The following is a 57,671-nucleotide window of genomic DNA, read 5'->3' as shown; positions in this document are numbered from 1 at the left end:
TTGCGATTTTATATGCTATAGTACGCGCCGTTTAATTTAAAGGTTATACGTTGATGGTCAGTCAGTTAATTAACGAATTTGATACCCTTGGGTTGTATTTTGGCTTAGCCGGTGTGTTCTTTTTTATTGGTATGGCTATTCAAGATGTACTTAAAAAAGGCAATGTACCTAAGTTTGGCCGCTATATTGTATGGCTTGTACTCTTTTTAGGGTGCTCTGGTTTTATCGCTAAAGGACTTATTCAAGTGTTTTGGCAAGGTGCGGGTGTGGGTTAACCATGGCTAAATCTGAAACCGATAGAACAACACTCGATTTATTTGAATACGAAAAGCGCCCCGGCAGACCGAAAACGAATCCCCTTCCGAGGGAAGTTCAGTTAAAGGTAAATAAACGTAATCAAATAAAAAGAGATAAAGCACGTGGTTTAAAGCGTGTGGAATTTAAAGTTTCATCGCAGTTATATCAAGCGTTAAGCGATATGGCCGATGCACAGAATATTAGCCGTAGTGCGCTGATTGAAACTATTTTACAAGAAAGATTGGCTATTGATAGATAAAAGGTTTTAAATTCATGGCAAGTGTAGGTATTTTTTTCGGAAGTGACACAGGTAACACAGAGCACGTAGCTAAAATGATCCAAAAAGAGTTGGGTAAAAAGCTTGTGGCTGTACATGATATTGCTAAAAGCTCTAAAGAAGAGATAGCAGAATTTGATTTAATCTTATTTGGCATCCCGACTTGGTATTATGGTGAAGCGCAATGTGATTGGGATGATTTTTTCCCAGAACTTGAAGAAATTGATTTTGAAGGCAAACTTGTTGCTATCTTTGGCTGTGGCGATCAAGAAGACTATGCTGAATACTTCCTCGATGCAATGGGAATGATAAATGATATCGTTACAGAGCGTGGTGCAATTGTTGTAGGTCATTGGCCTACCGAAGGTTATGATTTTGAAGCATCTAAAGGCATGGCTGATGATACCCACTTTGTTGGATTAGGTATTGATGAAGACCGTCAACCAGAGCTTACTGAACAACGCGTAAAAGCGTGGTCTGCACAAGTATATGAAGAAATGTGTTTAAGTGAACTTGCTGATTAAATGCACTTTATTGCTAGATTTTGCTTAAAATAGTAGCACTTGATTGCCAAATACACTTTTTATAAGTAATTCTAGCAATTGATCTTTGCACTTAATGACTAGGCACGTTATTCTTATCATTGCTAATGTGTCGTGTGCATCTTTGTAAGGTGTCTAGTATAACCAAATTTAATTGAGACAGATTTTAATGACTGATCATAACTTGGAATTAAAAAAAGCCGGTTTAAAAGTAACTTTACCGCGTATTAAAATTTTAGAGATTTTGCAATCTCCAGATAACCAACACATCAGCGCTGAAGATGTTTACAAAATTCTTTTGGATTTAGGTGAAGAAATTGGCCTTGCTACTGTGTATCGTGTACTTAACCAATTTGATGATGCTGGTATTGTTAGCCGTCACCACTTTGAAGGCGGTAAATCAGTATTTGAACTCTCTGGTAGCACCCATCATGATCACTTAGTGTGTTTAAAGTGCGGTAAAGTGATCGAATTTGAAGATGATATCATTGAAAATCGTCAGCTAGAAATTTCAAAAGAAAATGGCATTAAGCTGACCAATCACTCTCTTTACCTATATGGTGAGTGTACTGATACAGCTGCATGTAAAGCGTTTGCTGATAGCCAATAATCTATTAGCTATGAATAAAAAAAACCTGCAATATGCAGGTTTTTTTATGTTTGTTAATTATCCCCTTGGTATAAAAGGATAAAAATAATTATTGTTGAGTTTTAGTCCATGAATCACGTAAACCAACCGTTTGATTAAATACCAGAGTATCTGATTTCGTGTCACGGCTGAAATACCCAGTTCGCTCAAACTGAAAACCTTGTGCCGGTGCTGCGTTAGCAAGTGCAGGCTCAAGTTTAGCATTTGTTAAAACTATCAATGAATCTGGATTCAATGTAGAAGAAAAATCTTCTGCAGCAGCAGGATTTGGTACGTTAAACAAACGGTCATACAAACGAACTTCTGCAGTAATTGACTCACTAGCTGAAACCCAGTGGATAACGCCCTTCACTTTTCGGCCATCACTTGGATTTTTACCTAAAGTCTCAGGATCATAACTACAGAAGATTGTTGCGATTTCACCATGTTCGTCTTTTTCAACACGTTCTGCTTTGATAACATAAGCACCACGTAAACGTACTTCTTTGCCTAGTACCAAACGTTTAAACTTATTATTTGCTTCTTCTTTAAAATCTTCACGTTCAATGTAAATTTCACGGGTAAACGGTACATCGCGTCGGCCCATGCTTTCATCATTAGGATGGTTGGCAACCGATAACGTTTCAACAGTCTCAGCGTCATAGTTTTCAATGATCACTTTAACAGGATCAAGCACAGCCATTGCTCGCGGAGCATGTTCATTTAGATCTTCACGGATACAGGCTTCAAGCATGCCCATTTCAACCATGTTTTCTTGCTTGGTTACACCTATACGAGCACAAAATTCACGTATTGATGCCGGTGTATAACCACGGCGACGTAAACCTGCTATCGTTGGCATTCGCGGATCATCCCAGCCTTCAACATGGCCGTTCACAACTAGGTCGTTTAGCTTGCGCTTAGACATGATAGTGTATTCAAGATTTAAACGCGAAAACTCTATTTGTTGTGGATGACATTCAAGACTGATGTTGTCGAGTACCCAATCATACAAGCGACGGTTGTCTTGAAACTCTAACGTACATAATGAATGCGTAATACCTTCCAGCGCATCAGAAATACAGTGCGTAAAGTCATACATCGGGTATATACACCACTTATCACCTGTTTGGTGATGATGAGCAAAACGAACACGATAGAGAATAGGATCACGCAGCACCATAAATGAGCTGGCCATATCTATTTTTGCACGAAGAACGCACTCACCTTCTTTGAATTCACCAGCACGCATTTTTTCAAATAATGCTAAATTCTCTGAAGGGCTCGTATCACGAGTCGGGCTATTCTTACCAGGCTCCTTTAATGTACCTCGGTACTCTCGTGCTTGATCTGCCGATAAAAAGCAGACATAAGCTAGCCCTTTATTGATAAGCTCAACAGCATATTCATAAAGGGTATCGAAATAATTGGACGAATACTTTATTTCACCATCCCAGTTAAAGCCTAACCACTGAACATCTTCTTTAATAGAGTTAACGTAGTTAATATCTTCTTTTTCAGGGTTAGTATCATCAAAACGTAGATTACATTGACCACTGTAGTCCTGCGCGATACCAAAATTTAAACAAATTGATTTAGCATGTCCAATATGTAAAAAACCATTTGGCTCAGGTGGAAAACGAGTATGTGTAGACGCATGTTTACCTGATGCTAAGTCTTCATCAATACGCGTTCTTATAAAGTTACTTGGGCGATTCTCAATTTCCGCCATAGGAGTATAATCCTCTGAATAGTGCATGGTGACAAAACTATTGCATTATACCCAAACCACCCCAAGATGCGAGTTTCAGTTGGAATTAAAAGCGATTTAGGCAAGGCATTGATCGCAAATAGATAGTGGTTCTAGTGGTAAAATCAATAACGCAGTATAAATCGCTTTTAACCCAACCCGTTGGGCGCTTCGCATATTGAGGTGGCTTGGGCATATTATAAAAACGAACCTTAACATACAGTAATAGATCTGGGCGTATTACATAGAGTGTCGTTGTATAAAATTACAAGTGGATAAATTCGCTGTAGTCACAATAATTTAATGACTTAGCGATGATAAATTGTTCTAGCGCAATAAAATAGTCATGCAATCGAGGTACAGTGCCCGCATTCGACTTATTTTAAGGATAAAGCTATGGTTTCACTTTCACAGCACCGTGTATATATTCCAACAACTGCCCGCGCTAACCAATATATACTAGCTGAATTTATACCCAGCGAGTCATTATATGCGCGCTTTAGTACTCTAGAGCAATGCTATGAACGACTTGCACGGCAGCTATTTTCATCCTGTGATGAATATGAGCTGCATAATGTGCATTTGATAGCAAATGACAAGTTACCTATTGTTCGTTTTCATGAAGAATCTTATTGTTTGCAGACAGCAAAGCAAATTCTATTTTTTTATAACCCTCGTTATCACGAAGCACATAAATGCATTTATGATAGTAACCAACCGAGTAAGAAAATTCGCTTGCTGTTTCTTGCCACAGGGGAGGATCTTCGTGCTAACGCAGCTGTTTTTCATAGCCGTGTAAAAAAAGTACTGGCACATTTACAGGACACTTTACTCGTTGATGAACCTAGTATCAAAATACGTGATCACCAACATTTAACCTATGACTTATTCGCCAAAGCAAAAGGGTGTAAAGAAAGTTATGGCTATAAACTTCGTGGTTTATACCAACGTTATCAAAGTCGCCAATGTTTACTGCCGACAGAGCATAATGAAATAACCTATACGACTTTTTCAGTCCCTATTACTCGCTCCCTTAAAACTCAATTTCATCATCTCTTAAACGGTCCAAACTATAGTGAGTTTTATCAACATTTTTATGACGCGTTTATTGAGCAATGCGCGGCCAAAAACCTCCAACTAGCTGCAATGGTTGCCAACGGTACGATGCCAATTATTCGTAATAGCAAAACAGATAACAATGACGGAAATCAAGAGTTACAAAAGTTGAGTTTCGCTACTGATACACAAACAACGCAATACAGTCATTACTGGCATGATGAAAAACTAGTTGAGTCACTACATTTTGTTATTGTGGCGAGTGAAAAAGATGAACAAGGTGTAGGCCATGGCCGTTTTATGAACCAAGTTGAAAGTATGATCCGCACACTAATTGAACCATTAGCAATCAATAAAGAACGCCAAGATATTACCGTGCGATTTTTCCAACATATAAACCATTACTTGTAATAACCTAACTGCAAACCTTATCCCTGCCAGTATTTTTGGCATGGTAAAGGTTTGTATCAGCAACTTTTAATAGCCCGTTCAAGGTCTGCCCTACTGTCATTTGCGCAACCCCTGCACTACTGGTTAAATTAATTTTTTTATCCGTTAAACTTAATGACTTTAAAGTAATGCATAAAGCACTTATAAAATCATGCCCTTGTTGTAACGTTAGATCTGGCATGACAACAATAAATTCTTCACCACCAAACCGTGCAAACTGGTGCTGTGTATTAGCGAGTTGTTGTTCTAAGAACGTGGTAAAACCAATCAGTGCTTGATCGCCAATGGCATGACCATGCAGGTCGTTGACTTGTTTAAAATGATCTATATCTAGAATCGAAACCGAAAAATCCCGTTGTTTGTCAATTAACTGCTGAGAAATAAAATCAAGAATATAACGTCGATTATGTGCACCTGTTAACGGATCGGTATTTGCTCTATGTTGGCTTCGCAAGTACGCTCGGCGTTGATTGAGTGCAAAAATAGTTACACTCAATATAACCAATAATCCGATAATAGAGTAAGCTGTTTGTAATTGCCCTTCTTTCGCTAGTTTATCGAGCGTTATTTGTTGCAGCTTTAGCTTCTCTTCAGCCAGCTGAAGCTTAATATCTTGTTGTGTAGATTCAAACCGTGAACGGGCCTCTTGCTCAAGTTTTTGTTGGGTTGATTCTTTCGCTTCATCATTTAACTTAACCAGTAATTTAAGTGCGGCGACAGCATCAGCAAAACGCCCCAATTGCTCTAAACTTTGTGCTTTTAATGTAAGTGTTTGGCGACTATAACGATTATTAAGCGGTCTATCATAGTCCTGTAAAAGTAATTCTGCTTCAAGAATATAGTCTAACGCTTGCTCAGGTTGTTTTAGTGCCAAAAAAGCGGTAGCGAAGTTATTGTTAAGCGCGATGATATGCGCAGGGTTCATAATCACTCTGTTGACGTAGCTTTTAGCTAGATATAATAACTGCAGAGCTTCATTATAATTTGCTTGTTGTAATGCAACTATCGCTTTACCTGCAGGCGCCCAAAATAAATAACGGGGTACTTTTACTTCAGCAGATAAGCTGATCATGTCATCGTAACAACGTGTTGCTAAAGTAAGTTTTTCAGCTCGAGCGTAGCTTAAACACAAGGTGTGGAGCGCAGGTAAACCATTCACTACATCATTACTTTTATTCGCTATATCTCGCGCCAGCACGGCATATTGTAACCCTTGTTCATATAGTTGCATGTTCGTATAATAGGCAGCTAAACTGGTATAAACATATAACATGGTCGTTGCTGACATATTCGTTGTTTTAGCTTCAATGTACGCATTCTCAATAAGTTGTATCGAACGCGTATACTCCTCTTGCCAGAGTAATAAAGTTCCTTCTATTGTTTTTGCCTGAACTAACATTTGAGGATCATTACTGTCTTGAAAAGCGGCCTGTGCAAAACGAATTTGTTTAAGCGCATCAGGTAACTTAGCTTCTTCTAAAGAAAGAATACTGCGATACATTAACCAATAGCCTAAGATCCAGTTATCTTGTTCAGGAAGCTGTTGGCGAGCAAGCTTGAAACTAGCTTGTGCACGCTTTGTATCACCCTGAAATAAATACAAACGCGCTAGCAAAGTATTATTATAAGCGTGTTCTGTCTGACTAAGGTTATGCTTAGACTGCGCAAAGGTTAGCTGCTCTAGTAACTTATTTGGTTCAATTAGTGCACGTTGTTCTGTTTCTAAAAATGCGATGCGAATAGAGGAGCTGGCTGCATTTATACTCTGAGAGAGAAAAAAACATATTACACAGACTATAAAATTAATTATTCGCATTACTAGTAGTTTCTTAGAATTTAATAAACAGTTGCTCATTATAACGGCAGTTATAATTATTACCAGTAACCTTTATCGAAACATTAACCGGTAATTTGATAACAACCATGTAATGTTGCGTAGCATTTATAATTGCAGGTAAAAAAGTGTTCCGAGTTTCAAATTTTACATTTTTATTCGAACATTATTAACATTGCATGTATTTAATTAAGTGCGCAAGGCTCTTATACTAATCGACTTAAATATTTAACCATTCTAGCGGGCTAAATGAAGCGCTAACTGCGTTATAAATGGTCAGTAACTTAACACGATTGGTATTAAATATTGAAGTCAATTTATGGAAAACTAAATAAAAAAGGCTCACGATGTGAGCCTTTTTTCAAACAATAGCCAGTTATTACCAGCCAGTTTTTTCTTTAAGTGCTTTACCGATATCAGCAAGTGAACGTACAGTTTTTACGCCCGCAGCTTCTAATGCAGCAAATTTCTCATCAGCAGTACCTTTACCACCTGCGATGATAGCACCTGCGTGACCCATACGCTTACCTTCTGGTGCAGTAACACCAGCAATGTAAGATACGACAGGTTTAGTAACGTTTGCTTTGATGTACTGTGCAGCTTCTTCTTCTGCAGTACCACCGATTTCACCGATCATCACGATCGCTTCAGTTTGTGGATCTTTTTCGAACATTTCTAAAACGTCGATAAAGTTAGTACCAGGAATTGGGTCGCCACCAATACCTACACACGTAGACTGACCGAAACCAGCATCAGTAGTTTGTTTAACCGCTTCGTACGTTAAAGTACCAGAACGAGAAACGATACCTACTTTACCAGGCTTGTGGATGTGACCAGGCATGATACCAATCTTAGTTTCACCCGGAGTGATAACACCTGGGCAGTTAGGACCGATCATGCGAGTACCCGTTGCGTCAAGCTTAACTTTAACGTCAACCATATCAAGCGTTGGGATACCTTCAGTGATACAAACAATTAGCTCGATGCCAGCATCGATTGCTTCTAAGATCGCATCTTTACAAAAAGGAGCTGGTACGTAGATAACTGATGCAGTTGCGCCAGTTGCTTCTACAGCATCACGTACAGTGTTAAATACTGGAAGACCAAGGTGCGTTTGACCGCCTTTACCAGGGCTTACACCACCAACCATTTGTGTACCATACTCAAGCGCTTGCTCAGAGTGGAAAGTACCTTGGCCACCAGTGAAACCTTGACAGATAACTTTTGTATCTTTATTGATTAATACAGACATTATTTGCCCTCCGCAGCAGCAACAACTTTTTCAGCCGCGTCTGTTAGTGATTCAGCAGCAATGATATCTAGACCTGAATTCTTAAGAACTTCACGACCTAGCTCAGCGTTAGTACCTTCTAAACGTACAACTACTGGTACGTTTACACCAACTTCTTTAACTGCGCCAATGATGCCTTCAGCAATCATGTCACAACGTACGATACCGCCAAAGATGTTAACTAAAACAGCTTTAACGTTGTCATCAGAAAGAATGATTTTGAATGCTTCAGATACACGCTCTTTAGTCGCGCCACCACCAACATCTAGGAAATTAGCTGGCTTGCCACCGTGTAGGTTTACGATGTCCATAGTACCCATCGCAAGGCCTGCACCGTTAACCATGCAACCAACGTTACCGTCTAATGCAACATAGTTAAGTTCAAAGCTTGCAGCATGTGCTTCACGCGCATCTTCTTGAGATGGATCGTGGAAATCACGCATTTTAGGTTGACGGTAAAGTGCATTACCATCGATGCCGATTTTGCCATCAAGACAGTGAAGATTACCTTCATCTGTGATCACAAGCGGGTTGATTTCTAGTAATGCGAAATCAAAATCAGTGAACATTTGACCAAGACCCATGAAGATCTTAACAAATTGCTTCATTTGTGTTGGGTTAAGACCCAATTTGAAGCCTAGTTCACGTGCTTGATAAGCTTGAGGACCTACTAATGGGTCGATCTCAGCTTTGTGGATAAGCTCTGGTGTTTCTTCAGCAACAGTTTCAATTTCAACACCGCCTTCAGTAGACGCCATGAAAACAACTTTGCGAGATGCACGGTCAACAACTGCACCTAAATACAATTCGTTGGCGATATCAGTACAGCTTTCTACTAAAATTTTAGCAACTGGCTGACCATTTTCGTCTGTTTGGTAAGTAACTAGGTTTTTACCTAACCAGTTAGCTGCAAACGCTTTAACTTCGTCGATAGTTTTAACTAGCTTTACACCGCCAGCTTTACCACGTCCACCTGCGTGAACCTGAGTTTTAACAACCCACATATCGCCGCCAATTTTTTCGGCAGCTGCTGCAGCTTCTTCAGGTGTATCGCACGCGAAACCTTGAGAAACTGGTAAACCATATTCGGCAAAAAGTTGTTTTGCCTGATACTCATGCAAATTCATGATGCTTTATCCAATTTTTTATACTAAAAGAGCTGAATATTTATGCAAATAAACAGCTATCCCAAATTGCGCAACTAGTATAGATCCCAAGGCTTAACATGAAAACCCCAGTTAGACTAATAGACGCAAAAAAAAAGCTGTGAATATGACTCACAGCTTAGATTTTATACAACTAGATTAAACATCTAGTAATAAGCGCGTTGGATCTTCAAGCAACTCTTTAATTGTCACTAAGAAACCAACAGATTCTTTACCATCGATTTGGCGATGATCATACGATAAGGCCAAATACATCATTGGTAAAATTTCAACTTTACCATTCACTGCCATTGGACGATCTTGGATTTTGTGCATACCCAAAATAGATGACTGTGGCAAGTTGATGATAGGTGTTGACAATAGTGAACCGAACACACCACCATTAGTGATAGTGAAGTTACCACCCGTCATATCGTCAAGCGTAAGCTTACCGTCACGACCTTTCAGTGCTAATTCACGAATACCTTTTTCGATTTCAGCAACAGAAAGCTTATCGCAATCTTTTAATACTGGCGTCACAAGACCACGTGGGGTAGAAACTGCAATGCTGATATCGAAGTAGTTGTGATAAACAATATCATCACCATCAATTGATGCATTTACATCAGGGAAACGTTTCAGTGCTTCAGTAACAGCTTTCACGTAGAAAGACATGAAACCTAAACGAATACCGTGACGTTTCTCGAACACTTCTTGATACTGCTTACGAAGATCCATGATTGGTTTCATGTTTACTTCGTTGAATGTAGTTAACATTGCAGTTGAGTTCTTCGCTTCAAGAAGGCGGTTAGCAATCGTTTTACGTAAACGTGTCATAGGAACGCGTTTTTGTGTACGGTCGCCCATAGGAGCTGGTGCAGCTGCTTCAGTTGCTTTTGCAGCCGGTGCTGGTGCTTTTAAGAAAGTATCAACGTCTTCTTTAGTAACACGACCGTTTTTACCCGTGCCTTTGATTTTAGACGCATCTAAACCTTTTTCGGCGATTAAACGACGTACAGATGGCGTTAATACATCTGAGCTATCACTTGAATCCGCTGCTGGTGCCGCTTCTTCTTTTGCAGCAGGTGCTGAAGCAGGCTTGCCACCGGCTTGTACTTTACCGATCACTTGATCACCAAGTACTGTTTCACCTTCTGCGTGAATAATCTCACCCATGATGCCGTCTTCTTGAGCAACAACTTCAAGAACAACTTTATCAGTTTCGATGTCAACTAAGTTTTGGTCGCGTGTTACTGCGTCACCTGGTTGCACATGCCAAGTAGCTACTGTCGCGTCTGCGACTGATTCTGGAAGTACAGGTACTTTAATGTCCACTTCTTTACCTTCTGATGCTGGTGCTGATGGCGCCTCTGGCGCGTTTTCTTGTTTAGCAGAAGCCGGTGCAGCTTCGCTCTTAGCGTCTTCACTTGGCGCTGCTGCATCAGCGTCGCCAATAATACCGATCACTTGATCACCAAGCACGGTTGCACCTTCTTCTTGTGAAATTTCAGTGATCACACCGTCATTTGGTGCAACAACCTCTAAAACAACTTTATCTGTTTCGATGTCTACTAAGTTCTGATCACGGCTTACTTTGTCGCCAACACTTACATGCCATGTAGCAACGGAAGCATCAGCAACCGACTCAGGAAGAACAGGAACTTTAATTTCTGTGCTCATTGCTTATCCTTTATTTTCAATAGTAAGCGCGTCTGCGACTAGCGCTTGTTGTTCTTTAGTATGCACTGACATGTAACCACATGCAGGAGACGCTGATGCTTTGCGCCCTGCGTATTTAAGCTTCGCACCTTGTGGAATTGCTTCTACAAAGTGGTGTTGTGAACAATACCAAGCACCTTGATTTTGCGGCTCTTCTTGACACCAAACAAAGTCTTTTACATGTTGATAACGGGCCATAATAGCGTCCATTTCATCATGTGGGAATGGGTATAGTTGTTCAACACGCACAATAGCAATGTTATTAAGTTCAAGTTTACGACGCTCTTGCAGTAACTCGTAGTACACTTTACCACTACAGAAAATCACTCGCTCTACCTTAGCCGCATCAATATCATCGATTTCGTCGATCATATTATGGAACACACCTTCAGATAACTCTTCAAGTGTTGATGTCGCAAGTGGATGACGTAATAACGATTTAGGCGTCATAACAATCAATGGACGACGAAGTGGTCTAACTGATTGGCGGCGTAGCATAGCGTATACTTGAGCTGGTGTTGAAGGCACACATACTTGCATATTGTGATCAGCACAAAGCTGTAAGAAACGCTCTAAACGTGCTGAACTGTGCTCTGGACCTTGTCCTTCATAACCATGCGGTAGCAAGATTGTAAGACCACATAAACGGCCCCATTTTTGCTCACCTGAACTTAAGAATTGGTCAAATACAACTTGCGCACCGTTAGCGAAGTCACCAAATTGTGCTTCCCACAATACCAGTGATGTAGGCTCTGCTGTTGCATAACCATATTCAAACGCGACAACCGCTTCTTCAGATAACACTGAGTCGAATACTTGGAATGTACCCTGCTTTTCGCTTATGTGTTCTAGCGGCGTATACGTTGCACCATCAGATTGGCTGTGAACAACGGCATGACGGTGGAAGAATGTACCACGTCCTGAATCTTGCCCTGTCAGACGAATGTCTGTGCCTTCACTAGCGATTGTTGCATAAGCCAATGTTTCTGCCATACCCCAATCAAGCGGTTTTTCACCCGCGGCCATTAACTTACGATCATCGTAAATCTTTTTAACGCGTGACTGTGCTTTATATTGCGCAGGGTAGCTTGCTACTTTTTCACCAAGTTCTTTCAGTTTTTCAACTGGCACGCTGGCATCATAATCAACACTCCATTCATGGCCTACATATTTAGCCCAATCAGAAGAATGTGATGTTTCTGGCTGAATCTCTTCAACGACACAATGACCATCGTCTAAACCATTACGGTATTCATCAGCAAGTGCTTTAATTTCATCTTCGGTAAACGACCCTTCAGCCATCAGTTGATCAGCATAGATCAAACGTGGTACAGGGTGTTTTTTGATTTTTTGATACATGATCGGTTGAGTCGCATTCGGCTCATCCGCTTCGTTATGACCATGACGGCGATAACAAACAAGGTCAATAACCACATCACGTTTAAATTGATTTCTAAAATCAAGCGCGATTTGCGTTACAAACGCAACTGCTTCAGGATCATCAGAATTTACGTGGAAAATTGGCGATTGCACCATTTTTGCGATGTCGGTACAGTAATCTGTTGAACGCACATCGTCTTGTTTATTAGTAGTAAAGCCAACTTGGTTGTTCACTACGATACGAATACTACCACCACAACTAAACGCATTAGTTTGCGATAAGTTGAAGGTTTCTTGTACTACACCTTGGCCTGCAATTGCCGAATCACCATGAATCGTGATTGGCAGTGCTTTAATACCAGAACTGTCACCCAAGCGGTCTAAACGAGCACGTACAGAGCCCATTACTACTGGGTTAACAATTTCAAGGTGAGATGGGTTAAAGGCAAGTGCCATATGAACTTTGCCACCTTTTGTAGCAAAATCAGAAGAATAACCCATGTGGTATTTAACATCACCAGAACCTAGCGTGTCTTTATGTTTACCGGCAAACTCATCAAATAACTCTGATGGGTTTTTACCAAGTACATTAACAAGCACATTTAAGCGTCCACGGTGAGCCATACCAATAACCGCTTCTTGTTGGCCACTTTCGCCAGCACGGTGTATTAACTCTTTCAGCATAGGCACTAATGCATCACCGCCTTCGAGCGAGAAACGCTTAGCACCTGGGAACTTAGCCCCTAAATACTTTTCAAGACCATCAGCTGCAGTTAATCCTTTTAGGATACGCAGTTTTTCATCTTTACTGAATGTTGGACGTGATTGCACTGATTCTAAACGCTGTTGTAACCAACGTTTTTCTTCAGTTGATGTGATGTGCATATACTCAGCACCAACAGAACCACAATATGTAGTTTTGAGTGCCTGATATAATTCACCTAAAGGCATGGTATCGCGGCCGACGGCAAACGATCCCACGTTAAATTCACGGTCAAAATCAGCTTCAGATAAGTCGTGGTATTCCAGCTCTAAGTCTCGAACGCGTTCACGCTGCCATATTCCTAATGGATCTAGGTTGGCATTTTGATGACCACGGAAACGGAAAGCATTAATGAGCTGTAGTACTTTAACCTGTTTAGGATCGCCGCTACCACTGCCCTCTGCTACCACTACTTCTCTATGCTTGTTTTTCGCAAGCGCCGCAAACTGTGCTCGAACTTCTGAATGCTTAACTTCAACATCCACACCATCAACTTTTGGTAACTGTTCGAACACTTCTCGCCATTCTTCTGGCACAGAAGTCGCATTGTCTAAATACGCTTCATAAAGCTCTTCTATATAAGCAACGTTTCCGCCGTTTAAATGTGAAGATTCTAGCCATGCCTTCATCACACCTTCGTGCATTTATAAGCCCTTTTCTTTAGCGCAGAAATTAATTGTTATTACAAGATGGCTAATTAACATTAGCCATCTTACTTTTATCAAGATTATTAAACCGAACGGCTTATTAACATTGATTTGATTTGTCCAATTGCCTTAGTAGGATTAAGACCCTTAGGACAAACGCTAACACAGTTCATGATACTGTGACAACGGAACACGCTGAATGCATCGTCTAAGTCTGCTAAACGTTCTTCAGTTGCAGTATCTCGGCTATCAGCCAAGAAACGATATGCATGAAGAAGACCAGCTGGACCTATGAACTTGTCTGGATTCCACCAGAACGAAGGACACGATGTAGAACAACATGCACATAGAATACACTCATACAAACCATCTAGCTTATCACGCTCTTCGATTGATTGAAGGCGCTCACCTGCAGCAGGTGTATCATTAATTAGATAAGGCTTTACTTTTTCGTATTGAGTGTAGAACTGACTCATGTCAATAACAAGGTCACGAACCACTGGTAAACCTGGTAGCGGACGAATTACAATTTTACCTTTGCCATTTTTTTGTAGCGTAGATAAAGGAGTAATACATGCTAGACCATTTTTACCATTCATGTTAACACCGTCAGAACCACATACACCTTCACGGCATGAGCGACGGAATGATAACGTTGGATCTTGCTCTTTTAATAATAAAAGTGCGTCCAATACCATCATGTCGTGGCCTTCTTCCGTTTGCAAAGTATATTCTTGCATACGTGGGGCGTTATCAACATCTGGATTATAACGATAAACAGAAAATTGTACTTGTGCCATCGTCTCGCTCCTAGTATGTACGTGCTTTAGGTGGAAATGCTTCGCGCAATTTAGGCGCGTAGTTAACATCACGTTTGCTCATTTCATCCGTAACCGGATTGAATATTGAGTGGCATAACCAGTTTTCGTCATCGCGATCTGGGTAGTCAAAACGTGAGTGAGCACCACGGCTTTCTGTGCGGAAGTTTGCAGCAACTGCTGTTGAGTACGCTGTTTCCATCAAATTATCTAGCTCTAGACATTCGATACGTGCAGTATTGAAGTCTGATGATTTATCATCAAGACGTGCATGCTGCAAGCGTTCACGAATTTCTTTAAGCTCTTGCAAACCAGCTGCCATAGACTCACCTTCACGGAATACTGAGAAGTTAAGTTGCATACATTTTTGCAAGTCTTTCTTGATTTGTACTGGATCTTCACCTTGACCAGCCGTTGAGTTTTCCCAACGATTGAAACGTGCAAGTGCCGCTTCTAAGTCTGAATCTGATGCGTCTTTTGACACTTCAACATCATTTAGGTAAGTACCTAAGAAGTTACCAGCCGCACGACCAAATACCACTAAGTCAAGTAATGAGTTACCGCCTAAGCGGTTTGCACCGTGTACAGATACACAGGCAATTTCACCAACCGCAAATAAGCCTTCTACTACTTTTTCGTTGCCGTTAGCATCAATTTGTAGGGCTTGACCATTTACGTTAGTTGGTACACCACCCATCATATAGTGACAAGTAGGAATTACTGGAATTGGCTCTTTAGCTGGGTCAACGTGAGCAAATGTTTTAGCAAGGTCACATACACCTGGAAGACGTAGATTAAGCGTTTCTTCACCTAAGTGGTCAAGTTTAAGCTTAATGTGTGGACCCCAAGGACCATCGCAACCACGACCTTCACGAATTTCTGTCATCATTGAACGGGCAACAACATCACGTGACGCTAAGTCTTTCGCGTTTGGTGCATAACGTTCCATGAAACGTTCGCCATCTTTATTTAAAAGATAACCACCTTCACCACGACAGCCTTCAGTTACAAGTGTACCTGCTCCTGCAATACCTGTTGGGTGGAACTGCCACATTTCCATATCTTGCATAGCAATACCAGCACGAGTCGCCATACCAACACCGTCACCAGTGTTAATGTGTGCATTCGTTGTTGATGCGAAAATACGACCTGCACCACCAGTTGCCAATACCACCGCTTTCGATTTGAAATAAACAACTTCACCACTTTCGATATCGATTGCAGTACAACCTACCACATTACCATCATCGTTTTTAACTAAATCTAATGCATACCACTCAGAGAACACATTGGTTTTGTTTTTAACGTTTTGCTGATAAAGAAGGTGTAATAACGCGTGACCTGTACGGTCAGCAGCTGCTGCTGTACGAGCAGCTTGCTCGCCACCAAAGTTTTTCGATTGACCACCGAAAGGACGTTGGTAAACACGGCCATTTTCAAAACGAGAAAACGGTAGACCCATGTTTTCTAATTCAGTAATTGCTTCTGGGCCTGTTTTACACATGTATTCGATAGCGTCTTGGTCACCGATAAAATCGGAACCTTTTACCGTATCATACATATGCCATTCCCAGTTATCATCATGCGAGTTACCCAGCGCAACCGTAATACCACCTTGTGCAGACACAGTATGAGAACGGGTTGGGAAAACTTTAGAGATAAGCGCACAGGTTTTACCTGATTCAGTGATTGCAAGTGCCGCGCGCATACCCGCACCACCTGCGCCAATCACAACGGCGTCAAATTCACGAACAGAATATTTCACTTAAACACCCCATAAAACGATTAGACCAATTGCTACGTATGCGACGGCCATCAGGTTTAATACAAACCCTAGAACAGCACGTAAAGTTGCGCACTTAACATAGTCAGTCAATACTTGCCAAAGACCAATACGGGTATGAACCATAATACAAACGAGGGTAATAAGTGTGAACCCTTTCATTGCGAGGTTTGAAAACAGGCTTTGCCATGCTTCAAAAGTGACTTCTGGCGTACATAAGAAGTAGCCAATAATAAAAATCGCATACGCGGTAATTACTAGTGCCGTGGTACGTAACGAAACATAATCTTGTACGCCGTCACGTTTTAGAGTTGCTTGATTTAACACCATATCCACACCCCTGCTAATACAGAAGCCACAACGCCAAGTGCCATTGCAATTTTAGCGCTGAGGTTACCTGATTCAAGTTCTTCCCAATGTCCCATATCCATAATGATATGACGGATACCACCAATTAGGTGATACGCCAATACAGAAATGGTGCCCCAAGCTATAAATTTGGCAATGAATCCGCTAAACAGACCCTTGACGAATTCAAAACCTTCAGCTGAAGAAAGAGACTCTGACCAAGCCCAAATGACAAACGTTAAAGCAAAAAATAATGCAACACCGGTGACGCGGTGAAAAATTGATGCTTTAGCCGATGCCGGCATAGATATAGTTGTTAGATCTAGATTTACAGGTCTTTGCTTTTTCACAGTTACTTGCCCATCTTGCCCACATTGGGGCTCATCTACTTGTTTTTCTTAACCCATCAGAAAACGATTTTTCTGATGGAACTATCTAAGCAAAGCTCTTTTTAACAACAAAGTTCACATTTATGCAAAAATTAGCTGCAAAAATAACATTTACCTACAGACAATACGGTATAAAACCTTCGATAGTATATATAGCCCAAGGTCTTTTTACAATTCTTGTTTAGTTAGAGACGTTTGCGAATTAGCCAATGGTATAATATTTAATCCCGTCAGAATATTTATTATACATTTGTGCATAATGTTTATAAAAATTGACTTTAACCCCCTCTTTCACGTTAAAATGAAAAGAATGTGCTTAAACAGATTCAGAACATAACAATCAGAGTTGTTATCTTAATAGGAGATAAATAGATGGCGGATAAGAAAGCCACGGTCCATATTGATGGTCTAGATCCAATCGAACTTCCAATTTACCAAGGCACTGCTGGTCAAGATGTTATTGACGTACGTACGTTAGGTGCTCACGGTCACTTTACCTATGACCCAGGTTTCATGTCGACTGGTTCTTGCGAATCTTCAATCACTTACATTGATGGTGGCAAAGGTATTCTATTGCACCGTGGGTACCCAATTGAGCAATTGGCAGAAGACTCAGATTACGTTGAGCTATGCTATTTACTATTAAATGGTGAATTACCTACAAAAGAGCAATATGCTGAATTTGCATCAGAAATCACGCATAGCACTATGCTTGATGAGAAAATTGCAAACTTTTTCCAAGGTTTCCGTTTTGACGCTCACCCAATGGCAATGCTTTGTGGTGTAGTAGGTGCATTATCGTCTTTTTATCATGAAGATCTTGATATCACGGACCCTACTCAGCGTAAAACTAGTGCAGTGAAACTGATTGCTAAATTACCAACTATCGCGGCGATGGCTTATAAATATAACGTAGGTCAACCATTTGTTTACCCACGTAATGACTTAAGCTATGCAGAAAACTTCTTACACATGATGTTCTCTGTTCCAGCTGAAGAATACAAAGTGAACCCTGTTACAGCTAAAGCGATGGATAAAATCTTTATGCTTCATGCTGATCACGAACAAAACGCATCAACGTCTACTGTACGTCTTGCAGGTTCTTCTGGTGCTAACCCATATGCATGTATTGCTGCGGGTATCGCATCACTTTGGGGCCCTGCTCATGGCGGTGCAAACGAAGCATGTTTAAACATGTTAGAAGAAATTGGTTCAGTAGACCGTATTGATGAATACGTTGCTAAAGCAAAAGATAAAGCGGATCCGTTCCGTCTTATGGGCTTTGGCCATCGTGTTTACAAAAACTTCGACCCACGCGCAACGGTGATGCGTCAAACGTGCCATGAAGTATTAGCTGAACTTAACATTCAAGATCCATTACTTGATATTGCAATGAAGCTTGAGCAAATTGCACTTGAAGATCCGTACTTTGTAGAGAAGAAACTTTACCCTAACGTAGATTTCTACTCAGGTATCATCTTAAAAGCAATCGGTATTCCTACAAGCATGTTCACTGTGATATTCGCAATGGCACGTACTGTAGGCTGGATCACGCACTGGGATGAGATGCTATCTCAACCGGGCCATAAGATCAGCCGCCCACGTCAGCTTTATACTGGTCACACACATCGTGATTACGTATCATCTGATAAGCGTTAACCGTTAGTTAATGCTAAAAAAGGCCGCATTTGCGGCCTTTTTTGTGTCCAGCCCTTGAGAAAAATCATAAAGTGATTACAATTCTCGCTCATTTTAAATTTGGTTTGTCTTATTAGATGTTGAAACGTTATGTTTGATGTAGAAAAAATTCGTGCAGACTTTCCTGCTCTCAAGCAACTTATCAACGAGCAACCACTGGTCTACCTTGACTCAGCTGCGACAACTCAAAAACCGCAAGCTGTCATTGCTGCAACTGAGCAATTTTATGCACGGAACAATGCCAATGTACACCGCGGCCGACATACACTCAGTGAGCAAGCCACCCTCGCCTATGAGCAAGCCAGAGCTACTGTTGCTGCGTTTTTTAATATCACAGCCAATGAATTAGTATGGACGAAAGGCGCAACTGAGGCGATCAACCTTGTTACCAATGGCCTGAGTGAACAACTAGATAACCAGTCTACAATTGTCATTTCTGCGTTAGAACATCACGCTAATATTGTGCCATGGCAACAACTTGCGAAACGCACAGGCGCAACATTGCTGACTTTACCTTTACAGCAAAATGGACGCTTTAACGTTGAACAATGTGTTAATTTTATTGAACAACACAAGCCCACGGTACTTGCAATAACACATGCATCAAACGCACTGGGCAATATCACTCCACTTGAAACAATTTTACACGCAGCAAAGCTGCAACATACCATCACGCTAGTAGATGGTGCGCAGGCAGCCCTACATTTACAGCCTAACTTACAACAACTAGGTTGCGATTTTTACGTATTTTCAGCACATAAAATGCTCGGGCCAACGGGTTTAGGCGGATTATATGGCCGTTATGAGCGCTTAAATAGCTTAGCTGTGTATCAAACTGGCGGCGAAATGATTGAAACTGTCACATTAACTGAAACAACTTTTCGCCAAGCGCCCGCAAAATTTGAATCTGGTACTCCCAATATCGCCGCTGTCATCGCTTTTTCTGCTGCAATTAAGTATCTAGTCAGTTTAGATAAGACTAATGTATATACGCATGAACAAGCTATTTTTAATTATGCAGTAGAAAAACTACAACTAATTGATGGAATTACTATTTATAGCGACATTAACAACAACATTGGCACCTTGTGCTTTAACTATAAAGATGAACATCCTTTTGATATAGCCACCCTATTAGATGGCTATGGTGTAGCTGTACGTAGCGGTCACCATTGTGCTCAACCTCTTATGCAACATTTAGGCATAAATGGCAGTGTGCGCGCCAGTTTTGCATTTTATAATAACCACAAAGACGTTGATTTATTCATCGCAGCTTTGCAAGAATGCATTGCGTTATTAGACTAAATTCGGATAAGACATGATTAAAACGTTTAAAGAGATTGCGTTTTCCATTGAAAATGCACCAGCATGGCAGCAAAAATACCGTGAAATAATGCTTTTAGGTAAACAATTGCCGCCAATGCCTGGCGTTTTAAAAACAGATAGCGCCCTTGTACCTGGTTGTGAAAGTAAAGTATGGATATATTTAGACTTTGATCTAGAAGAGAACACTCTCGTTATTGTTGGCGACTCTGATACACGTATAGTCAAAGGTTTATTGGCAATTGTATTAGCTTTATATAATGGCTTGACGCCAGAGCAAGTGATTAAAACCGACGCACTTGCTGAATTTTCACGATTAGGGCTTATTCAACATTTAAGTCCATCACGGGGGAATGGCATTAAAGCCATGGTTGAACGAATTCAATCCATGGCTGCTGATAGATCACTTTAAACCTTTGCTAAACGGTGTTTTTTGTCTAGGTATTTACGCACCGCTTTAGCGGCTACAAAAAAGCCAAAACTGCCAGTGATCATAGTCACAGAGCCAAAGCCATTATTACAATCCATATTCAGTGAGCCATCCGCATTTTGTTTTGTATGGCATACACTGCCATCCGTACCAGGATAAACCAGTTGCTCTGTTGAATAGACACAGTCGATATTAAATTTACGTTTAGGGTTGCTACTAAAGTTATACTGCTTACGCAAAATATAACGTACTTTCGCAAGTAAAGGGTCTTGGGTTGATTTAGCAACATCACCAAAGGTTATTTGGCTAGGATCTGTTTGTCCACCAGCTCCACCTGTGGTGATTACCGGTATTTTATTTCGTTTACAATGTGCGATTAACGCTGCTTTTTCTTTTACTGCATCAATACAATCAATTACATAGTCAAAATTCTGGATATGTTCACGAATATTTTCTAACGTAATAAAATCATCAATCACATTAATTTCACACTCTGGGTTAATAAGCTCACAGCGTGTTTTCATTGCCTCCACTTTTGCTTCACCCACAGTGCCAGTTAAGGCATGAATTTGTCGATTGATATTCGTTGCACAAATATCATCAAGGTCAATAAGCGTCAACTTACCAACGCCAGTTCTTGCTAAGGCTTCTGCGGCCCAAGAGCCAACACCACCTATACCAATAACACAAAAGTGTGCCTCTTGCAGCCATGCAAATTGTTGTTGTCCATATAAGCGCTTTATACCGCCAAAACGAATATCGGTTATAGAGTCTGTCATTTACCAATCCAATTGCCATGGCTGTTGCCATGTGTGAAAATTTTCGTGTTCAATTAACTGCCTAAACAGTGTTGTACTATCAGGTTTACACACAAACTGATATTGTTGATTTTGCCAGCTAAAGCAAAGTGCATAAGCATGCAAATAGGTACGCTGTGCGGACGTGCCACCATACAGTGGATCACCTAAAATAGGCGCCGCTAAACTCTTTAAAGCAACCCGTAATTGATGGGTTTTTCCTGAAAATGGCTTTAAAATAAAGCCACGTAAGTTAGCTGCTACACTGAGTGAATAAAAACGGGTGATCGCAGGGTTTTCAATACTTTTTAAAAGCTTAAAACTACTACGACGTGATTTAATCATATCACCTTTCACCCAGCCTTGTTTTTTCTTCGGCTTAGCATCAGATAGCGCGAGATAAAACTTGTCAACCTGATGTGTAGTAAATAAACGAGTGAACTCAGCCGCCGCTGTGCTGTTTCGCGCTAAGATAATTAAACCAGATGTCACCTTATCTAAACGATGTACCGCATAAAGCTTTTCATTTAGCTGCTGCTCTGCAAGTACCACGAAACCTGGGCCATCTTCGCTGTGAAAGTTAAGCCCTGGTGGTTTTTCTATAATATAAAAATCATCATGCCGAGCATGCACGGATAAAATAAGCTTATTCACTCGCAGCTTTACTTTCTAAATAGCTTATCACACGCGCTAAATCTTCAGGTGTATCTACCCCAGCATGGGGGGCTATTTGTGCTTGTTCAATTTTAATTTGATGACCGTGATACAGCACACGAAGTTGCTCTAACGATTCTAATTGTTCAAGTGGTGAAGGCGTCAGTTCAATGTATTGCTTGATAAAGCCCGCACGATAAGCATAGATTCCCACATGTCGCTGATAGTGTGCAGTATTTAATTGATGGTTATTGGCCGCCTCCATCATATTAGCGCGGTCAAAAGGAATGCTGGCACGGGAAAAATACAAGGCATTTTTATTAATATCACTGACTACTTTAACTGCATTAGGGTTTAATATTTCAGCTATATCGTCAATGGCAACACTTAGCGTTGCCATTGGTGCAGATGAATCGGCAAGCAATGCAGCAACCTGTGCAACATTTTCAGAAGCAAGTAATGGCTCATCACCTTGTACATTTACCACAATAGTATCATCCGCTAATGCGAGTAAATCCATTACTTGTGCTAGACGCTCTGTGCCTGATTGATGATCTTCACTGGTCATTAGTACATTTTTGGTAAACGCACTAACTGCATCGAATACTTTTTGATGATCGGTTGCAATAACTACTTTACTCGCTCCTGCTGCCATTGCTTTTTCATACACATGTTGGATCATCGGTTTGCCACAAATATCCGCTAACGGCTTACCCGGTAACCTGCTAGATGCGTATCGCGCTGGAATAACAACTACGAATTCCACTTTTCAATCTCTTGCTGCGATAACTCACGTGCTTCGTTTTCAAGCAATACTGGAATATCATCACGAATTGGATAAGCCAACTTTGCTGCCGTGCTGATCAACTCATTGTTTTCTTTATCTAAACGTAGCTTGCCTTTACAGACTGGGCAGGCAATTATTTCAAGTAACTTTGTATCAAAGGCCATCGAGGATCCCTTTTTCTTTTAGTAATAAATCTAGTTTAGTAACCACCGCTGCAGATGGCTGCGCGTCTACAGGTAAAAAATACCATGTTGGTTTTGCGAATAATTGACATTTTACCGCATCTTTTTCTGTCATAAACACTATTTCATCATTAAATTTTTCAAAGTCAGCTGAGCTGTACGCATAGTGATCACGATAATGATGACAACTTAATAGCGATATCCCCTGTTCACGTAAACTATTTTCAAAGCGTTGTGGGTTTCCTATTGCACTTACAGCGTGACCTTCAAGTAAGGTTGTTTGTGCTGCTGTTGCATTAGCAACGGTCAATAACTCTGCACTTTTCAGTTGATAGTTAAATGGGTTATCGCCACCATTTTCAATGACTAAATCCACAGAATTTAATCGTGCTTGGGTTTCTCTCAGTGGCCCTGCAGGCATAATAAAACCATTACCAAAGCGACGTTGACTATCGACAATACAACATTCTATGGCCCTAGCCATTTTGTAATGTTGCATGCCATCATCGGAGACAATGACATCGAGTTGATGCTCGCTAAGTAACTGTTTGATGTTTGCTTCTCGGTTTGGACCTACCACCACAGGACAGGCTAATCTTCGCTGTATTAACACCGGTTCATCACCAGCATCAGCAGGACTGGTACTTTCTGTCACAGTCAAAGGGTAATCTTTACTATGGCCACCATAACCACGGCTGATCACCCCTACTTTTAAATTATGCTGTTGTAGATGGCTAACTAACCAGATCACAAAAGGGGTTTTACCATTGCCGCCGACACTTATATTACCAACCACAATAACTGGCACTGGACTCATGTACGCTTTACAGAACCCTATTTCATATGCTGCACGGCGCACTGTACTGATCAACCAAAACACTAAACTCAAAGGTAACAGCAATACAGTGATAACACTGAGCCCTTGATACCAGCTTTGTTCTATTTTACTCACCCGTTTTCACCAAATTGCATTTTGCATAAAGCTGAATACGTGCCGTCTTTTTCAAGTAATGACTGATGATCACCACTTTCGATCACTTGACCATTATCAATAACATAAATCCGATCACTGTTTTCAATCGTTGATAAACGGTGAGCAATCACAATTGAGGTTTTATCCTTCATCAAGTGTTCAAGTGCCTGTTGGATTAACTTTTCTGATTCTGTGTCTAAAGCAGATGTTGCTTCATCTAAAATTAAAATTGGTGCATCTTTTAGAATCGCTCGCGCAATTGCGATACGCTGGCGTTGCCCGCCTGATAACATTACACCATTTTCACCGACCATGGTATCTAGACCATCAGGTAAATCTTTAACAAACTCCCACACATGTGCTTGCTTAGCTACATTTAAGAGTTCATCGCCAGTAAGTTCACGGTTAATGCCATAACTTATGTTGTTAGCAATGGTGTCATTAAAGAGCACAACTTGCTGTGAAACCAAAGCAAATTGCTTACGTAAATCAGTCAACTTATAATCACTGAGCGCAATACCATCTAGTAATATTTCACCCGGTGGTTGTAAGTCATAATAGCGCGGTAATAAGTTAGAAATCGTTGATTTACCAGATCCTGAACGCCCCACTAAGGCAATGCTCTCACCCGCTTTAATGGTCAGTGATAAATCCTTTAATACTGGCTCATCTTTAGTGGGATAGCTAAAGGTGACGTGTTTAACTTCAATATGCCCTTGTACTTTATCCACGCACACTGTACCGCTATCCTTTTCTACTTCTTCATCAAGAACTAAAAAAATACTCTGCGCGGCTGAAATACCACGTTGTAGATCACTATTAACATTAGCAAGTTGCTTAAGTGGGCGTAGTAACATCATCATAGATGAAATAAGTACCACAAAATCTCCAGAGCTAATGGCATCGATCATCGACGGCATTGCAACCACCCATAAAATAACTGCCATCGCACTGGCAGCTAAAATCTGAATAATAGAAACACTTAACGCTTTGGTGGCGTCCATTTTGATGCGCTGTTGGCGATTATGATTATTAATGTGCGCAAACTGTGATATTTCTTGCTGCTGCCCGCCAAAGCCATGGATCACTTTATGACCACTGAGCATTTGTTCTGAGCTACGGGTTACTTGACCCATTGCTGATTGAATATTTTTAGAGATATAACGAAAACGCTTGGATACGACACTGACAATGACAGCAACAAGCGGAATAATAATTAAGAATATCAGTGATAATTTCCAACTGGTATAAAACATAAGCCCCAGTAAAAAAACAACGAAAGCTCCTTCACGAACAACAACAAGCATCGCTTTAGTAATTGCTTGTTGTACTTGTTCAGTATCAAAGGTTATTTTAGAAATTAAATCACCCGTTGAGTTTTTATCGTGAAATGAAACAGGCAGATGTAAAATATGCTCAAACAATTGCTGACGCAACGCACGCACAACTTGAGACCCAACATAACTGAGGCAGTAAGATGACATATAATTAAAAAAGCCACGACCTATTACTAATGCAATCACCACGAATGGAGCGTATTTTAAAACATCGCTATTGCGTTCATTTAAACCTTGGTCAATAAATGGTTTCATTAATTGAATGAATAAAGCATCCATAGCCGAGTAACCTATCATGCCGATCACAGCTAATATGGCGATACTTTTATAATCACCCACATACGACAATAAGCGCTTATAAATTTGTGATGTAGTTTGATCCATAACACTCTCTTATTCATAGTCTGTGGCTATTGTAGCCTCCAGCTCCATAAAACTAAACTCAATCTTTTAGAAACCAATAACTTTCATCATATCGAGCTAGATTTATCGTGTATTCATGCTGATAAAAGGCAATATTTATCTGTCCATGTGCGGCCGTTGTGTATTGCAATACATTATGATCAGCAAATCGTGCAACAACTTGCCGATGCGGTAATTGCCATTGCCCTTTATAGGCTGTTGAATGGATCACCACTTCTGGGGATACTGCTTTAATAAATAGATCACTCGATGATGTGTTGCTACCGTGATGGGGACTCAGTAAAACAGTACTCTTAAGTCCATTTTGCCGTGCGAGTAATTGCGCTTCTCTTTTAGCTGATATATCTCCTGGTAGTAAAACACTAAAAGTCCCATCACTAATATGAACAACACACGAATTATCATTCTCAGTTTGTAAATACTCTGCAGGTTCGTGTACTGTAATCATCAAGTTATAGAAGCTATATTTACCCGCTTTACAACCTTGCTCCGGCCCATTCGGATGTAGCAAACTAAAGGTATGATGATAGCCGTGCTGCAACCAGTGAGCCAACCCGCCAACATGGTCTTTATCCATATGGCTTATCAAGGTAACTTCGGTTTCAATTCCCTTGCTGGTTAAGTAAGGCACTAAGGTATTGTTTATCCTTGTATATGTATTAAAATACACAGGTCCCAAATCATAAATAAAGCCTTTACCTTGTTTGCTAACTAACACCATTGTGCCATGACCTACGTCAAACACATCAAGCTGCCACACTGGTTTTGGCTGCAAATAGTAGTCAAAAAAACTAACAGCAATAGGAAAACACCCCATTAATCGCCATGGTGTAAAACATACAATGAAAATTGTGAGATAACTACTAATTAGCCATTGCAAACTAAATGTAGCGGTATCAATCCAGCGATACTCAACCGGTAGTAAAGTTAACGACCGATAGGCGTACTGTAACAAATAATCGAACACACCAATCAAGCTACTCATATCAAGTAGCAGACTCATCACTGAAAACAACACTAAGCTTGGCATTATAATAAAACCAAGTATTGGTATCGCCACTAAATTAACAGCTAAACCAATTACACTGACCCCATTAAAATAATAAAGTGATAACGGCAATAAACCTATAAACAAGGCTATTTGTAAAATGATCAAAGTTTTAATGATTGCAACTAAACCTATCGCAGAGAAGGAGATAACACTCAATACCCAGAAAATGATGACTACCGCAGTGAATGAAAAGTAAAGCCCAGGATTAAGTAGACTAAAGGGGTCAATAAGTAATACGCACACCAAAGCAAACAAAATACTACGCCAACGTAATGCTTGTTTGGCATAAAAATAAATAACTAAATAGCAGCCTAGCATAAGCAATGCTCGCGTAGCAGAGACTATAAAACCACTTAAATACACATAACTAAATGCCAGTAAAAACCCACCTAAAGCATAAATCTGTGACAAATTTAACTGCTGTGTCCAAGGTTTAACCATAAAGTTTAAACAGCTCATGATAGTACGAGTAATGAAAAAGCCGATACTAAACATTAAGCCTATGTGCAATCCTGAAATAGCTAATAAATGGCTGATGCCGAATTGCTGCAGCTCTTCTTTTTGTGAAAAACTCATCTCACTGCGATCGCCCGTTAACAGTGGGTAGTACAACCAGTTTAACGTGCTATTTTGGTATATATTGTTGATATATTGGCGATACGATTTAATCAGTTCAGTATCTGTATTTTTGGTTATTTCAATATAATTGCCTACCTGTTTCCCTTTAAAAAAGATTCGTTCACTAAATGCATAGCGCTCTTTATCAAACACAGCATAGTTTTTTTGACTGCGATATTTTGTTAGCTGTAGCCAAGTGTTAATATCATCACCAGCTTCAAGCTGCTGCTCACTTTTTAACGTAACTAGTGCAAAAGGCGGTTTTAGCGCTGACTGACTTTGTTGATTAATCTTGTTAAGCTGAACTTTCACATAGAAGTGATCACGCTGTGAAATAACGTCAACAACAGTGAGCTGACAATAGTACGGTTGATTTTCATGCAAAACTAACGGTGAAATAGTATAGAAGCTAGAAAAATGTCCCCAAACACAGCAAATTCCACAAATAAAACCTAACAATACTGTGTAAAACGGCTTAAAATAAGCGCTCGCAATTAATAGAGATAAAGCGAAAACTGTAAATACAAGGGTCTGATAATAAAAAACGGTTATAATACAACCAACAACAAACCCAACGCTTAACCAAACAGATGTAAATGGTTGCTTTAAATGGCTAAGAAAACGATCCAACGGTTTTTACCCGATCACAATAAAGTTAAACATCATAAATCTTTAAAAATTTTTGGTCGTTTACTCCACGATGCCAATCTCTGGCATTTAAATCGCCGTTCCGCTCGTGGGGCATTTTCTGTCGGTTTATTTTTCGCTTTCATCCCTGTTCCTTTTCAAATGGTGCTTGCCGCCGCTCTGGCTATTCCGTTACGAGTTAATTTACCTATTTCAGTCGCCGTTGTGTGGATCACTAACCCGCTAACAATGCCACCTATCTTTTACTGCTCTTATCTGATCGGCACTATTGCACTAGGTCAGCCCGAGCAACACTTTGCTTTTGAACCTAGCTGGCAATGGTTTTTAGACAGCTTAACCACTATCGGCCCTGCTTTTTTAGTTGGATCCTTGATCTGCGCTACTTTTGCCTCTGCGATAGGCTATTTCGGCGTGGACCTTTTATGGCGTCGTTCAGTACGCAAGGCTTGGGTAAATCGCCATAAATAGTCAACGTTCCTAATTTAGTTAAAGTATAGACAAAAAAAACCCTGCTGAGTGAAGCAGGGTTTTTTATTTATATAATTAATTGAATGGCTCAGCTGTTATTTACGAAACGCGCGACGTAAGCCAACTAACGGTAACAACAATAACGTATACCAAGGAAAACTAGCAGATTGACGTTCGTAAGTGTCCGTCTCAGGATCTGAACAACTTTCGATACTGCCATCAATAGGTGTTAACTTAACTGGGACTGCAATACTTTCGTATTCTATTTCACCGTTAATATCTCGTACCACGCCACCTAATGTATCCGTTTTTTCAACTGTCTTCGTTGCAACACCAAAAATTTCATTTTTGTTGTTTATTACTTTTGCTTCTGACACGACATATTTATAACGCGTTTCACCATCAGCTTCGTAACACGGTAATAAATCATTAATGTTGGTGATTGCATCTTCACCAATCTTATACAAGAAACCTTCACGACGACGTGAGCCAACATTAAATACATCAGTTTCACCTTCACCTACGATATAACCGTTATCATTAATATCATTGGCTATTGAGGCTGAGCTATTAAAGTAATCCGTAGGGAACACTGTACTGTTACTTGCAATGTCGTGGTAGAAAAATTTAAGTCGGTCTGAACCTTCAATTCTTCTTATGCCATACCCCACGATAACGTCATTCTCATTAATCGCTAATGACTTACCAGCAGTCCAGTCATCTTCTTGATCAAGCATTTCAACCACTTTACCGTCTTTGTAATAAACAGGTAACGAACGAATCGTTGATGAACTATCATGATCACGTACATCAGAAAAACCTGCAACGGTGCCATTACTATTAACAGCCAGTGCATTGCTTATAAAGGCAAAGTCATCATCTTCTTCAGGTGTTAACCCTAAACCTAATAACTCTGTATTGGTAATATTTAAATTACTATCTAAACTCCATCTAACAGCGCGGGTATCAAATAAACGAGACGAAGTACTTCTTTGTAAACCTTCAATACACACAGAAACGGGTTGGTCTTCACCATCGCAAGAATCATCGATATTTTCTTGACGATCAGCTGGTATACCTGTCGACACTTGGCCTACCACCGTATAGCCTGAATTTGTTTTTACAATATCACTGGCACTACTTATTCCGCCGTATTCATCAAACTCAGGGACCAGTGGCACACTCAATCCGTCAGGAGAGACAATAATACCCCGAGAGATAAAATCGCGCACGAAACGGGTTTCTTCTTCAGTTTCACCATCTGGAGTAAACACTGTTTTTTCATAAGGCGCACTGCCCCAGCCCACTGCGATTCCATCTTCTGCTACGGCATTATAAAAATTGCTAACAGAACGCGTTAAACCATCATAATCAACTGAAGCGATATCAAATAATACTTGCTCTTGGGCTTCGCCATTTAAAATATTGTACCCGACAATATTAGCTAGTTTTTGATAATCAGGGTTCGTTGCTTGCGCTGTTAAAAAAGACAGCATAAAACTGTGAGCATCAGGATTAGTTGCCGCTGCATTATTATTTTCAATATCATCAAGCGTAAAGGTAATTTGCTTATCAATTAACTCGAAGTAGTCTTCTTGTTGTTCATAAGCTCTTTCGATTGCGCTATCTGTGAAATCAATATAACTAACATCAATAGGTAAGTTGTATAAGCCGTTAGAAAGGCCAATTATGTGCCCGCTTTCACTAACATCTTTAACATAGTTATGCTTTGTATCGGCTAATACACTCAGCTCAGTTAACTGATACGTTGCACTAAGTGCCGAGGTACTCATGGTAGCTAAAATACTAGCAGCGAGTAATTTATATTTCATTTTAGTCCTTACTACTGATTCTTTAAATCTTCAAGTTCTTCCCAGCGCTCCAAAGCGGCTTCAAGGTCAGACTCAAGTTGTGCTAAATGGTTCAACTCTTTGGTTGTTATGCTGGCATCTTGTTTAAAGAAATTAGCGTCATTAACCACAACTTGCTGTGCTTCTAATGCTTGCTCAAGTTGTTCAAGCTTACTGGGTAATTGCTCTAATTCAAGTTTTAATTTGTAAGAGAGTTTATTCGTTTTATTTTCAGCTTTAATAACAGGAGCTGTAACTACAGCTTGCTTTTTAGCTGGCGTGCTCTCATGCTTTTTTTGTTGTGCTAAATAGTTTGTATAGGCTTCGTAGTCGCTATAACCACCGACAATATCGGTGATCACGCCATTTCCTTCAAACGCCCAAACACTGGTACAAGTGTTATCAATAAACTCACGGTCATGACTAACAATTAGCACAGTACCTTGATATTGATTAATGATATCTTCCAGCAACTCAAGGGTTTCTATATCCAAATCATTGGTTGGCTCATCAAGAACCAGAATATTTGACGGCTTTAAGAAGAGCTTTGCTAATAATAAGCGGTTCTTTTCACCACCAGACAATGCTTTAACCGGCGTACGCGCTCGCGCAGGCGGGAATAAAAAGTCTTGCAAGTAACCAAGCACATGCCGTGAACGACCATTCATCATCACTTCTTGCTTACCTTCTGCAACATTGTCTTGTACTGTTGCTTCTTCATCTAGCTTCTGGCGGTATTGGTCAAAATAAGCAAACTCAAGATTGACGCCTTGTTTAACTATTCCTTCATCCGCTGCAATATCACCAAATAATAATTTTAATAAGGTTGTTTTACCAATCCCGTTAGGCCCAACTAAACCGATGCGATCACCACGCATAACAAGGGTAGAGAAATCACGAGCAATTACTTTGTCTTTATTGAATTGATGGTTTAAGTGCTTAGCCTCAAACACTAATTTACCAGAGCGGTCAGCCGTTTCAATGTTAAAGTCAGTTTTACCAACTTGATCCACTCGTTGCTTACGCTCATTACGAAGTTGCTTGAGTTCACGTACCCGACCTTCATTACGCGTACGTCGGGCTTTAACACCTTGGCGGATCCATGCTTCTTCTTCAGCTAGGCGTTTATCAAACAACGCATTTTGTGCTTCTTCGACTTTTAAATCGTGGGCTTTTTGCTCTAAATAAGTTGCATAGTCACCAGGGTAGGAAATTAATTTACCACGGTCTAAATCTAAAATTCGTGTCGCCACAGCGCGAATAAAAGCACGGTCATGAGAAATAAATACAATGCCACCTTTAAACTCTTTCAAAAACTGCTCAAGCCACATCACGCTTTCCATGTCTAAGTGGTTGGTAGGCTCATCAAGTAGCAGTAAGTCAGGCTCACTGACCAGCGCACGCGCAAGTGCCACTTTTCGTAACCAACCACCTGAAAGCGACTCAAGTTTAGCTTCAGGAGACAATTCCAAACGCGTTAAAACTAATTGAATTCGACTATCAAAGCGCCAGCCATCTGCCGCTTCGAGCTGGTTTGATAAACGCTCTAACTTATTTAATAGTTGATCTGTGCACTGCGTTTGTAGCTGGGTACTAACATGATGATAATCAATGAGTAAATTAGCTATTTCAGGCATGCCTTGTGCGACATAATCAAACACCGAACCGCTGGCACCTTTTGGAGGATCTTGCTCTAAGCGTGAAATTTTAATGCTACCAAGCTGATTTATTTCACCATCATCTAAAATCACTTGGCCATCGAGTACTTTTAATAGTGTTGATTTACCAGCGCCATTTCGGCCAACCACACACACGCGCTCACCACTTTCAATAATTGCATCCGCGTTATCAAGTAATGGGTGCGTGCCGTACGCGAGTTGAGCTTTAGAAATTCTAATTAAGTCCATATGATCTGTTTACTCTTTTTCTGTTTGCGTAAAAAACTGACGCACATCTTGCGCAGTAAAAGGCCAATACAATTGTCTGCCTTGTTCGCTTTTTAAAACTGGGATACTAGTCTGATATTCAGCGATCAATGAATCATCGCTGATAATATCAACAAGCAGTAATGAATCATCACCTAACAATGGACCAATCAAAGACTGCGCTTGCTCGCACAAATGACACCCATCAGTATGATATAGTACCCAATTAGCCATGCGTAATTAACCAGCTATTATGGATCTGTTTATTACGTTTAAAATCAGGCGATAATGTTTGCTCTGAAATATTTTGCGCTTTTAAGCCTAAGCCAATTAAACCCACTTCATCCATGATAAAACCACGCTTATTATTCGAAAATATCAAAGTACCTGATGGACTGAGAATTTTTTTAACCCACGTTAATAACTTAATGTGATCACGTTGTACATCAAATGCATCTTTCATACGTTTTGAGTTAGAAAATGTCGGTGGATCTAAAAAGATCAAATCATATTGACTAGTTGCATATTCCAGCCACTTCAAACAATCTGCTTGCTCAAAGCGATAACGGGTATTACTGATGTTATTCAGTTCAAAATTATCTTGCCCCCACTTTAAGTAGGTTTTTGATAAATCAACCGTAGTAATCGCTTTGGCACCACCAAGAGCTGCGTGGACAGAGGCTGTGCCCGTGTACGCAAACAAGTTTAAAAAGCGCTTATCTTTGGCGTTTTCTTGAATATAACGACGAGCAAGACGATGGTCTAAAAACAACCCTGTGTCTAGGTAATCAAATAAGTTTACCTTAAACTTGGCACCAAACTCTTCAACGACTTGAGTCCTGTTTTGTTTGGCCATTGGTGTGTATTGCTCTTCACCTTTTTGTTTTTTACGGACTTTGACAGCAATATTGCCTGGTGCAATATTAAGCTGTTGTGCAGTTAGAGAGATTACGTCTTGTAAACGTTTATGTGCGGTAGCATCATCAATTTCTTTCGGGGCTGCGTATTCAAAAATAACCGCCGAATCGCCATAAACATCCACTGCAACATTGTACTCTGGAATATCAGCGTCATACACACGATAAGCTTGAATTTCATTTTGCTTAAGCCAATTTTTTAACCCTTGCTTATTTTTCTTCACGCGATTAGCAAATGACAACGAGCCTTCAAAATTCAATGCGGGCTTGTCTTCGGTTGTTTGGCTAACTTGTTTATCATCTAACTGGTATAGATTAAGTACCACATCAAGCGGGCCATTTTTAAACTTATAGCGTTTAAGTTTAACCAGTTTTAATAATTTAAATAGGCTTTCATCCATGCCCAATAGAGCAAGTTTCCAGTTATTAAAATGTTTTTTAAAGCCAGTGCCTAACGCACTGTGCAAACTGACTAACTCAGCCATAGAGCCAATACGCTCACCATAAGGCAAGTTTGAAATAACCACACCAGGTAGTTTTGCCACTGAGGTCAGTTTAGTTGCATCACTTTGTTTAAATTTAATTACATCACCAAGTCCAGCTCTGCGCGCATTATCTACTGCTTTGCTTAATACATTGGCATCATAATCATGACCTATAAGCCATAGTTTAGGATCGGTGATCTGAGCAATTAACTGCTCTCTTAATTCTTTGTACTTGGCAATTCTAAAGCTTGGTAGACGTTCAAATGCAAAACCTTCACGGAATAGTCCCGGCGCTTCATTACGTGCCATACCAGCAGCTTCTATTAAAATAGTACCGGCACCACAACAAGGGTCAAATAATGGCTGCTGTACATTCTCGAGCCAACCACTGCGTTTAATAAGTGCCGCTGCTAAATGCTCTTTAATTGGTGCTTTACCTTGGCCTTCACGATAACCACGCTCTGATAACCGCGGACCTGAATAATCAATATACATAGCCACACCTTGACGCGATAAACGTGCAACAACACGAACATTGGCATCTTGTTTATCTACGTTAGGGCGTTGTTCGTATAAATCATTAAAATAGTCAACAATGGCATCTTTAATCACCAAACCTGAAAATTGAGTGTTCTTAAGTGCATCATTAGTGCCATTGAAGTCAACTGCGAATGTTTGCGTTGGGCCAAACCATTCTTGCCATGGTTGCAAACGAGCAAACTTGTAGAGGCTTTCTTTATCATTTACGCCTTCTTTCTCTTCAATCAACATAAGTACGCGAGTTGCGAAGCGGCTCATCAAACACACTTTTTGTGCTAATGTAGTGTCACCTTCAAAGCGTACAGAGCCCACCGTTTGCTTGGTCACCGTGGCGCCAATGTCAGTAAGTTCTTCAACCAATAAGTTTTCGATTCCGATAGAAGTAAGTGCGATAAAATGCAAAGTAATAACCCTTGATAGCTAATTGCGCAGGATTATAACATAGGTTGGCAGACAAACACGCGATAAAGGCAGGAACGCTAAAAAATATGCTTAAGCAGTTTTACTGTTTTGAACGTGGTTATAAATTGGGTGAACGCGGTTATTAAGCACTCGAATAGCCTCAAACTGATTCAGACTTAAATTTTCATCAAGCTGAAAATGCTCAGCTAAACTAATACATAATGACGCATCTTTACTGTGTTCTACAATTAAAAACTCACCAGCCTGAAGGCGGCTATGCAGTTTTATCACAGCTTCAACACTCGGCTCACTGCCAGTATAAGGGTCAAAAAACCAACTTTTTGCCAACATAGGTTTTAGGTAGAACTTTGCAGCAGTTGCATTGAGTGCAATTTGACACAATTGCGCAGTTTTCCACACATTAAAACCATCAAGGTATTGATAAACTTGCTGATAAAACGCGGCGTCTTCTAAACTAAAACATGGTTGCGTGAGCACTGAATCAGTAAGTTGGCGGAGTTTATAAGGCGTGCACAGTTGCATATCTTGATCTAAGTCGATCAACAAGCGATTTTTTACTGGACAAGCAATCCACTTCCATTGCTTTGATGCTTGTAACATGCGTTTCCTATGCTCCTTATAAATTAATCTTATGAATAGCGAATTATAGCCGCTTTTGACCAATTAATAAACATTTCCTTAGAACATTTATTGAATGATCAAAAGCTTAAATAACTGATCCTTATAAGCCTTGCAGGATCGTTTTTACCAATTGTGGGCCTTTATATATAAATCCTGTGTATACTTGGACAAGATCAGCCCCTGCTGAAAACTTTTCGTTGGCGCTAGCTGAATCATCAATGCCCCCCACCCCAATAATTGGTAACTTTCCTGCAGTTAAACGCTTCAGCTCTTGCACAACTTGGGTTGAACGATGACGCACTGGCTGACCAGACAGGCCGCCCGCTTCATTTGCATACTGTTGACCTTGCACAGCTGCACGCTCTAAGGTTGTATTTGTCGCGATCACACCATCGATCTTATTATTGATCAAAGACTCACTCACTTGGGCAATTTGCACTTCATCAAGATCTGGCGCAATTTTTACCAGCATGGGGACTTGTTTATCATGCTTAGCAATTAAATCTAATTGTTCGTTCTTTAAGCTTTGCAATAAATCGTCCAGTGCAGCACCATATTGCAAATCACGCAAGCCTGGTGTATTGGGTGAAGAGATATTTACAGTGATATATGATGCATATTCAAACACTTTACGCATACAGTGGATATAATCGTCTTTACCCTGCTCATTTGGGGTATCTTTATTTTTACCAATATTAATACCTAAAATACCGTCATACTTCGCTGCTTTGACGTTATTAATTAGGTTATCCACCCCTTTATTGTTAAAACCCATACGATTAATAATGGCATTTGATTCTGGCAGGCGGAAAATACGTGGTTTATCATTCCCCGCTTGTGGACGTGGTGTGACAGTCCCCACTTCAATAAAACCAAACCCCATTTTTGCAAAAGCATCAATACACTCGGCATTTTTATCAAGGCCTGCAGCAAGTCCAACTGGGTTTTTAAATTGTAAGCCTAGAAATTCTACGGGGCGATCTGCCACTGATTGAGACCATGCGGCACTGAATGGCGTATTATTAAAACGGCGTAAATTATGCAGTGCAAATTCATGGGCCCATTCCGCATCACGGGTGAACATAAAACGGCGAGCTAGATCGTAAAACATCAAATAATCCTCTTTATAAAAAAATACCCCAGACTAGGCTGGGGTATTGTATAACAATTTTAGTGATTAACTCATTATTTTCAGTTGAGAAAATAATGAAGCACTAGTAATCGCTTATTTTGTTGACGAATCACAGTTATGACTCAGTAACATAAGTTCGCGAAGTGCGACTGAGAACTTAGCAAAATCATGGCTTTGTGAAGTTTTAAACTCAGCCAACATTTGCTTCCAGCGTTGCAATAATAAATCTTGGCTATCCATCCAGTGATCAATTTGACTGTCAACGTCTTTGTCATCACCTGTGAAGTTGTTTAGTACTACTTCTGATAATGTACGTTGTTGCCAATCAAGTTCTTCACGATAAGAAGCACGTGCCAAGGCTTGCCAATGGTTTGCCACTGGTTGATTGGTAATTTGATCTAAGAACCAATGTAGACCCATGCGGGCGCCAAGTTTGAAGTAGGTATTCGACACCATATCAATACTGCGGCCTGAATTCGCAGCTACTTCAGCCAAATCCATTACTGAGAACAGGCTAGATAGCGATACTATACGTGTTGCAAGCTCTGCAGGTACTGCACTATCTATTAGTTTTTCAGCCGCTTTGTTTAAACGTTCACTTTCTTTTTCAACCATATAGCTGGTTAAGTTTGCACTTAAGTCAGCAAACGTTGGTGCGAAGAATGCAATTGTTTGCTCAATATTTTGCGCTTTATTACGGTGACGTAAGAACCAACGTGTTGCACGGCGTACTGTACGACGTAATTGATACAGCATTTCAGTTTGTACTGCAGCTGGGATCTTATTATCCAGCGCCACAATTGCAGACCAGGTGTCACGCATTTGGAACACTTCACTGGCAACTGAGTAACATAAGGCAACTTCAGCTTCATTTGCACCTGTTTCTTCATGCATACGCACCATGAAATTAAGGCCCATATCATTAACGATATTGTTAGCAAGTTTAGTTGCAATGATCTCTTTACGCAGTGGGTGATTATCCATTGCTGCGTTGAATTTTTCACGCAGCGGTAATGGGAATGACTTCACTAAAAGCTGACGATAATACGGATTTTCTGTAATTTCGTCTGTCACTAATGACTCTTTCAGTACCATCTTGGCATAAGAAACAAGCACCGATAGCTCTGGGCGAGTGAGGTCTTTACCCGCGGCAGCGCGTTCTGCCAATTCTTCATCACTTGGAATAAATTCAATTGCACGGTTTAACTTGCCTTCTTTTTCAAGCGCATGGATAAAACGTACTTTCTCTTTTAGCGTTGATGAACCTTTAGATTGCGTAATAGACAGCGTATGGGTTTGACGATAACAGTCTTTCAATACTAGTTGTGCTACTTCATCAGTCATTGAGTACAGCAATTCATCACGTTGTTTACGCGTTAAATCACCTGCTGTGACTAAACCATTAAGTAAAATTTTGATATTTACTTCGTTATCAGAACACGCAACACCACCCACATTATCAATAAAGTCAGTGTTTACACGACCACCTTTAGTAGCAAACTCAATACGACCTAGTTGTGTCGCGCCTAAGTTACCACCTTCACCAAATACTTTTGCACCTAACTCGTGGCCATTAATGCGCAGTGCATCATTAGCACGATCACCTACATCAGCATCGCTTTCTTTACTGCTCTTAATGTAAGTTCCGATACCACCATTCCATAATAAATCAAACTCCATCATTAAACTGGCTTTGATCAATTCATTTGGTGTCATGCTGGCTTTTTTAGTGCCCAACATTTTCTTCATTTCTGGCGTTAAAGTGATTGATTTAGCAGCGCGAGAGAATACCCCACCGCCCGCTGAAATTAACTCTTTATTATAATCTTCCCATGAAGAACGTGGTAAATTAAACAAGCGTTCACGCTCTGGGTAAGACGTTGCTGAATCTGGGTTTGGATCAACAAAAATGTGTAAATGGTTAAATGCCACTTGCAGACGAATATGCTTCGATAACAACATACCATTACCGAATACATCCCCTGCCATGTCACCAATTGCAACCACAGTAAAGTCTGTAGTTTGCGTATCAATATCCATTTCACGGAAGTGACGCTTAACAGATTCCCAACCACCTTTCGCAGTAATACCCATTTTCTTATGGTCATAACCCACAGAGCCACCCGATGCAAATGCATCACCTAGCCAGAAGTTATATTCATTCGCGATACCATTGGCAATATCTGAGAACGTCGCCGTGCCCTTATCCGCTGCAACAACTAAGTATGCATCATCTTCATCATGACGTGTCACATCAACAGGTGGCACAATCTCGCCTTGGATGATGTTATCTGTAATGTCTAATAAACCGCGAATAAAGATTTTGTAGCACTCTTGGCCTTCTTTGAAAAACGCATCACGATCCGTAGGCAGTTGTTTACATACAAAGCCACCTTTAGACCCTACCGGGACGATCACCGTGTTCTTAACCTGTTGTGCTTTAACTAAGCCCAATACTTCAGTGCGGAAATCTTCACGACGATCAGACCAACGCAGACCACCACGAGCCACTTTACCACCGCGTAAATGCACACCTTCAACGCGCGGTGAATAAACAAATATCTCAAATGCCGGTAACGGCAATGGCATATCTGGAATTAAACTCGGGTTAACTTTAAATGACACATACGATTTGAACTGGCCAGTGTCATCTTTTTGAAAGTAGTTAGTACGTAACGTAGCAATGATCATATCCACGTACAAACGGATGATACGGTCATCATCTAAGTTAGCAACGTTTTCAAGCTCAAGGTAAATTTGCGCAATTAGCTTATCAAGTGTTTTAACACTTGCTGGACTTTTCACTGAGAATTTTTTAGCGAATAAATTGACAATTTGTGAGCCAATATGAGGGTAGTTCGCTAAGGTGCTTTCGATGTAACTTTGCGAGAAAGTAACCCCAACTTGACGCATATACTTTGCATAAGCACGAAGAATTGATGCTTCACGGCCAGTTAAGCCACCCATTAGCACTAAACGATTAAAACCATCGTTTTCTAAACGATTACTCCATACACTGGTCAGTGCAGCACGAAAACGCGCTGATACTTTATCAAAATCAGCGATCCCTTTACTATCAAGTAACATAGAGAAATCCATGATCCAGTTAACACTGCCATCACTGGTTTTAACTGAATATGGCGTTTCACCAATGACACGTAAGCCAAAGTTTTCAAGCATTGGCATAACATCAGATAGATGAATTGGTACGTCTTTATGGAATAGGCTCAAACGAACAATATTACTGTTTGCTTCTTCTTGCGGACGATAAAACAACATTTCGAGTTTATTATCATCGTTAAGCAATTCAAGCTTTTCAATATCAACAACGGCCGCACTTGGCAATACTTCATCTTTGTATGAACGGGCAAATGCATTGCAGTATTTACGATTAAGTTCATTACCACGCGCTTCACCAGCTGATTCTAATAATGCTGACTGTAGTTTATCTTCCCAAGTACGAGCGGCTTCTACTAAATTATTTTCGATGTCTTTCACGTTATATTCGATATTGTTGTCAGTCACACGCACGGTATAGTGAGTACGCGCTAGTGTTGACTCTGAGAAAAAGGTAGTAAATTCGACTTTATCGTCAGAATTAAATGCGTTTGCTAAGATACATTGCGTTTCGCGGCGTAGTGCTGTGTTATAACGCTCACGTGGTACATAAACCATGCAAGAGAAGAAACGGCCATAAGCATCTTTACGAACAAATAAGCGACACATATCACGTTCTTGTATTTGCAATACACCCATTGCAACTTCAAGTAACTCACTTTCGCGTGCTTGTACTAACTCATCGCGCGGATAAGTCTCAAGAATATTTAATACCGCTTTGTACGCATGTGTGCCTTTGGCAAAATCACACATTTCCATGATGCGATTAATTTTGCTTTTTAATACAGGCACATCAGCGGCACTGTTGTTATAGAAACTTGATGAGAATAAACCGATAAAACGGTCTTCACCAATTACATTACCTTCGTCATCAAAACGTTTAATACCAACATAATCTATGTATGCTGGGCGATGAACTCGTGATAATGAGTTAGTTTTAGTCAAGATCAGTAAGTTATTATTACGCGCTTCTTGGCGTGCAACTTCTGGTAAATCAGATAACAATCGAGAATGTTCTTCGGTTGAATTTTTCATCAAACCTAAACTGCCCTCGATCTTACCTTTGAGTTGATAGTCACCTTGAACAGGTATCAAATCATATTGACGATAACCCATTAAAGTAAAATTATCTTTCGCTAACCAATCTAAAAATTCAACTGTTTCAGCTACTTCACTGGCATTGTTGTTGTGGTGACGCTTAGGTAACTCTTTGGTGACCGCAACTAACTTTTTACGGATCGGCTGCCAATCTTCTACCGCAGTAGAGACATCGTTGAGCACTGACTCAAGTTCTTTTTTGAACGAGTCGATCACTGAAGAATCTGTTTGACGATCGATTTCGATAAAAAATACCGTTTTTGTCGAGCTGGATTCTTGTTCCGCTTTTAAATTAGAAACGGCTGAAATCTTCCCGTTCTTATCGCGTTGAATTTTAAGTGGGCTATGCAGTAGCAAGTGAGAGGCGATATTTTCACGGGTCATCGCCATACGCACCGAATCAACTAGAAATGGCATATCTTTAGTGATAATTTCTACGATTGTATGCGATGACTGCCAGCCATCTTTTGCTACTTCAGGATTGAAAACACGGATAACCGCGTCATCAGAGGTATTTTTTTCTAGCGAGTTCCATAGGCTAAGTGCAGCGCCATATAAGTCACTATCATTGCGATGTGCCAAATCTTCTTTAGACATATTGCTGTACAAGGATTTGGCGAATTTCTCAACGAGTAACACATTATCAGCGTGAACTTTTTTCTGGATCAGCTTACAGACATTATCTAAGATAACCGAGGCTTGCCCTTCATTTCGTGTCATTACATGTTCCTTAAATCTATACCACCGACTTAGGTGGAAAATTTGTACAGCAATTTATTGTGTGGAGTCAGGCAAATTCTAACCCTTTTAAAATTAATAAACAGCCCTTTCGATGAAAACATTTTAAGCATTTCAGCTATTTGGTCATCTATTCACAAATTATAGATATAAATGGCCTATACAGGCCATTTAGGAGCAAAATTATTCACATTATTTTTTCTGGTCAGTCCAGAGTAAACTGCCGATTGCCGGTAAAAGTAACACCGCACCGAGCATATTGACCAAAAACATGAAGGTTAACAATATCCCCATGTCTACTTGAAACTTCAGATCAGAGAAAATCCAAGTACTGACACCGATGGCCAAGGTAATTCCGGTGAATAATACCGCACTGCCACGTTCAATTAGCGCATTTCGATACGCAACAGGTAATGCCACACCTTGCTTTAGTTGCCCCATCATAGATGACAAAATATAAATTCCGTAATCAACACCAATTCCCACCCCTAATGCAATAACAGGCAAAGTTGAAACTGTTAGCCCTATTTCAAGCTGCACCATCAAAGCCTGAGCCAACGTGGACACTATGTATAGAGGTAGCACGACAGCAATGGTTGCTTTTACGCTCTTAAAGCTAATTAAGCATAAAATAATCACCGCCCCATAGACATAAAGCATCATTGGCAATTGCGCCGCTGAGACTGACTCATTGGTTGCAGCCATTACGCCTACAGGTCCTGATGCCAACTTAAAGTGTAATGTGTCGGTTTGCTCTTCGATAGCAAATTGCTTAACACTTGCAATGATATGCTCAATGGTTTGCGCTTTATGATCGTCTAAAAAGATGATCACTGGCATGACTGAACAATCACCATTGAGTAACCCGGTACTGGTTTCAACTCTTGCCGTTGACTGTACTAAACTTGCGGTATTACGTGGCAAGCTTTGCCATTTCAAATTACCTTCGTTGTAGCCTGCATTTACTGATTGCGCAACTGAGCTTAGCGTTACAGCAGACTGCACTCCGGCAAGGTTTTCAACTTTATATTGAAAGCGGCTGATCCGCTCCATTACATCGTGCTCTGTACAAGCTGCTGGATACGCTTCTACAATCACTTTAAGAATATCCGAAGAAATGGTGTATTTGTCCGATATTAAAAATGTATCTTGGTTATAACGCGCATCTTGATGCAATGACGGTGCACCCGCGTGTAAATCTCCAATATGCATTTTTCCTGCTTGCCAATAGCCCAAAGCAAATAGCACTAGAGTACTGGCTATAATGACTTTAGCCCATTTAGGATCGGTGGTTTTCACTAATAAGTCACGCAAAGTATCAAGCATATTTGGCTTGTCACTATTTCCTGATTGGATATGCACTGTGCTGTCAAAATGCATATAAGATGCCCACACAGGTAATAACACTAAGTTAGTGAAAATAATAACCGCGACACCTAAACTTGCTGTAATAGCCAACTCACGAATTATACCAATATCAATTGTCAGTAAGGTTAAAAAGCCAACGGTGTCAGATAACAATGCAATGCCACCTGGGATCAATAGCGCTCTAAAACTTGCCTGACAACAAAGACGGGTATCACTGTCTTGCTCTGCAACTTTTTTCCCAATCGCATTGATCATTTGTACACCATGGCTTACACCAATCGCAAACACTAAAAATGGCACTAAAATTGACATCGGATCTAAGCCAAATCCTAGGCTCGATAATAATCCTAACTGCCAAACCACGGCGATAATAGAACAAGTAATTGGCAAAATAGTCAGCTTTAAACTGCCACAAAATAACCACACCATCACGAAGGTAAACGCAATTGCGATAGCAAAAAATAACACGACGCCCTTCGCGCCTTCAGCAATATCACCAGCCATCTTGGCAAAACCAATGATATGGATGCTGACTTTATCCGTACTTAATGGCTCTCTAATTTCACTTTCTAGTTTTTGAGCAAACGCTAAGGTATCCAGTTTTTCTTGGGTTTGTGGATCCGTTTCCATTAACTGCGCTGTTACCATGGCGCATGAATAATCGGATGCTATCATGCGACCAACTACTTTGGCCTTTTCAATATTTTCTTTTACAACCGCTAAACCACGTTTGTCTGCTGTAAAATTAGCTGGGATAATTGGTCCGCCGGCAAACCCATCTTCAACGACTTCGACAAAACGTGCGCTAGGGGCAAAAATTGAATTCACTAAGGGCCGGTTTACTCCAGGTATAAAATACAGCTGATCGTGGACCGCTTTTAATTGTGTAAAAAATTCAGGATTAAAAATATCGCCGCTATCATCACATACGGAGATTAAAATACTATTTGCCCCACCAAATTGTTTTTCATGCTTTAAATACACTTTCATGTAATCATGATTAAGTGGAATATTTTTATTAAATGAGGCATCTAGTTGGATTTGCGTGGCTTTAAACCCTAAAAAACACGTAATTACAATAAAGCTCATTACCATCAATAATCGATGACGAAAAACAGCTTTTTCTAAGAATTCTACGATTGCATGCATTATTCAGCCATCTCCTTCACTTTAATGCCATTTTCTGAAGCCATAACCAACTGATTATCAAAAATAACCGCATCTAAAATAGCTTTACCATCGGGTAACTGCTCAACTGTTAATTGATTATTTATGTAATGAAAAATCACCCCGCTATTAGCAAGTAACAGCCAATGGTTTTCACCTGCTTTAATAATACTGTTTACTGTGGCTGTTTTATCATTGTTTATTGGTCGCCACTGCTGTTCTTGTTGACGGCTGAAAATATTGCCGCGTAATCCCGCTACAACTTCCTCGCCATGATCGTCACTGGCGTATGCAAAGAAAGAGCCCATATAAATTTCTTCATCACGTTGCCAGCTTTTGCCATTATCTGTACTGTGAGCAAGTAACCCCATTTCACCAACCAGCATAAGTTTATTACCCGTTGCAACAATACGATTGAAGTGCGGCAGTATTGAGGCTGTTTCAGCTTCATAGGCTTCAGGATCAGAATCTTTTAAATCATTTAAGTATTCTTGGTCTTCTGCAAATAGCAATGAATCTAAAAAGCGTTTTTGCCAGTTTTCTCCACCATCTGTGGTTTCATAAAACATACCATAAGCACCAACGGCAAAACCGTGTTGCTCAGTAATAAATAAGATGTCTAGGCAGGGTTTATCCAATTGTGTATTTACTTGTTGTAATTGCCAATTCGCCCCACCGTCCGTTGTGTTAATGATTGTTGCATCATGGCCACACGCCCAACCGCGCTCACTACCATTAAAGGTGACCGCTGTTAATAACACTTGGCTTGGCACAGCAGCTTGTTGCCAGTCTTTTGCATCAACACTTGTAATTATAGTGCCGTGCTTCCCTACAGCGACCAATTGCTTTCCTGTAAATTCAATATCAGTCAACAACGTTTTATCTGCTTTTGTTGCAGTAATAGCCGCAAGCGGTTCAGACGCTATTGATTGTGTTGAAAGGCTTGCAGTAATAGCAAGGCCTGCATAAAGCATGTACTTCATATTTTTAAATCGCCTTGAAAGAGTGTGTTTGTCGGTATATAACGAGCAATCGGGGGACCCCATACGTGTCAGAATGACAAACGCGATTTGGAACAAAAAAGCACCTGGCTTAGGCCAGGTGCTTGAATGAATTAACGACCTTCGCGGCGCAGTGCGCTCGAGGTAAATTCATTATCGTTAAACGATTGTGAAAAATCGTACATTTTCTCTTGGTTATCTAAACCGATTGCAAGGTAGCGGCGTGAATTCAAATCATGATACACATCGAGCGTACTCCAATTAGTCAACGCATCGTAGTAGTTGATCGTATGCGCCATCGCAACTCGATACATTTGATCACGGTTATCATAGATATCTGTTACTTGAACTTGCCAGCTATCTTCATCTATATAAAACACGCGCTTTTTATAGATATGACGAGTATCGCCTTTTAGTTTCGCTTCAACGACCCAAACACGGTGCTTTTCATAACGCACATGCTCAGGATTAATGTGCCCCGCCATTAAAATATCATCATATTCAAGCTTGTCGCTATGCAATTTGTAGCTATTGTAAGGAACATAAAGCTCTTGCTTACCCTTTAGTGTCCACGTATAGCGATTTGGTGAACCATTGAACATATCAAAATCATCTGTGGTACGAAGGCTATCAGCCGCAGTTCCAGGTGCATCATAGGCTACGTTAGGGGCACGGCGAACACGACGCTGACCGGTATTGTAAGTCCATGCTTGGCGAGGGGTAAGTATTTGGTCCATCGTCTCATGAACTAATAACGCCGTTCCTGCAAGTCGTGCAGGCTCTGTCACTTTTTGTTTAAATTTAAATAAAATATTTGACTCTTGCAGCTCCGATGGAGTCGCTTTTGGGTCTGAATATTTAACTAACAATTGCTCATCAAAGCCAACCATGTTGTATGAGCCTGACGCAGTCGGTGCAGCTTGGCCACCAAAACGTTCAATCGAGAGACCACGATAACGTAATAAGTGATTCCAAATCGCTTCTAAGCCATTTTTAGGAATTGGAAAAGGAATACCAATGGCGGTATTTTTTATGCCGTTCCCTTCTTCAATCAACTCTGCGGTAGGTGCATATTGCTTCGTTGCATCATAAACAAACTGCGGATTAGAAGCGCTACGATGGGTTGTATAGATATTCATTTTAAAGGTATCTGGGTACGCTTCAAAAAGTGCAACTTGGCCTGGGCTTAAGTTAGCCTTGTATTTATCAACATTTGATTTATCAATGGTGAAAAGTACTTTGTCATTGGCATATGGGTCTGGGTGATGCATACCTGGCGTATACCCTGCAGGTGGAGTGGTAATACCACCCGTCCAAGCTGGAATCGAGCCATCTGCATTGGCTGCTTTTTCAGCACCTACTGGTGTTAAATCCGCACCTAAACGTGCTACTTCTTCGCTAGTCATTTTAGCAACTACAGCCGTTGTAGAAAACAAACTACATAGCGTTAGTGCAATGAGGGTAGGTTTTTTTATCATGATGATACCCTTAAATTGAATATTTAATATTAAAAGAAACAAAATCGCGGTCAGAGAATGTATTAGTTTGACCACCACCCCAGAATGAGTTGTAGCTAAAGTCAAACGACCACGCGTTTTGGTAATTAAAGTTTGCTGTAACACCTAGTGATTTACGGTCTTCAATAAATAAGAACATTGGATCAGGTGTAATACCATTTACATCGTGAGAAAAAACAAATCGAGGTGAAAAGTTAACCCCCTTAAAGAAGTTAAAATAATCACCTTTAGCAATTAAGCGGTAACCCCATGCTGATGCGCTCGGGAAAGGGTTCGTTTCAGGCCCATTTGATAAACCAAGATGCAGCGTTGAATAATCATCAGTACCAGGACCTGTGATAACACCACTGCGACCAGTACCTGAGACATTTAAACGTAACTCGTCGTACTCTGGCATATCATTAATACGCACCCCCCCAACTTCACCGACCACAGCCCAACTATCTGCACCAAGTGATGGTCCAAATAAATGTGTAGCAGTAAACTGTAGTTGTGCAGTATTACGTTCAATATAACCTTGTGCTGTTTCGCCAGGTCCTACAACGCTAATTGCATCGCCTTGGCTCATTTGCGAAATACCCGCAAAATCAGGACGAATACCTGCAACAGCTAACTGCTCAGGCATACCTGCATAAAGTAGTTCAACGTCATCAATTTGCAGAGGCTCGTCTTCACGAAATGCAAACTCCCCCGCAAACGCCGTCTCACCAATTGAAGTATTAAAGCTAACACCATAGAGCTTAATATCTTCAGGGTAGACTAACTTACCTTGTGTAAATGCGTTCAGTTGAGTGATATTGTCTTCAGTGATCTGTGTATCCGGCGAGAGGATCATCGCCAAATCTTCAGCAATCGCTTCATTTGTAAAGTTAGATACTTGACCTGAAATAAGTGGACGACGACTATGATAGTTAATGTGGTATAACGCCACTTCAGTATCATTTAATTCAGGTAAAAACATCCCTAAACGTAAACCGTATTGGCCGCCATTTTTTGGCTCAGTCTTACCTGCATCTCCCTTACCTTTAAGTGCTACTTTAGTTGGGTAAGCTAAATACATATTAGCAAGTAATGCTTGACCTTCAGCACTGGTTGGGTCGATACCTTGTGCAGCAGCTGCAGCACCAAACGATGCTTGTAAATTATTTAAGCTCTGTGTTAAAAACGCCAGATCAATATCTGGGTTAGACGTGAAGCCAAGCTGAATGTTTTGCTGATAACCGTTTTCAGATGCAAAGTCATTGGTCGAAAAATAACTCCCCGCTGCTGGTAGTCGTGTTTCATGCCAATCATACTGATAAAACGCTTCAAGGTTGATGTTGTCGGTAATACCTAATGATGCCCATAGCATGCCTACAGGAATAAAGGCTTCTTTTAGCTCAGCACCAGGCGCTTTTAAACGGTCTATATCAACAGGGTTAACATTGATACCGTGTGAAATAAGCGTACTTTCACCCCAGTTGACAACTTGCTGACCTAACCGCACTGATAATGGATTTTTACCATCATTTAAATCAAAATCTGCCCATACAAAGGCATCGAGTAAGCGAATGTCCGCGCACACTTGCTCTTTAGTATCTGGATCATCACATGGGTCAACGCCACCACCTGATACAGGGTTAACATAAGCCCGATCGCCATCCATTAACTCAAAATCATAAAAATACATAAAGCGAGTAAACAAGCCATAGTTATCTTTATTGATCGATAAATCGTGTGTGCCTTTTAATAGTTTCGAAAAGGATTCGCCACTGTCAAAATTTAAATCCCCAGCATCACCATTATTTGAGTAGGCGCCAGGCTGTGCCCACACATCTTGTGCTGTGTATATTGGATTAAGGGATGGATCATAGCCTGTCCAATTAAAAGCAGGATTATTACTTTTACCAATCAAAGAAAAGTCGCGGTCTTCTACGCGGATACTTTGACCATAGGAAAAGTTTGAATCAAATGTTACATCAAAGCCACCAACTTCAAAGTTAGCAGCGTGTGACGCACCTGTTGATAAACCTAATGTTGCAGCAGCTAGGCCTAAAAATATTTTGTTTTTAACAAAAAGCGATCTTCTTATCATTGTGTGTTCCCCCTGTCGCGGGTAATTTTGTGATCAAGTTATTGTTTTTAGTGTAGTCGTAACGATAGAAGCGAAATAAAGAAATTACAAATAGAACGCGTTCAATCAGTCATAATTTTTCTGTTTAGTTGGCGTTTACGTAATGGTAAGACGTCCTACCAGATAATTTATACACGTAAATTAACAATAGGACAAATTGAATTAACAAAAAAAACAATATTATAAGAAAATACTGTTCTAACCTATTCGCTCCAAGCGTAAGAATTTGTGTTCAGGTGTAAGTAAAAGTCGAAAGCGTCCTCTCACTCCTAACGAAGAAATAAAAGGACGTAAATGGCTTGCGGCAAAACGAACTTTCTTGCCGCCATCTTCAATTACTTGTACCGACGTGTACTTGCCTTCGTAATAATCCATACATTGTTTGTAGGTAAGATTAAGTAGAAAATAATATTCAACCATAATTTATTGCAATGCTTTATCAACTTTTTCAAATAAATCATCGCTTAAATTGTCCAGCTCTGCAAGACGCTGTAACTGGGCTTTCATCGCCATCGAGCGTACTTCGTCATAACGACGCCACGACATAAATGGTGTAAGCATGCGTGATGCATTTTGCGGATTAATAGCGTTTAATTTGACTAACAAGTCCCCTAATAACTGATAACCTGCACCATCTTTACGATGGAATTGCGCTGTATTAAAGTGACTAAAACTCCCCACTAATGCCCTTACGCGATTTGGGTTAGAAAAATCAAAACAAGGATGTTCATAGAGCTTATTGATATTAACAATTGCGTTATCGCCACCTTGCATTGCTTGTAATGCAAACCATTTGTCCATCACTAACACATCATGACGCCATTGGCTGTCAAATTGATTTAATAATTCAACAGATAAAGGACTGTCGGCCTTAACAACAGCACTCAGGGCTGCCAATACGTTGGTCATATTATGAGAGTTCGCGGCATCGCAAAGTAGTTGCGCATGCTCAGGTTCATCAATTTTTGCTAAATAATGTAAACATATTCCTTTTAATGCACGTACTGCAACGGCATCGGCGCTAACAGAACCATCATCAACCAAGCTTTGATAACATGCGATAAACTCGCACTGCAATTGTTTCGCTATTTGCAGTTCAAATTGCTGGGTGATAGCAACAATTTCATCGACCGGGATCACTGCAAATTCTGCGGCTAAAGTGTCAAAACTAGGTAATTTTAACAGCTCAGCGATCAACGCTAAATCACCCTTTCTCTCAATAACTAAGCTACGTAACGCGTTTATAACTTCCTTGGCAAGTGAATGCTCTCTAGGGTTTTCTATCGCAGCTTTCACAGCATTAATAAGCAGTTGTTGCTGCGCATCCCAACGCGAAAAATCACTACGAGCAAAACGCATTATATGTAATAAATCAGCCTCAGTTGTGTGTTGCTCGACAATACATGGCGCTGAAAAATCTTCTAATAACACTGCCACAGGCTTTGTTGCTAAACCATCAAAACTAAAGCGCTGATACGTGTTGGTTACATCTAGAACATGGTCAATAGGTTTACCTACAAAGCTCAATGGTACAGGTTGGCCCTGCCTATCAAGTAACTCAATAGCAAATGGTATATGTAACGGCGCATTATCCGGTTGATTAACTGGCGCGAGTTGCTCAATACTCAATGTAAAGATACCCTCCTCAGTATTATATTCTTGCTCAACAATCAGACGTGGTGTCCCAGCTTGACTATACCAACGTTTAAACTGAGTTAAATCAATACCAGAGGCATCACTCATGGCTGCAACAAAGTCATCGCAAGTAACAGCTTGCCCATCATGACGTTGAAAATAAAGAGCCATACCAAGTTGAAATTTTTCTTCACCCAACAATGTATGCATCATACGAATAACTTCAGCACCTTTATCGTACACTGTCACCGTGTAGAAATTATTCATTTCTATCACTTGTTCAGGACGAATCGGGTGCGCCATAGGACCTGCATCTTCACTGAACTGATGGGTACGCATCACTTTTACTGCATCAATACGGTTAAGTGCTCGTGAACCTAGATCACTGCTGAATTCTTGATCACGAAAAACCGTTAGGCCTTCTTTTAATGATAGCTGAAACCAGTCGCGGCAAGTAACTCGGTTGCCTGTCCAATTATGAAAATACTCATGTCCGACGATTGACTCTATCGTATGATAATCTTTATCAGTCGCGGTCTCTTGATTCGCTAGTACGCACTTAGAATTAAAGATGTTCAATCCTTTATTTTCCATCGCGCCCATATTGAAAAAATCCACGGCAACAATCATGTAGATATCTAAATCATACTCGAGGTTAAAACGTTGCTCATCCCACTGCATTGATTTTTTAAGTGAGGTCATGGCATGGGGGGTTTTCGCTAAGTTACCTTTATCAACAAACAACGCTAATTCAATATTGCGTCCACTTTTTGTGACAAAAGTGTCTTCAAGTACATCAAAATCCCCTGCTACCAGTGCAAATAAGTAACTAGGCTTTTTAAATGGATCTTGCCATTTTGCAAAGTGGCGACCGTCATCTAATTGTCCTTGCGTTAATTTATTACCATTTGACAAAAGGTGACGATAGCTTTGATCTGCGATAATTGTAACATCAAAGCTTGCAAGCACATCAGGGCGATCTAAATAGTAGGTTATTTTTCTAAAGCCTTGTGCTTCACACTGTGTGCAATACGCTCCCCCTGAAAGATATAAACCTTCTAAGGAAGTATTCGTTTTTGGTGAAATATCATTGACGATTGTGACCTGACACTCTGTGGGTAAATTATGGATCACCAGCTGTTCATCTAACAGCGTATAATCACTATAAGCGACGTCGTCTACAGCCACTGAAATTAAAGTTAACTCAATTCCATCCAACACTAAATCAGCTTCACCAGCTACCGCTTTTTTTAGCGTTATCACACTTGTTACCCGGGTATTTAAGGGAGCCAGATCAAAGGTTAAATCAACATGTTCAATAAAATATGGGGGAGCTTGATAATCTTTAAGATACTGGGCTTGAGGTTTTTTTGTTGCAGTCATGGAGAACTCCAAAAAGGGCTCCCCTTGAGCGGGGAGCAACTAATTTATGCCTGTTGTTTAGGCTTAATACGTAAAATTTTAATACCTAGGTAAGCATACACAACAGCTAATAAAGGGTTGATAAGGTTAAAAAATGCATACAATGCATAATCAAATGGATTAATCAAAAGCACACTTTGCATGTACGCACCGCACGTATTCCATGGGATTAATGGGCTCGTTATCGTACCGCCATCTTCTAGGGTTCGTGATAAATTAACCGGCTTTAACCCCCGCTTTTTATATTCTTCTTTAAACATGCGCCCTGGCACAACAATAGCAATGTACTGATCTGCAGCAATGACATTAGTGCCGATACAAGTTGCGATTGTCGCGCTAATCAACGAACCGGTGCTTTTAGCAATTTTAAGAATGCTTTTTACAAAAATATCAAGTAACCCCGTTTTTTCCATAATGGCACCAAACATCAAGGCAGTCATGATAAGCCAAGTGGTTGTAAGCATACCGGACATACCACCACCACTAAGTAATGAGTTCATTTTTTCATCGCCGGTAGCAATCGTAAAACCATCAAAAAAAGTGGTCCAAATTAACTTAAAATATCCAACAAGCTCTCCTTTCGAGCTATCTATTTGGGAGGCAATTAAGTCTGACTGAAATAGCATAGCCCAAACAGCCCCTATCACCGCTCCAATCGAAATAGCAGGAAAAGCAGGCATTTTTTTAATCGCTAACACTAATAAAACCAATAATGGCACCAACATTTCGAAACCAATATTAAAGTTTTGCTGCAAAATCGCCGTGATCTCATCAATACGTCCAGCTTCACTAGAAGCCGTGGCATTAAACCCCATAAAAACAAAGATTATCAAAGCGATAACAAAGCTAGGCACGGTAGTCCACAGCATGTGGTGAATATGCTCAAATAAGTCAGCGCCCACAACAGCTGGAGCTAAATTTGTTGTCTCAGAGAGTGGGCTCAGCTTATCACCAAAATAAGCACCTGATATTACCGCTCCTGCAGTGACTGTTTGCTCTAAACCAAGTCCAGTGGCCACCCCTAGCAATGCGACACCTATTGTTGCAGCTGTGGTCCAAGAGCTACCTATACTCATTGCAACTATGCCGCAAATTAAACAGCTCGCGGCATAAAACCAGCTAGGGTTGATGACTTGTAAACCATAATAAATTAGCGTCGGCACTGTGCCAGAGAGTAACCAAGTACCAATCAGTGCGCCAACCATCAATAAAATGAGTATAGCCCCTAATGATAACGTGATCCCTTCAATCATTGCTTGTTCAAGTTTTTTCCAACTGTAGCCATTTTTCAGACCAATCAATGCTGCTGTAAATGTTGCAAACAACAATGCAATTTGGTTAGGTCCAGATGATGAACTATCACCAAATAAGTAGACCGCTGCACCGAGTAAACAGATCAGTACAGTAATGGGGATCAAGGCATCAAGAAAGCTGGCCTGTGGAATAGGTTTTTCATCTAATGACTTCAAAATAGAGGCTCCTACGCGTATTTTATATACGCATTTAATTATTATTTTTCGGCACGAACGCGATATTGAGCGTAACTAATGATCTACGTTTAATCGGTTTTTATACCAATCGTGTTGAGTTACTGACCATTTATAGCGACAGATAAATGGCGTGATAACAAGGCATAAATTTTGACATGTAGTTGTTCTACATGAAAAATTTATAACGCAGTTAGCGCTTTATTTAGCCCGCTAGAATGATTAAATATTTAAGTCGATTGGTATTATACCCAAACCAAAAGTTTTAGGCAGTAAAAAAGGCGCAAAAGCGCCTTTTAAATTAATCTAATTAACAAGCCTATTTCTTAGCTACACGACCAAATTTAATGTAGTCCTGCGTAATTAATGCAGCTTCTTCTAAGAATGGGTCTAAATCGTCTAAAACGTCAGGCACATCATCAAGATTTTCCACAGGCTTTTCACCTAAGCGAAGCAGTCTTTCATTAGTACGCACTAACGCACGTGCCTCACCTTCGTCTTTCTCTTTAATGCGCTGGGCTTCAACAAGTGAAATCGTTTTCCGATCTTTTTCTTCTTTATAGCGTGTAATATCCTCAAGCACATAATTAAACTCAGGTTCAGATTTTATGCGTTCATCATGTGCTTTCGTTAAATACGCTATTGCAGCATGTAAGTCATCAACTGAATTATACTTTGCACGCACAATGCTATCCCACGGTAATGCGTTATCTTCCTGGCTTTCGCCCCACTCTGCAGGATCGATTGCTGATGGGAACGAAATATCTGGGATTACGCCTTTATGTTGGGTACTACCACCATTAATTCGATAAAACTTTGCAATGGTATACTGCACACTGCCAAGAGGATTATCATATAAATCATAAGCACGGCCTAAACCTTTATGCTGTTGCACTGTGCCCTTACCAAATGTTTGTTCACCAATAACAATGGCTCGCCCATAGTCTTGCATGGCGGCGGCAAAGATCTCAGAGGCAGACGCACTATAGCGATCAACTAATACGGTAAGTGGGCCGTCGTAAAATGTCACACCATCACGATCTTTTTGCTCTTCAATACGATTATTTAGAGTGTGTATTTGCACCACAGGACCTTGGTCGAAAAACAAACCAGATAATTGTGTTGCTTCATATAACGAGCCGCCGCCGTTTTGACGTAAGTCAATGATAATGCCATCAACCTTGGCTTCTTTTAACTTAGCAAGTTCAACTTTTACATCTTTAGATAGATTATTGTAAAAACCGGGGATTTCAATTACCCCAATTTTGCTGGTTAAATCAGAGTATTTTGCTTCAAAAACTTCTGATTTTGCGGCACGGTCTTCTAAACGAATTTTATCACGTGTTATTTCCACTACTTTTGGAGCACCGTGATCATCCGCACCTTTTAAGTATTGTAGTCGTACTTTTGTGCCTTTAGGGCCTTTGATTAAATCAACGACATCATCTAGACGCCAGCCAATTACATCAACAAATTCTTCTTTGTCTTGCGCGACACCAATGATACGGTCATCAGCCTTAATTTGCTCCGACTTATCTGCAGGGCCACCTGGGACTAAACTGCGAATGACGGTGTAATCTTCGTCATAGCTTAGTACCGCACCAATCCCTTCAAGCTCAAGATCCATGTCCATCTTAAACTGTTCAGCCCTACGTGGTGATAAATACGATGTATGTGCTTCAATGCTACGTGCAAATGAATTCATGACTATCTGAAATGCATCTTCACTATTAGTTTGCACTAAACGTTTTTGTGCATTGTGATAGCGTTTTGTTAGTACTTTTTTGATCCCGGCCCAATCTTTGCCAGTCATTTTTAAACGTAGTGCGTCATATTTAACACGTTCACGCCAAAGCTCATCCAGTTCGGCTTGTGTTTGTGCCCAATCAACGTCTTCACGATCAAAATAATACTCATCGGCCTCGTCAAACGACATTTCTTTTTCAAGTAAACTCAATGAATACTCATACCGCTCAAAACGACGTTGCATACTCAGATTGAAAATATCGAAGGTAAAGTCGAGTTTGCCGGTAGTCAACGCATTATCAAATTGGTTGCGGTATTGCTCGAATGAAGCAATATCCGCAGCCAAAAAGACGCTTTTATTGAAATCAAGGGATTCGATATAACGGTCATACACTTTACTTGAAAGTGCGTCATCAAAACGAATTGGTTTATAATGTGCACGAGTAAATAAGTTCGTCACCCGTTTGCTAGCCGTACTATGTTGACTTTCTTGCGCAAGGACAGGTAAGTCTTTTACCGTAACAACATCAGCAACATCTGCTGCAAATAATAAGCCCGAATAGAGGGCCGCAACTAACGGAATGAGCGTAAACTTCTGACTCATACACAACTCCTTAATTTAAATACAGCTTTAGATAATGTACAGGCTGTCTGCTTTCGTTTTAACTTGCATGCCCGTTACCAATTCAACATGAACATCATCTTTGTTCACTTCAGTGATAACTGCATTAACAAGGGCTTGGCCAAGCTTAACTTTCACTTTGTTATTAACCTTGACCTCACTTGCTGGTAAAGGTTCAATTTTTCCTGAACGTTTAGCCGGTGCAGCTTTCGCTGGTGCAGAATTAACTTTAGCGTTTTTATCCGCTGATTTGTTAAATTGACCAGGTTTCTTTTTGTAAGATTTTGTGTCTGAATCATTACGTGGGCGCTGAGCTTTTTTACGCTTAGCCATTTTCGCACGGCTTTCTTCAAGGGCTTTTTGAGCATGATCTATATGTTCTTGCTCAACTTTAGCGCCGTGATTACCATCCAAATCAATACGAAACTCAGACTTAGTCACAGCTTCTAAATAACGCCAATTTGACGTGTATTTTCTTAGTGCTTGACGAACCTGCGTTTTGCTTACCTTTTCAGAGCCTTCAATTCGCTCAGCGATATCTTTAAAGATACCAACTTTCAGCGGCTTGATGCCGTCTTTTTGTTTAAAACATTGTGGAAATTCTTGATATAAAAATTCCAGCACTTCATTAATATCTTTTAGCTTGTTTGTGGTTTCCATTTTAGAACCTATGTTTCACATCTTTTCATCAAGGGACGAATCGACGTAGTGTGTTACCCAGTCGACCAACTCTTCAAAGTCGGCTTCAATTACAGCCATATCACCTCGAAGGTGTTCCCAAATACCATTAATTATTTCATCAATTAATTCACATTCCGTGTCATCAGGAAGACGATCCCAAGCAATATGAATTAAATCATTGAGCGTTTCCGCTACATGTTCTTCATCTCCTTCCCAGTCACCCACATCAGTGACGGCAAACAGATAATCCTGTACATTGACTAAGTCTTTCATGCAATTGTTGCCTCAAAACACGCTACCAGTGCTTCTAGACCTAGCTTATCATCTGCATCAAACCGAGCAATACTTGGACTGTCTATATCTAACACTGCAAATACTTCACCATTTTTATGGATAGGTATTACGATCTCAGAATTAGACGCAGCATCACAGGCAATATGTCCTGCAAATGCATGTACATCTTCAACAAGTTGAGTTTGTGCAGTTGCAGCAGCAGTGCCACAGACCCCTTTCCCTAGTGGAATACGGATACATGCAGGGTTGCCTTGAAACGGACCAAGCACTAATTCAGTGGGTGAGTCCATTAAGTAAAACCCAGCCCAATTAACATCATCAAGTGACGTAAATAACAATGCGCTGATATTCGCCATATTGGCAATAATATTCGGCTCACCAGTAATTAGCGCTTCAGTTTGTTTAACTAATGACTGGTAAAATTCTTGCTTTTGCATACCAAACTACTTCTTATCAAACATACAGTAGCTAAAGGTACTCTTTGTCGCCAATAATTGAAACCTTTTCAAGGCAAAAAAAAACAATTTGCCCTAAATTTCAGCAAGCTTGGTTAATAATTCTGCTATTGAGGTGATTGTTGTTTTACTGCACCTTGTCTCAAGCCATATAAAAATAGCCCAGCGGCGAGTGCTGACATTGTGGTATTGATCAAAAAGACCATTCCCCCAGTGGCGCTAAGTAAATAGCTAAATATTGCACCACCGAGTAAGCCTAAAGTTAGAACTCCTGAGTAATTCACTTTTGCATACTTATACATTAACAAATAACCAGGCACGACAAATGCCGCCATAGTCAAACCAACAATATGCGCGTTGGCAATGGCACTCATGAGTAAATTGAAGAAAATCGTCATTGGGTCGCCACTTAATGTGAGCGCATAATAAATTCCGAGCGCAGTGCCAATAATCACAGGTGACAACAAAGATAAACCTACACTTTTCGCAAGCCGATGTTTCATAATACGTCCTTAAAATCTGGCTAAGAGATAAGTGCTAAGGATGCATGATGTTTTACAACATCGAAATAGAGACTATGGTCGTAATTTTCTATAAAAATTGTAGAGATAAAAAAACCCGCTTAATTAAGCGGGTTTTAATATATGGTGGAGAGATAGGGATTTGAACCCTAGAGGGGCTACAAACCCCTGCCGGTTTTCAAGACCGGTGCATTCGGCCACTCTGCCATCTCTCCGAAACTTTTATAAGTCACGAGCAAGAGTGTACTCATAACTATTTTGAATTAGGTTGGTGGAGAGATAGGGATTTG

Annotated in this window: 45 protein-coding genes and 1 tRNA gene; 9 read left to right on the top strand and 37 right to left on the bottom strand. The window is 40.4% G+C overall.

Annotated features, from left to right (window positions below; all coding sequences use genetic code 11):
• Positions 1 to 53: 53 nt before the first annotated feature.
• The 4 genes from PHAL_RS0117110 to fur all read left to right on the top strand — a co-directional run bounded on the left by PHAL_RS0117110 (position 54) and on the right by fur (position 1,726).
• Entirely contained in the window at positions 54 to 275 is a 222-nt protein-coding gene (locus tag PHAL_RS0117110; protein ID WP_016709655.1) for a DUF2788 domain-containing protein, read from the top strand.
• 2 nt (positions 276 to 277) lie between these two features.
• On the top strand, positions 278 to 556 hold the full coding sequence (ybfE, locus tag PHAL_RS0117105) for a LexA regulated protein (protein ID WP_016709654.1): 279 nt from the start codon (positions 278 to 280) through the stop codon (positions 554 to 556).
• 14 nt (positions 557 to 570) lie between these two features.
• Positions 571 to 1,098, top strand: coding sequence for a flavodoxin FldA (gene fldA / locus PHAL_RS0117100; RefSeq protein ID WP_016709653.1), 528 nt, complete (start codon positions 571 to 573; stop codon positions 1,096 to 1,098).
• Positions 1,099 to 1,285: 187 nt separating this feature from the next.
• Entirely contained in the window at positions 1,286 to 1,726 is a 441-nt protein-coding gene (fur, locus tag PHAL_RS0117095; RefSeq protein ID WP_016709652.1) for a ferric iron uptake transcriptional regulator, read from the top strand.
• A gap of 88 nt (positions 1,727 to 1,814) precedes the next feature.
• Here the strand turns inward: fur and glnS are convergent, their stop codons facing one another.
• Positions 1,815 to 3,476 (bottom strand): glutamine--tRNA ligase, encoded by a 1,662-nt coding sequence (gene glnS, locus PHAL_RS0117090; protein WP_016709651.1) that lies wholly within the window; start codon positions 3,474 to 3,476, stop codon positions 1,815 to 1,817.
• Between the two features lie 414 nt (positions 3,477 to 3,890).
• On the opposite strand from glnS, the gene PHAL_RS0117085 reads away from it, so the two are divergent.
• Complete coding sequence (locus PHAL_RS0117085; RefSeq protein WP_016709650.1) at positions 3,891 to 4,961, top strand: DUF3083 family protein; 1,071 nt, start codon at positions 3,891 to 3,893, stop codon at positions 4,959 to 4,961.
• Between the two features lie 4 nt (positions 4,962 to 4,965).
• Here PHAL_RS0117085 and PHAL_RS0117080 read toward each other — a convergent pair whose 3' ends face one another.
• The 9 genes from PHAL_RS0117080 to sdhC all read right to left on the bottom strand — a co-directional run bounded on the left by PHAL_RS0117080 (position 4,966) and on the right by sdhC (position 17,078).
• Positions 4,966 to 6,816 (bottom strand): GGDEF domain-containing protein, encoded by a 1,851-nt coding sequence (locus PHAL_RS0117080; protein ID WP_029216212.1) that lies wholly within the window; start codon positions 6,814 to 6,816, stop codon positions 4,966 to 4,968.
• Between the two features lie 397 nt (positions 6,817 to 7,213).
• Complete coding sequence (gene sucD, locus PHAL_RS0117075; RefSeq protein ID WP_016709648.1) at positions 7,214 to 8,086, bottom strand: succinate--CoA ligase subunit alpha; 873 nt, start codon at positions 8,084 to 8,086, stop codon at positions 7,214 to 7,216.
• Complete coding sequence (sucC, locus tag PHAL_RS0117070; protein ID WP_016709647.1) at positions 8,086 to 9,252, bottom strand: ADP-forming succinate--CoA ligase subunit beta; 1,167 nt, start codon at positions 9,250 to 9,252, stop codon at positions 8,086 to 8,088. The genes sucD and sucC overlap by 1 nt, the downstream gene beginning before the upstream one ends.
• Positions 9,253 to 9,429: 177 nt before the next feature.
• Complete coding sequence (gene odhB / locus PHAL_RS0117065) at positions 9,430 to 10,950, bottom strand: 2-oxoglutarate dehydrogenase complex dihydrolipoyllysine-residue succinyltransferase (protein ID WP_016709646.1); 1,521 nt, start codon at positions 10,948 to 10,950, stop codon at positions 9,430 to 9,432.
• Between the two features lie 3 nt (positions 10,951 to 10,953).
• A complete protein-coding gene (locus tag PHAL_RS0117060; protein WP_016709645.1) occupies positions 10,954 to 13,776 on the bottom strand; it encodes a 2-oxoglutarate dehydrogenase E1 component in 2,823 nt (940 codons plus the stop codon).
• 86 nt (positions 13,777 to 13,862) lie between these two features.
• Positions 13,863 to 14,579, bottom strand: a complete 717-nt coding sequence (locus tag PHAL_RS0117055) for a succinate dehydrogenase iron-sulfur subunit (protein ID WP_016709644.1) — start codon at positions 14,577 to 14,579, stop codon at positions 13,863 to 13,865.
• 10 nt (positions 14,580 to 14,589) lie between these two features.
• Entirely contained in the window at positions 14,590 to 16,362 is a 1,773-nt protein-coding gene (sdhA, locus tag PHAL_RS0117050; RefSeq protein ID WP_016709643.1) for a succinate dehydrogenase flavoprotein subunit, read from the bottom strand.
• Positions 16,363 to 16,710, bottom strand: coding sequence for a succinate dehydrogenase, hydrophobic membrane anchor protein (gene sdhD / locus PHAL_RS0117045; RefSeq protein WP_016709642.1), 348 nt, complete (start codon positions 16,708 to 16,710; stop codon positions 16,363 to 16,365). It abuts the gene before it with no gap.
• Complete coding sequence (gene sdhC, locus PHAL_RS0117040; RefSeq protein WP_080571547.1) at positions 16,701 to 17,078, bottom strand: succinate dehydrogenase, cytochrome b556 subunit; 378 nt, start codon at positions 17,076 to 17,078, stop codon at positions 16,701 to 16,703. Before sdhC ends, sdhD begins: the two co-directional genes overlap by 10 nt.
• Positions 17,079 to 17,489: 411 nt before the next feature.
• Between sdhC and PHAL_RS0117035 the strand changes: the two genes are divergently transcribed.
• The 3 genes from PHAL_RS0117035 to PHAL_RS0117025 all read left to right on the top strand — a co-directional run bounded on the left by PHAL_RS0117035 (position 17,490) and on the right by PHAL_RS0117025 (position 20,550).
• Positions 17,490 to 18,776 carry a citrate synthase gene (locus tag PHAL_RS0117035; RefSeq protein WP_016709640.1) on the top strand — a complete coding sequence of 429 codons (1,287 nt, stop codon included), beginning with the start codon at positions 17,490 to 17,492 and terminating at the stop codon, positions 18,774 to 18,776.
• A 129-nt stretch (positions 18,777 to 18,905) separates the two neighbouring features.
• Positions 18,906 to 20,120, top strand: a complete 1,215-nt coding sequence (locus PHAL_RS0117030) for an aminotransferase class V-fold PLP-dependent enzyme (RefSeq protein WP_016709639.1) — start codon at positions 18,906 to 18,908, stop codon at positions 20,118 to 20,120.
• 13 nt (positions 20,121 to 20,133) lie between these two features.
• Positions 20,134 to 20,550, top strand: a complete 417-nt coding sequence (locus PHAL_RS0117025; protein WP_016709638.1) for a SufE family protein — start codon at positions 20,134 to 20,136, stop codon at positions 20,548 to 20,550.
• On the opposite strand, the gene tcdA is transcribed toward PHAL_RS0117025, so the two are convergent.
• Genes tcdA through PHAL_RS0116990 form a run of 7 tightly spaced genes read right to left on the bottom strand, consistent with a single transcriptional unit; the run spans position 20,547 to position 28,020 of the window.
• Positions 20,547 to 21,347 (bottom strand): tRNA cyclic N6-threonylcarbamoyladenosine(37) synthase TcdA, encoded by an 801-nt coding sequence (gene tcdA / locus PHAL_RS0117020; protein WP_016709637.1) that lies wholly within the window; start codon positions 21,345 to 21,347, stop codon positions 20,547 to 20,549. The two genes, PHAL_RS0117025 and tcdA, sit on opposite strands and share 4 nt — an antisense overlap.
• Complete coding sequence (locus tag PHAL_RS0117015; RefSeq protein ID WP_016709636.1) at positions 21,348 to 22,019, bottom strand: TIGR01621 family pseudouridine synthase; 672 nt, start codon at positions 22,017 to 22,019, stop codon at positions 21,348 to 21,350.
• A complete protein-coding gene (kdsB, locus tag PHAL_RS0117010; RefSeq protein ID WP_016709635.1) occupies positions 22,012 to 22,785 on the bottom strand; it encodes a 3-deoxy-manno-octulosonate cytidylyltransferase in 774 nt (257 codons plus the stop codon). Before kdsB ends, PHAL_RS0117015 begins: the two co-directional genes overlap by 8 nt.
• A complete protein-coding gene (locus PHAL_RS0117005) occupies positions 22,773 to 22,970 on the bottom strand; it encodes a Trm112 family protein (RefSeq protein WP_016709634.1) in 198 nt (65 codons plus the stop codon). Before PHAL_RS0117005 ends, kdsB begins: the two co-directional genes overlap by 13 nt.
• Positions 22,960 to 23,940 (bottom strand): tetraacyldisaccharide 4'-kinase, encoded by a 981-nt coding sequence (gene lpxK, locus PHAL_RS0117000; protein WP_016709633.1) that lies wholly within the window; start codon positions 23,938 to 23,940, stop codon positions 22,960 to 22,962. The genes PHAL_RS0117005 and lpxK overlap by 11 nt, the downstream gene beginning before the upstream one ends.
• A complete protein-coding gene (msbA, locus tag PHAL_RS0116995; protein WP_016709632.1) occupies positions 23,937 to 25,682 on the bottom strand; it encodes a lipid A export permease/ATP-binding protein MsbA in 1,746 nt (581 codons plus the stop codon). The genes lpxK and msbA overlap by 4 nt, the downstream gene beginning before the upstream one ends.
• A 58-nt stretch (positions 25,683 to 25,740) precedes the next feature.
• On the bottom strand, positions 25,741 to 28,020 hold the full coding sequence (locus tag PHAL_RS0116990) for a DNA internalization-related competence protein ComEC/Rec2 (RefSeq protein WP_016709631.1): 2,280 nt from the start codon (positions 28,018 to 28,020) through the stop codon (positions 25,741 to 25,743).
• On the opposite strand from PHAL_RS0116990, the gene PHAL_RS0116985 reads away from it, so the two are divergent.
• A complete protein-coding gene (locus tag PHAL_RS0116985; RefSeq protein ID WP_016709630.1) occupies positions 28,000 to 28,506 on the top strand; it encodes a DUF2062 domain-containing protein in 507 nt (168 codons plus the stop codon). The genes PHAL_RS0116990 and PHAL_RS0116985 overlap by 21 nt on opposite strands.
• A gap of 95 nt (positions 28,507 to 28,601) precedes the next feature.
• Here the strand turns inward: PHAL_RS0116985 and PHAL_RS0116980 are convergent, their stop codons facing one another.
• The 20 genes from PHAL_RS0116980 to PHAL_RS0116880 all read right to left on the bottom strand — a co-directional run bounded on the left by PHAL_RS0116980 (position 28,602) and on the right by PHAL_RS0116880 (position 57,596).
• Positions 28,602 to 30,338, bottom strand: a complete 1,737-nt coding sequence (locus PHAL_RS0116980) for a DUF3466 family protein (RefSeq protein ID WP_016709629.1) — start codon at positions 30,336 to 30,338, stop codon at positions 28,602 to 28,604.
• Between the two features lie 11 nt (positions 30,339 to 30,349).
• Entirely contained in the window at positions 30,350 to 32,263 is a 1,914-nt protein-coding gene (gene uup / locus PHAL_RS0116975) for an ATP-binding cassette ATPase Uup (RefSeq protein WP_016709628.1), read from the bottom strand.
• A gap of 9 nt (positions 32,264 to 32,272) precedes the next feature.
• A complete protein-coding gene (locus tag PHAL_RS0116970; RefSeq protein WP_016709627.1) occupies positions 32,273 to 32,515 on the bottom strand; it encodes a glutaredoxin family protein in 243 nt (80 codons plus the stop codon).
• Complete coding sequence (gene rlmKL / locus PHAL_RS0116965; protein WP_016709626.1) at positions 32,508 to 34,625, bottom strand: bifunctional 23S rRNA (guanine(2069)-N(7))-methyltransferase RlmK/23S rRNA (guanine(2445)-N(2))-methyltransferase RlmL; 2,118 nt, start codon at positions 34,623 to 34,625, stop codon at positions 32,508 to 32,510. Before rlmKL ends, PHAL_RS0116970 begins: the two co-directional genes overlap by 8 nt.
• A 90-nt stretch (positions 34,626 to 34,715) precedes the next feature.
• Positions 34,716 to 35,246, bottom strand: a complete 531-nt coding sequence (locus PHAL_RS0116960; protein WP_016709625.1) for a cell division protein ZapC domain-containing protein — start codon at positions 35,244 to 35,246, stop codon at positions 34,716 to 34,718.
• A gap of 121 nt (positions 35,247 to 35,367) precedes the next feature.
• Positions 35,368 to 36,378: a quinone-dependent dihydroorotate dehydrogenase gene (pyrD, locus tag PHAL_RS0116955; protein ID WP_016709624.1), complete on the bottom strand. Its 1,011-nt coding sequence runs from the start codon at positions 36,376 to 36,378 to the stop codon at positions 35,368 to 35,370.
• A 114-nt stretch (positions 36,379 to 36,492) separates the two neighbouring features.
• On the bottom strand, positions 36,493 to 41,334 hold the full coding sequence (locus tag PHAL_RS0116950; RefSeq protein WP_016709623.1) for an NAD-glutamate dehydrogenase: 4,842 nt from the start codon (positions 41,332 to 41,334) through the stop codon (positions 36,493 to 36,495).
• Between the two features lie 210 nt (positions 41,335 to 41,544).
• Positions 41,545 to 43,869, bottom strand: coding sequence for an efflux RND transporter permease subunit (locus tag PHAL_RS0116945; protein WP_016709622.1), 2,325 nt, complete (start codon positions 43,867 to 43,869; stop codon positions 41,545 to 41,547).
• The gene (locus PHAL_RS0116940; protein WP_016709621.1) at positions 43,869 to 44,870 is read right to left on the bottom strand and encodes a WD40/YVTN/BNR-like repeat-containing protein; all 1,002 of its coding nucleotides are present in this window, start codon (positions 44,868 to 44,870) and stop codon (positions 43,869 to 43,871) included. Before PHAL_RS0116940 ends, PHAL_RS0116945 begins: the two co-directional genes overlap by 1 nt.
• 131 nt (positions 44,871 to 45,001) lie before the next feature.
• Positions 45,002 to 46,366 (bottom strand): DUF1329 domain-containing protein, encoded by a 1,365-nt coding sequence (locus PHAL_RS0116935; protein WP_016709620.1) that lies wholly within the window; start codon positions 46,364 to 46,366, stop codon positions 45,002 to 45,004.
• Between the two features lie 10 nt (positions 46,367 to 46,376).
• Entirely contained in the window at positions 46,377 to 48,479 is a 2,103-nt protein-coding gene (locus PHAL_RS0116930) for a DUF1302 domain-containing protein (RefSeq protein ID WP_016709619.1), read from the bottom strand.
• Positions 48,480 to 48,716: 237 nt separating this feature from the next.
• Positions 48,717 to 48,938 carry a DUF2835 domain-containing protein gene (locus tag PHAL_RS23920; protein ID WP_016709618.1) on the bottom strand — a complete coding sequence of 74 codons (222 nt, stop codon included), beginning with the start codon at positions 48,936 to 48,938 and terminating at the stop codon, positions 48,717 to 48,719.
• 3 nt (positions 48,939 to 48,941) lie between these two features.
• Positions 48,942 to 51,536, bottom strand: coding sequence for an aminopeptidase N (pepN, locus tag PHAL_RS0116920; RefSeq protein WP_016709617.1), 2,595 nt, complete (start codon positions 51,534 to 51,536; stop codon positions 48,942 to 48,944).
• Positions 51,537 to 51,580: 44 nt separating this feature from the next.
• Positions 51,581 to 53,044, bottom strand: coding sequence for a Na+/H+ antiporter NhaC (gene nhaC / locus PHAL_RS0116915; RefSeq protein WP_016709616.1), 1,464 nt, complete (start codon positions 53,042 to 53,044; stop codon positions 51,581 to 51,583).
• A gap of 337 nt (positions 53,045 to 53,381) precedes the next feature.
• On the bottom strand, positions 53,382 to 55,412 hold the full coding sequence (prc, locus tag PHAL_RS0116910) for a carboxy terminal-processing peptidase (protein ID WP_016709615.1): 2,031 nt from the start codon (positions 55,410 to 55,412) through the stop codon (positions 53,382 to 53,384).
• A 27-nt stretch (positions 55,413 to 55,439) separates the two neighbouring features.
• A complete protein-coding gene (gene proQ, locus PHAL_RS0116905) occupies positions 55,440 to 56,090 on the bottom strand; it encodes an RNA chaperone ProQ (protein ID WP_016709614.1) in 651 nt (216 codons plus the stop codon).
• A 15-nt stretch (positions 56,091 to 56,105) separates the two neighbouring features.
• The gene (locus PHAL_RS0116900) at positions 56,106 to 56,384 is read right to left on the bottom strand and encodes a hypothetical protein (protein ID WP_016709613.1); all 279 of its coding nucleotides are present in this window, start codon (positions 56,382 to 56,384) and stop codon (positions 56,106 to 56,108) included.
• A complete protein-coding gene (locus PHAL_RS0116895; protein WP_016709612.1) occupies positions 56,381 to 56,842 on the bottom strand; it encodes a GAF domain-containing protein in 462 nt (153 codons plus the stop codon). Before PHAL_RS0116895 ends, PHAL_RS0116900 begins: the two co-directional genes overlap by 4 nt.
• Before the next feature lie 125 nt (positions 56,843 to 56,967).
• Complete coding sequence (locus tag PHAL_RS0116890) at positions 56,968 to 57,363, bottom strand: hypothetical protein (protein ID WP_016709611.1); 396 nt, start codon at positions 57,361 to 57,363, stop codon at positions 56,968 to 56,970.
• Positions 57,364 to 57,505: 142 nt separating this feature from the next.
• A tRNA-Ser gene (locus PHAL_RS0116880) sits at positions 57,506 to 57,596 on the bottom strand.
• Between the last annotated feature and the right edge of the window lie 75 nt (positions 57,597 to 57,671).

This window comes from Pseudoalteromonas haloplanktis ATCC 14393, from assembly GCF_000238355.1.
Classification (GTDB): Bacteria; Pseudomonadota; Gammaproteobacteria; order Enterobacterales; family Alteromonadaceae; genus Pseudoalteromonas; species Pseudoalteromonas haloplanktis.
This window is presented reverse-complemented; position numbering and strand designations above follow the sequence as displayed.

What these genes read in the sequence shown, in the direction of transcription:
- PHAL_RS0117110 (WP_016709655.1), top strand. Translation starts at nt 54, where the DNA reads ATGGTCAGTCAGTTAATTAACGAATTTGATACCCTTGGGTTGTATTTT.
- ybfE (WP_016709654.1), top strand. Translation starts at nt 278, where the DNA reads ATGGCTAAATCTGAAACCGATAGAACAACACTCGATTTATTTGAATAC.
- fldA (WP_016709653.1), top strand. Translation starts at nt 571, where the DNA reads ATGGCAAGTGTAGGTATTTTTTTCGGAAGTGACACAGGTAACACAGAG.
- fur (WP_016709652.1), top strand. Translation starts at nt 1,286, where the DNA reads ATGACTGATCATAACTTGGAATTAAAAAAAGCCGGTTTAAAAGTAACT.
- glnS (WP_016709651.1), bottom strand. Translation starts at nt 3,476, where the DNA reads ATGGCGGAAATTGAGAATCGCCCAAGTAACTTTATAAGAACGCGTATT.
- PHAL_RS0117085 (WP_016709650.1), top strand. Translation starts at nt 3,891, where the DNA reads ATGGTTTCACTTTCACAGCACCGTGTATATATTCCAACAACTGCCCGC.
- PHAL_RS0117080 (WP_029216212.1), bottom strand. Translation starts at nt 6,816, where the DNA reads ATGCGAATAATTAATTTTATAGTCTGTGTAATATGTTTTTTTCTCTCT.
- sucD (WP_016709648.1), bottom strand. Translation starts at nt 8,086, where the DNA reads ATGTCTGTATTAATCAATAAAGATACAAAAGTTATCTGTCAAGGTTTC.
- sucC (WP_016709647.1), bottom strand. Translation starts at nt 9,252, where the DNA reads ATGAATTTGCATGAGTATCAGGCAAAACAACTTTTTGCCGAATATGGT.
- odhB (WP_016709646.1), bottom strand. Translation starts at nt 10,950, where the DNA reads ATGAGCACAGAAATTAAAGTTCCTGTTCTTCCTGAGTCGGTTGCTGAT.
- PHAL_RS0117060 (WP_016709645.1), bottom strand. Translation starts at nt 13,776, where the DNA reads ATGCACGAAGGTGTGATGAAGGCATGGCTAGAATCTTCACATTTAAAC.
- PHAL_RS0117055 (WP_016709644.1), bottom strand. Translation starts at nt 14,579, where the DNA reads ATGGCACAAGTACAATTTTCTGTTTATCGTTATAATCCAGATGTTGAT.
- sdhD (WP_016709642.1), bottom strand. Translation starts at nt 16,710, where the DNA reads ATGGTGTTAAATCAAGCAACTCTAAAACGTGACGGCGTACAAGATTAT.
- PHAL_RS0117035 (WP_016709640.1), top strand. Translation starts at nt 17,490, where the DNA reads ATGGCGGATAAGAAAGCCACGGTCCATATTGATGGTCTAGATCCAATC.
- PHAL_RS0117030 (WP_016709639.1), top strand. Translation starts at nt 18,906, where the DNA reads ATGTTTGATGTAGAAAAAATTCGTGCAGACTTTCCTGCTCTCAAGCAA.
- PHAL_RS0117025 (WP_016709638.1), top strand. Translation starts at nt 20,134, where the DNA reads ATGATTAAAACGTTTAAAGAGATTGCGTTTTCCATTGAAAATGCACCA.
- tcdA (WP_016709637.1), bottom strand. Translation starts at nt 21,347, where the DNA reads ATGACAGACTCTATAACCGATATTCGTTTTGGCGGTATAAAGCGCTTA.
- PHAL_RS0117005 (WP_016709634.1), bottom strand. Translation starts at nt 22,970, where the DNA reads ATGGCCTTTGATACAAAGTTACTTGAAATAATTGCCTGCCCAGTCTGT.
- msbA (WP_016709632.1), bottom strand. Translation starts at nt 25,682, where the DNA reads ATGGATCAAACTACATCACAAATTTATAAGCGCTTATTGTCGTATGTG.
- PHAL_RS0116985 (WP_016709630.1), top strand. Translation starts at nt 28,000, where the DNA reads ATGGCTAAGAAAACGATCCAACGGTTTTTACCCGATCACAATAAAGTT.
- PHAL_RS0116980 (WP_016709629.1), bottom strand. Translation starts at nt 30,338, where the DNA reads ATGAAATATAAATTACTCGCTGCTAGTATTTTAGCTACCATGAGTACC.
- uup (WP_016709628.1), bottom strand. Translation starts at nt 32,263, where the DNA reads ATGGACTTAATTAGAATTTCTAAAGCTCAACTCGCGTACGGCACGCAC.
- PHAL_RS0116970 (WP_016709627.1), bottom strand. Translation starts at nt 32,515, where the DNA reads ATGGCTAATTGGGTACTATATCATACTGATGGGTGTCATTTGTGCGAG.
- PHAL_RS0116960 (WP_016709625.1), bottom strand. Translation starts at nt 35,246, where the DNA reads ATGTTACAAGCATCAAAGCAATGGAAGTGGATTGCTTGTCCAGTAAAA.
- pyrD (WP_016709624.1), bottom strand. Translation starts at nt 36,378, where the DNA reads ATGTTTTACGATCTAGCTCGCCGTTTTATGTTCACCCGTGATGCGGAA.
- PHAL_RS0116950 (WP_016709623.1), bottom strand. Translation starts at nt 41,334, where the DNA reads ATGACACGAAATGAAGGGCAAGCCTCGGTTATCTTAGATAATGTCTGT.
- PHAL_RS0116945 (WP_016709622.1), bottom strand. Translation starts at nt 43,869, where the DNA reads ATGCATGCAATCGTAGAATTCTTAGAAAAAGCTGTTTTTCGTCATCGA.
- PHAL_RS0116940 (WP_016709621.1), bottom strand. Translation starts at nt 44,870, where the DNA reads ATGAAGTACATGCTTTATGCAGGCCTTGCTATTACTGCAAGCCTTTCA.
- PHAL_RS0116935 (WP_016709620.1), bottom strand. Translation starts at nt 46,366, where the DNA reads ATGATAAAAAAACCTACCCTCATTGCACTAACGCTATGTAGTTTGTTT.
- PHAL_RS0116930 (WP_016709619.1), bottom strand. Translation starts at nt 48,479, where the DNA reads ATGATAAGAAGATCGCTTTTTGTTAAAAACAAAATATTTTTAGGCCTA.
- PHAL_RS23920 (WP_016709618.1), bottom strand. Translation starts at nt 48,938, where the DNA reads ATGGTTGAATATTATTTTCTACTTAATCTTACCTACAAACAATGTATG.
- pepN (WP_016709617.1), bottom strand. Translation starts at nt 51,536, where the DNA reads ATGACTGCAACAAAAAAACCTCAAGCCCAGTATCTTAAAGATTATCAA.
- prc (WP_016709615.1), bottom strand. Translation starts at nt 55,412, where the DNA reads ATGAGTCAGAAGTTTACGCTCATTCCGTTAGTTGCGGCCCTCTATTCG.
- proQ (WP_016709614.1), bottom strand. Translation starts at nt 56,090, where the DNA reads ATGGAAACCACAAACAAGCTAAAAGATATTAATGAAGTGCTGGAATTT.
- PHAL_RS0116900 (WP_016709613.1), bottom strand. Translation starts at nt 56,384, where the DNA reads ATGAAAGACTTAGTCAATGTACAGGATTATCTGTTTGCCGTCACTGAT.
- PHAL_RS0116895 (WP_016709612.1), bottom strand. Translation starts at nt 56,842, where the DNA reads ATGCAAAAGCAAGAATTTTACCAGTCATTAGTTAAACAAACTGAAGCG.
- PHAL_RS0116890 (WP_016709611.1), bottom strand. Translation starts at nt 57,363, where the DNA reads ATGAAACATCGGCTTGCGAAAAGTGTAGGTTTATCTTTGTTGTCACCT.